The 55186-nt window shown below is 68.0% G+C and carries 57 protein-coding genes and 1 other RNA gene (1 of these 58 cut by a window edge); 23 read left to right on the top strand and 35 right to left on the bottom strand.

The window, feature by feature from the left end:
• The 12 genes from murG to rsmI all read right to left on the bottom strand — a co-directional run.
• Window positions 1-1058 carry the 5' portion of an undecaprenyldiphospho-muramoylpentapeptide beta-N-acetylglucosaminyltransferase gene (gene murG / locus HRUBRA_RS07210; RefSeq protein ID WP_035515896.1) on the bottom strand. The gene continues 28 nt to the left of window position 1, outside the view, so 1058 of the gene's 1086 nt are visible here — the first part of the coding sequence; the start codon lies at window positions 1056-1058; its stop codon lies beyond the left edge, outside the window.
• Window positions 1055-2188 carry a putative lipid II flippase FtsW gene (gene ftsW, locus HRUBRA_RS07205; RefSeq protein WP_035515895.1) on the bottom strand — a complete coding sequence of 378 codons (1134 nt, stop codon included), beginning with the start codon at window positions 2186-2188 and terminating at the stop codon, window positions 1055-1057. The genes murG and ftsW overlap by 4 nt, the downstream gene beginning before the upstream one ends.
• Window positions 2185-3585, bottom strand: a complete 1401-nt coding sequence (gene murD, locus HRUBRA_RS07200) for a UDP-N-acetylmuramoyl-L-alanine--D-glutamate ligase (protein WP_035515893.1) — start codon at window positions 3583-3585, stop codon at window positions 2185-2187. Before murD ends, ftsW begins: the two co-directional genes overlap by 4 nt.
• A gap of 10 nt (window positions 3586-3595) precedes the next feature.
• Window positions 3596-4678, bottom strand: coding sequence for a phospho-N-acetylmuramoyl-pentapeptide-transferase (mraY, locus tag HRUBRA_RS07195; RefSeq protein ID WP_035515892.1), 1083 nt, complete (start codon window positions 4676-4678; stop codon window positions 3596-3598).
• Window positions 4669-6045 carry a UDP-N-acetylmuramoyl-tripeptide--D-alanyl-D-alanine ligase gene (locus HRUBRA_RS07190; RefSeq protein ID WP_035515891.1) on the bottom strand — a complete coding sequence of 459 codons (1377 nt, stop codon included), beginning with the start codon at window positions 6043-6045 and terminating at the stop codon, window positions 4669-4671. The genes mraY and HRUBRA_RS07190 overlap by 10 nt, the downstream gene beginning before the upstream one ends.
• On the bottom strand, window positions 6042-7514 hold the full coding sequence (locus HRUBRA_RS07185; RefSeq protein ID WP_035515889.1) for a UDP-N-acetylmuramoyl-L-alanyl-D-glutamate--2,6-diaminopimelate ligase: 1473 nt from the start codon (window positions 7512-7514) through the stop codon (window positions 6042-6044). The genes HRUBRA_RS07190 and HRUBRA_RS07185 overlap by 4 nt, the downstream gene beginning before the upstream one ends.
• Window positions 7511-9235 (bottom strand): peptidoglycan D,D-transpeptidase FtsI family protein, encoded by a 1725-nt coding sequence (locus tag HRUBRA_RS07180; RefSeq protein ID WP_035515888.1) that lies wholly within the window; start codon window positions 9233-9235, stop codon window positions 7511-7513. Before HRUBRA_RS07180 ends, HRUBRA_RS07185 begins: the two co-directional genes overlap by 4 nt.
• The gene (ftsL, locus tag HRUBRA_RS07175) at window positions 9232-9552 is read right to left on the bottom strand and encodes a cell division protein FtsL (RefSeq protein ID WP_084592518.1); all 321 of its coding nucleotides are present in this window, start codon (window positions 9550-9552) and stop codon (window positions 9232-9234) included. The genes HRUBRA_RS07180 and ftsL overlap by 4 nt, the downstream gene beginning before the upstream one ends.
• The gene (gene rsmH / locus HRUBRA_RS07170; RefSeq protein ID WP_035515885.1) at window positions 9552-10469 is read right to left on the bottom strand and encodes a 16S rRNA (cytosine(1402)-N(4))-methyltransferase RsmH; all 918 of its coding nucleotides are present in this window, start codon (window positions 10467-10469) and stop codon (window positions 9552-9554) included. Before rsmH ends, ftsL begins: the two co-directional genes overlap by 1 nt.
• Before the next feature lie 29 nt (window positions 10470-10498).
• Complete coding sequence (mraZ, locus tag HRUBRA_RS07165) at window positions 10499-10954, bottom strand: division/cell wall cluster transcriptional repressor MraZ (RefSeq protein ID WP_035515883.1); 456 nt, start codon at window positions 10952-10954, stop codon at window positions 10499-10501.
• Between the two features lie 742 nt (window positions 10955-11696).
• Window positions 11697-12059, bottom strand: an RNA gene (gene rnpB / locus HRUBRA_RS14680) — RNase P RNA component class A.
• A 42-nt stretch (window positions 12060-12101) separates the two neighbouring features.
• Complete coding sequence (gene rsmI, locus HRUBRA_RS07160; RefSeq protein WP_035515881.1) at window positions 12102-12935, bottom strand: 16S rRNA (cytidine(1402)-2'-O)-methyltransferase; 834 nt, start codon at window positions 12933-12935, stop codon at window positions 12102-12104.
• Window positions 12936-13035: 100 nt separating this feature from the next.
• On the opposite strand from rsmI, the gene HRUBRA_RS14675 reads away from it, so the two are divergent.
• The 4 genes from HRUBRA_RS14675 to HRUBRA_RS07140 all read left to right on the top strand — a co-directional run bounded on the left by HRUBRA_RS14675 (window position 13036) and on the right by HRUBRA_RS07140 (window position 16354).
• Window positions 13036-14790: a penicillin-binding protein activator gene (locus tag HRUBRA_RS14675; RefSeq protein ID WP_052094492.1), complete on the top strand. Its 1755-nt coding sequence runs from the start codon at window positions 13036-13038 to the stop codon at window positions 14788-14790.
• Between the two features lie 35 nt (window positions 14791-14825).
• A complete protein-coding gene (locus HRUBRA_RS07150; protein WP_035515879.1) occupies window positions 14826-15176 on the top strand; it encodes a YraN family protein in 351 nt (116 codons plus the stop codon).
• Window positions 15177-15275: 99 nt separating this feature from the next.
• Window positions 15276-15761: a phosphoheptose isomerase family protein gene (locus HRUBRA_RS07145; RefSeq protein WP_035515878.1), complete on the top strand. Its 486-nt coding sequence runs from the start codon at window positions 15276-15278 to the stop codon at window positions 15759-15761.
• On the top strand, window positions 15758-16354 hold the full coding sequence (locus tag HRUBRA_RS07140) for a BON domain-containing protein (protein WP_236629809.1): 597 nt from the start codon (window positions 15758-15760) through the stop codon (window positions 16352-16354). Before HRUBRA_RS07145 ends, HRUBRA_RS07140 begins: the two co-directional genes overlap by 4 nt.
• 22 nt (window positions 16355-16376) lie before the next feature.
• Here HRUBRA_RS07140 and HRUBRA_RS07135 read toward each other — a convergent pair whose 3' ends face one another.
• The 7 genes from HRUBRA_RS07135 to zapE form a co-directional block, all read right to left on the bottom strand.
• Entirely contained in the window at window positions 16377-16784 is a 408-nt protein-coding gene (locus HRUBRA_RS07135; protein ID WP_035515873.1) for a ClpXP protease specificity-enhancing factor, read from the bottom strand.
• A gap of 17 nt (window positions 16785-16801) precedes the next feature.
• Window positions 16802-17434: a glutathione S-transferase N-terminal domain-containing protein gene (locus HRUBRA_RS07130; RefSeq protein ID WP_035515871.1), complete on the bottom strand. Its 633-nt coding sequence runs from the start codon at window positions 17432-17434 to the stop codon at window positions 16802-16804.
• Window positions 17435-17518: 84 nt separating this feature from the next.
• Complete coding sequence (locus HRUBRA_RS07125) at window positions 17519-19543, bottom strand: ubiquinol-cytochrome c reductase (RefSeq protein WP_035515870.1); 2025 nt, start codon at window positions 19541-19543, stop codon at window positions 17519-17521.
• Entirely contained in the window at window positions 19543-20136 is a 594-nt protein-coding gene (petA, locus tag HRUBRA_RS07120; RefSeq protein ID WP_035515866.1) for a ubiquinol-cytochrome c reductase iron-sulfur subunit, read from the bottom strand. Before petA ends, HRUBRA_RS07125 begins: the two co-directional genes overlap by 1 nt.
• A gap of 453 nt (window positions 20137-20589) precedes the next feature.
• Complete coding sequence (rpsI, locus tag HRUBRA_RS07115; protein WP_035515865.1) at window positions 20590-20982, bottom strand: 30S ribosomal protein S9; 393 nt, start codon at window positions 20980-20982, stop codon at window positions 20590-20592.
• 9 nt (window positions 20983-20991) lie between these two features.
• Window positions 20992-21420: a 50S ribosomal protein L13 gene (rplM, locus tag HRUBRA_RS07110; protein WP_035515863.1), complete on the bottom strand. Its 429-nt coding sequence runs from the start codon at window positions 21418-21420 to the stop codon at window positions 20992-20994.
• Window positions 21421-21787: 367 nt separating this feature from the next.
• On the bottom strand, window positions 21788-22885 hold the full coding sequence (zapE, locus tag HRUBRA_RS07105; protein WP_035515862.1) for a cell division protein ZapE: 1098 nt from the start codon (window positions 22883-22885) through the stop codon (window positions 21788-21790).
• 148 nt (window positions 22886-23033) lie between these two features.
• Here zapE and HRUBRA_RS07100 point away from each other — a divergent pair, with 148 nt between their 5' ends.
• Complete coding sequence (locus HRUBRA_RS07100) at window positions 23034-23597, top strand: Z-ring associated ZapG family protein (protein ID WP_035515861.1); 564 nt, start codon at window positions 23034-23036, stop codon at window positions 23595-23597.
• Window positions 23598-23660: 63 nt separating this feature from the next.
• On the opposite strand, the gene HRUBRA_RS07095 is transcribed toward HRUBRA_RS07100, so the two are convergent.
• Window positions 23661-24422 carry a Nif3-like dinuclear metal center hexameric protein gene (locus HRUBRA_RS07095; RefSeq protein ID WP_035515859.1) on the bottom strand — a complete coding sequence of 254 codons (762 nt, stop codon included), beginning with the start codon at window positions 24420-24422 and terminating at the stop codon, window positions 23661-23663.
• Between the two features lie 94 nt (window positions 24423-24516).
• On the opposite strand from HRUBRA_RS07095, the gene HRUBRA_RS07090 reads away from it, so the two are divergent.
• The gene (locus tag HRUBRA_RS07090) at window positions 24517-25638 is read left to right on the top strand and encodes a S1C family serine protease (RefSeq protein WP_035515857.1); all 1122 of its coding nucleotides are present in this window, start codon (window positions 24517-24519) and stop codon (window positions 25636-25638) included.
• Window positions 25639-25650: 12 nt separating this feature from the next.
• Here the strand turns inward: HRUBRA_RS07090 and hisD are convergent, their stop codons facing one another.
• The 4 genes from hisD to HRUBRA_RS07070 are packed head-to-tail and all read right to left on the bottom strand — an operon-like array spanning window position 25651 to window position 28556.
• The gene (hisD, locus tag HRUBRA_RS07085; protein ID WP_407681011.1) at window positions 25651-26958 is read right to left on the bottom strand and encodes a histidinol dehydrogenase; all 1308 of its coding nucleotides are present in this window, start codon (window positions 26956-26958) and stop codon (window positions 25651-25653) included.
• Entirely contained in the window at window positions 26955-27602 is a 648-nt protein-coding gene (gene hisG, locus HRUBRA_RS07080; RefSeq protein ID WP_035515855.1) for an ATP phosphoribosyltransferase, read from the bottom strand. The genes hisD and hisG overlap by 4 nt, the downstream gene beginning before the upstream one ends.
• Window positions 27603-27606: 4 nt before the next feature.
• Window positions 27607-27840 carry a BolA family protein gene (locus HRUBRA_RS07075; RefSeq protein WP_035515852.1) on the bottom strand — a complete coding sequence of 78 codons (234 nt, stop codon included), beginning with the start codon at window positions 27838-27840 and terminating at the stop codon, window positions 27607-27609.
• A gap of 47 nt (window positions 27841-27887) precedes the next feature.
• Complete coding sequence (locus tag HRUBRA_RS07070; protein WP_236629808.1) at window positions 27888-28556, bottom strand: MlaC/ttg2D family ABC transporter substrate-binding protein; 669 nt, start codon at window positions 28554-28556, stop codon at window positions 27888-27890.
• 248 nt (window positions 28557-28804) lie between these two features.
• Here HRUBRA_RS07070 and HRUBRA_RS07065 point away from each other — a divergent pair, with 248 nt between their 5' ends.
• The 12 genes from HRUBRA_RS07065 to yjgA all read left to right on the top strand — a co-directional run bounded on the left by HRUBRA_RS07065 (window position 28805) and on the right by yjgA (window position 38230).
• Window positions 28805-29779, top strand: coding sequence for a calcium/sodium antiporter (locus HRUBRA_RS07065; protein ID WP_035515846.1), 975 nt, complete (start codon window positions 28805-28807; stop codon window positions 29777-29779).
• Between the two features lie 15 nt (window positions 29780-29794).
• Window positions 29795-30772, top strand: a complete 978-nt coding sequence (locus tag HRUBRA_RS07060; RefSeq protein WP_035515845.1) for a KpsF/GutQ family sugar-phosphate isomerase — start codon at window positions 29795-29797, stop codon at window positions 30770-30772.
• Between the two features lie 11 nt (window positions 30773-30783).
• Window positions 30784-31299 carry a KdsC family phosphatase gene (locus tag HRUBRA_RS07055; RefSeq protein ID WP_035515914.1) on the top strand — a complete coding sequence of 172 codons (516 nt, stop codon included), beginning with the start codon at window positions 30784-30786 and terminating at the stop codon, window positions 31297-31299.
• Window positions 31296-31922, top strand: a complete 627-nt coding sequence (gene lptA, locus HRUBRA_RS07050; protein ID WP_052094491.1) for a lipopolysaccharide transport periplasmic protein LptA — start codon at window positions 31296-31298, stop codon at window positions 31920-31922. The genes HRUBRA_RS07055 and lptA overlap by 4 nt, the downstream gene beginning before the upstream one ends.
• Entirely contained in the window at window positions 31900-32625 is a 726-nt protein-coding gene (gene lptB, locus HRUBRA_RS07045; protein ID WP_035515842.1) for an LPS export ABC transporter ATP-binding protein, read from the top strand. The genes lptA and lptB overlap by 23 nt, the downstream gene beginning before the upstream one ends.
• Before the next feature lie 154 nt (window positions 32626-32779).
• Entirely contained in the window at window positions 32780-34282 is a 1503-nt protein-coding gene (locus HRUBRA_RS07040) for an RNA polymerase factor sigma-54 (protein WP_035515839.1), read from the top strand.
• 61 nt (window positions 34283-34343) lie between these two features.
• Window positions 34344-34631, top strand: coding sequence for a ribosome hibernation-promoting factor, HPF/YfiA family (gene hpf, locus HRUBRA_RS07035; protein WP_035515836.1), 288 nt, complete (start codon window positions 34344-34346; stop codon window positions 34629-34631).
• 1 nt (window position 34632) lies between these two features.
• Window positions 34633-35091 carry a PTS sugar transporter subunit IIA gene (locus HRUBRA_RS07030; protein WP_035515834.1) on the top strand — a complete coding sequence of 153 codons (459 nt, stop codon included), beginning with the start codon at window positions 34633-34635 and terminating at the stop codon, window positions 35089-35091.
• A 4-nt stretch (window positions 35092-35095) separates the two neighbouring features.
• Window positions 35096-35950 (top strand): RNase adapter RapZ, encoded by an 855-nt coding sequence (gene rapZ, locus HRUBRA_RS07025; RefSeq protein ID WP_035515832.1) that lies wholly within the window; start codon window positions 35096-35098, stop codon window positions 35948-35950.
• Entirely contained in the window at window positions 35951-36235 is a 285-nt protein-coding gene (locus tag HRUBRA_RS07020) for an HPr family phosphocarrier protein (protein WP_035515830.1), read from the top strand.
• 100 nt (window positions 36236-36335) lie between these two features.
• Window positions 36336-37688 carry a magnesium transporter gene (gene mgtE / locus HRUBRA_RS07015; RefSeq protein ID WP_035515827.1) on the top strand — a complete coding sequence of 451 codons (1353 nt, stop codon included), beginning with the start codon at window positions 36336-36338 and terminating at the stop codon, window positions 37686-37688.
• 5 nt (window positions 37689-37693) lie between these two features.
• Window positions 37694-38230, top strand: a complete 537-nt coding sequence (gene yjgA, locus HRUBRA_RS07010) for a ribosome biogenesis factor YjgA (protein WP_236629807.1) — start codon at window positions 37694-37696, stop codon at window positions 38228-38230.
• On the opposite strand, the gene HRUBRA_RS07005 is transcribed toward yjgA, so the two are convergent.
• From HRUBRA_RS07005 to HRUBRA_RS06980, 6 genes are read right to left on the bottom strand one after another with little or no spacing between them, the layout of a single operon-like run.
• Window positions 38216-41899: a YhdP family phospholipid transporter gene (locus HRUBRA_RS07005; RefSeq protein WP_035515825.1), complete on the bottom strand. Its 3684-nt coding sequence runs from the start codon at window positions 41897-41899 to the stop codon at window positions 38216-38218. The genes yjgA and HRUBRA_RS07005 overlap by 15 nt on opposite strands.
• A gap of 6 nt (window positions 41900-41905) precedes the next feature.
• A complete protein-coding gene (gene rng / locus HRUBRA_RS07000; protein ID WP_035515824.1) occupies window positions 41906-43360 on the bottom strand; it encodes a ribonuclease G in 1455 nt (484 codons plus the stop codon).
• Window positions 43357-43941 (bottom strand): Maf family protein, encoded by a 585-nt coding sequence (locus HRUBRA_RS06995; protein WP_035515822.1) that lies wholly within the window; start codon window positions 43939-43941, stop codon window positions 43357-43359. Before HRUBRA_RS06995 ends, rng begins: the two co-directional genes overlap by 4 nt.
• The gene (mreD, locus tag HRUBRA_RS06990) at window positions 43931-44422 is read right to left on the bottom strand and encodes a rod shape-determining protein MreD (protein WP_035515819.1); all 492 of its coding nucleotides are present in this window, start codon (window positions 44420-44422) and stop codon (window positions 43931-43933) included. The genes HRUBRA_RS06995 and mreD overlap by 11 nt, the downstream gene beginning before the upstream one ends.
• Complete coding sequence (mreC, locus tag HRUBRA_RS06985) at window positions 44422-45261, bottom strand: rod shape-determining protein MreC (protein WP_084592515.1); 840 nt, start codon at window positions 45259-45261, stop codon at window positions 44422-44424. The genes mreD and mreC overlap by 1 nt, the downstream gene beginning before the upstream one ends.
• Window positions 45262-45302: 41 nt before the next feature.
• Complete coding sequence (locus HRUBRA_RS06980; RefSeq protein ID WP_035515815.1) at window positions 45303-46340, bottom strand: rod shape-determining protein; 1038 nt, start codon at window positions 46338-46340, stop codon at window positions 45303-45305.
• Window positions 46341-46595: 255 nt separating this feature from the next.
• Here HRUBRA_RS06980 and gatC point away from each other — a divergent pair, with 255 nt between their 5' ends.
• From gatC to HRUBRA_RS06960, 4 genes are read left to right on the top strand one after another with little or no spacing between them, the layout of a single operon-like run.
• Entirely contained in the window at window positions 46596-46883 is a 288-nt protein-coding gene (gene gatC / locus HRUBRA_RS06975) for an Asp-tRNA(Asn)/Glu-tRNA(Gln) amidotransferase subunit GatC (protein WP_035515813.1), read from the top strand.
• Between the two features lie 21 nt (window positions 46884-46904).
• A complete protein-coding gene (gene gatA, locus HRUBRA_RS06970) occupies window positions 46905-48359 on the top strand; it encodes an Asp-tRNA(Asn)/Glu-tRNA(Gln) amidotransferase subunit GatA (protein WP_035515908.1) in 1455 nt (484 codons plus the stop codon).
• Window positions 48356-49801 (top strand): Asp-tRNA(Asn)/Glu-tRNA(Gln) amidotransferase subunit GatB, encoded by a 1446-nt coding sequence (gene gatB, locus HRUBRA_RS06965; RefSeq protein WP_035515812.1) that lies wholly within the window; start codon window positions 48356-48358, stop codon window positions 49799-49801. The genes gatA and gatB overlap by 4 nt, the downstream gene beginning before the upstream one ends.
• Before the next feature lie 7 nt (window positions 49802-49808).
• Window positions 49809-50120, top strand: coding sequence for a PA4642 family protein (locus HRUBRA_RS06960; protein ID WP_035515808.1), 312 nt, complete (start codon window positions 49809-49811; stop codon window positions 50118-50120).
• 4 nt (window positions 50121-50124) lie between these two features.
• Here HRUBRA_RS06960 and smrA read toward each other — a convergent pair whose 3' ends face one another.
• Window positions 50125-50721, bottom strand: a complete 597-nt coding sequence (gene smrA, locus HRUBRA_RS06955; RefSeq protein WP_035515806.1) for a DNA endonuclease SmrA — start codon at window positions 50719-50721, stop codon at window positions 50125-50127.
• Between the two features lie 123 nt (window positions 50722-50844).
• Between smrA and cysZ the strand changes: the two genes are divergently transcribed.
• Window positions 50845-51600 (top strand): sulfate transporter CysZ, encoded by a 756-nt coding sequence (cysZ, locus tag HRUBRA_RS06950; protein WP_035515805.1) that lies wholly within the window; start codon window positions 50845-50847, stop codon window positions 51598-51600.
• On the opposite strand, the gene rhlB is transcribed toward cysZ, so the two are convergent.
• The 4 genes from rhlB to HRUBRA_RS06930 all read right to left on the bottom strand — a co-directional run.
• Window positions 51597-52847: an ATP-dependent RNA helicase RhlB gene (gene rhlB, locus HRUBRA_RS06945; protein WP_035515803.1), complete on the bottom strand. Its 1251-nt coding sequence runs from the start codon at window positions 52845-52847 to the stop codon at window positions 51597-51599. The genes cysZ and rhlB overlap by 4 nt on opposite strands.
• Before the next feature lie 42 nt (window positions 52848-52889).
• The gene (locus tag HRUBRA_RS06940; protein ID WP_052094490.1) at window positions 52890-53516 is read right to left on the bottom strand and encodes an HvfX family Cu-binding RiPP maturation protein; all 627 of its coding nucleotides are present in this window, start codon (window positions 53514-53516) and stop codon (window positions 52890-52892) included.
• Between the two features lie 461 nt (window positions 53517-53977).
• Complete coding sequence (locus tag HRUBRA_RS06935; RefSeq protein WP_236629806.1) at window positions 53978-54739, bottom strand: HesA/MoeB/ThiF family protein; 762 nt, start codon at window positions 54737-54739, stop codon at window positions 53978-53980.
• On the bottom strand, window positions 54714-55186 hold a 473-nt coding region (locus tag HRUBRA_RS06930), incomplete at its 5' end, for a peptide chain release factor N(5)-glutamine methyltransferase (RefSeq protein ID WP_035515801.1). The genes HRUBRA_RS06935 and HRUBRA_RS06930, both read right to left, overlap by 26 nt.

Raw genomic sequence — 55186 nt, 5'->3', positions numbered from 1 at the left:
ACGGCGGCGGCCGCCTCCGGACGACCACAGCCGCGGGCGGCGGCCGCCATGGCCGCGAGGCGCGCCGGGTCGCCGGCCAGTTCGCCGATAGCGGCGGCAACGCTCTCGGGGCTCAGGGTGTCCTGGGGACAGAGACGCGCCGCGCCCTGCTCCGCGAGGAAACGCGCATTGTGGTACTGGTGGTTGTCGATGGCGCCGGGAAGCGGCACCAGGAGCGCCGGGCGCCCGGTCACCGCAAGCTCGGCCACCGTCAGCGCGCCGGCGCGGCAGAGCACCAGGTCGGCCCAGCCGTAGGCGCCGGCCATGTCCTCGATATAGGGCGCGCAGCGCGGTGCCGCCGCGCCAAGGGCCGCATAGCGGTCCGCCATGACCTGCTCGTGGGCCGGACCGCACTGGTGCCAGAGCTCTACGGCCACACCGGCTGCGGCAAGGTGCTCGAGCGTTGCCGGGAACAGCCCGTTCAGGGCCCTGGCGCCGAGGCTGCCGCCGAGCACCAGCAGACGCAGGGGCCGGTCGCCCCGGTAGTCCCAGGGCGCCCTCGCCGCCCGGGCCACGAGCTCCGCCCGCACCGGGTTACCGGTCACGGCGCAGTCGCCACGGTTCACAAAGGCCCCGGGGAAACCACAGACCCGCACCTTTGCCAGCGGCGCCAGCAGCCGGTTCGTGGTGCCGGCCACGGCATTCTGTTCGTGCAGCACCAGGGGGCGGCGCAGCAGCCAGCCAACCACCGCGGCGGGCCCGGAGGCATAGCCACCCATGCCCACGAGGCAGCGTGGCCAGCGGCGCAGCAGCAGCAGCAGGGCCTGCACGCAGGCGACGGCGAGGGCGAGCACGCCGCGCACAGTATCGATGGGGCTCTTGCCGCGCAGGCCGCGCACCGCCAGGCAGTGCAGTACGATGCCTGCCGCCGGCACCACCCGCGCCTCGAGGCCGCGGCGCGTACCGATCCACTCCACCCGGTAGCCGCGCTCGCGCAGCTCCTCGGCCACCGCGAGAGCCGGGTAAACGTGGCCGCCGGTGCCACCGGCAAGCATCATCACCAGCGGGGCGGCGCTCATCGGTTGCCTCCGGCGTTCGCGCGCAGGTCATGCTCAATGCGCAGCACGATGGCGAGCAGACAGCAGCTGGTAACCAGCGCCGTGCCGCCATAGCTTATGAAGGGCAGGGTCAGGCCCTTGGTGGGCAGAAGCCCGGAACTCGCCCCCATGTTGATAAAAGCCTGACCGGAGAAGATCAGCGCGACACCGAAGCAGACATAGGCGGCGAAGTCCTCGCCGGCCCGCGCCGCGGCCCGGCCCACGGCGCCGATGCGCAGGATCAGCGCCAGCACCAGGCCAATAAGCAGCGCGGCGCCGACAAAGCCTGTCTCTTCGGCCCAGATGGAGAAGACGAAATCCGTATGCGCCTCCGGCAGGTAGAACAGCTTCTGCACGCTGTTGCCGAGGCCCACGCCAAGCCACTCGCCGCGACCAAAGGCAATCAGCGACTGGATAAGCTGGAAGCCCGTGTCGTAGGGATCCGCCCAGGGGTCCGTGTAGGCGGTCAGCCGCTGCAGTCGATAGGGCGCCGAGAAGATCAGCGCGGCGAGGCCGAGGAGCGACAGGCCGATGACGATGAAAAAGTGCAGCAGCTTCATGCCGGCGAGGAACAGCATGCCGAAGGCTGTGCCCATGACAATCACCGTGGCGCCGAAGTCCGGCTCGAAGAGCAGCAGCAGCGCGATGACCCCGAGCACAAGCATGGGCCGCAAAAAGCCCTGCCAGGTGCTGCGCACGGCGGCCTGCTGGCGCACCAGGTAGCCGGCCAGGAACAGCACGCTCGCCCCCTTGACCAGCTCCGAGGGCTGCAGCGTCAGCGGGCCCAGGGGCAGCCAGCGCTGGCTGCCGTTGACGGATCTGCCAATGCCGGGCACCAGCACCAGGGCCAGCAGCGCCAGGCAGAGCAGCAACCAGAGCCAGGCACTGTCGTACCAGAAACCCGTGGGCACCGCGTACACGACCAGCGCGAGGGCCAGGGCGGCGACGATGTAGCTGCCGTGGCGCTCGGCGTGGTGCCACGGGTTGTTGAATTGCGCCTCGGCATAGCCGATGGAGGCCGAGGTGATGGCAACCAGACCGATCAGCACAAGGGCCAGGCCCAGGCCGGCGAGCACGGGGTCCGCGCGGAGGTAGAGGTCGGCGCGGTTCAAGGCGCACCTCCGGCTTCAATACCGGCAAGGCCCCGAGCGAGCGCCGCAAAGGCATCGCCCCGGGCCTCATAGTTCGGAAACTGGTCAAAGCTGGCGCAGGCCGGAGACAGCAGCACCGTATCGCCGGGCTCTGCCTCGTCCGCCGCGGCGCTGACGGCGGCGGCGAGGTCGTCGCAGCGGGTCACCGGCGTGCTGTCCGCCAGCGCTGCGGCCAGCGCATCGCGGGTCTCGCCGATGGCAAACACGGCCCGGCAGTGTGCCGCCACCGGCCGCTGCAGGCCGCGGAAGTCATCGCCCTTGCCGCGTCCGCCGGCGATAAGCAGCAGCCGCCCGCCGCGGCCCTCTGCGCCGTCCGCGTCGCCGCCCCCAAGGCCCTTCAGGGCTGCGGCGGTGGCCGATACGTTGGTAGCCTTGGAGTCGTTGATCCAGCGCACGCCGTTCCCCTCGGCCACCACTTCGCAGCGGTGCCGCAGGCCGCGGAACGCCATGAGGGCTTCGACCATCGCCTCCCGGGGCAGCCCGGCGGCGTGGCCAAGGGCCAGAGCCGCGAGCGCGTTGGCAGCGTTGTGGCGCCCGGGTATGGGCAGAGCCGCCAGGGGCAGCAGGTTGTCGAAGCCGTGGGCCAGAAATTCCTCGCGGCCCTCCCGGCGGAGGCCGAAGCCATGCAGCTCCGGCTCGCGCAGGCGCCAGCTGGTGAGGGCGAGATCCGAGCGCAACGGCGGGATCGTCAGCGGGTCGTCGCCATGGATCACCGCGTGCCGGCAGCCGTGGAAGATCCGGTGCTTGGCCTGGTGGTAGCGCGGCATGCTGCCGTGGCGGTCCAGGTGGTCCGGGGTGAGGTTGAGCACCGTGGCCACGGCCAGGTCGAGGGAATGGCTGCGCTCCAGCTGGAAGCTGGAGAGCTCGAGGACATAGAGCTCCGTGTCGTCGTCCAGGAGATCCAGCGCCGGGGTGCCGAGGTTGCCACCGACGCCCACGCGGCGCCCGGCGGCCCGGGCCATGGCACCGACCAGCGCCGTCACCGTCGACTTGGCGTTGGTGCCCGTGATGCCGACCACGGGGGCCGACGCTGCCTTCACAAAGAGATCGATGTCGCCGCAGAGCGGTACGCCGCTGGCGACGGCCTGCGCCAGGGGCTCAAGGTCAGGGGCAAGGCCGGGGCTCACCACGAGCTCACTGGCGCCGTCGAGCACGCCCTGGGGCAGCTCGCCGGTAAAAAGGCTGACCTCAGGCATCTCGGCCCGCAGTGTCGCCAGCCCCGGCGGCTCCGGTCGCGTGTCGAGGACGACAAAGGGCTCACCGCGACGATGGAGATAACGCGCCACGGACAGGCCACTGGCGCCGAGGCCTACCACGGCGCGGTAGCGGTTGCTGCTGGCTATGAGATCGCTGGTCATGCCCTCCCCCTCAGCGCAGCTTCAAGGTGGCGAGGCCGAAGAGCACCAGCATCACCGTGATGATCCAGAAGCGGACGATCACCCGTGGCTCCGGCCAGCCCTTCAGCTCGTAGTGATGGTGAATCGGTGCCATGCGGAACAGGCGCTTGCCGGTGAGCTTGTAGGAGGCCACCTGCAGAATCACCGACACGGTCTCCAGCACGAAGATGCCCCCCATGATGAAAAACACGATCTCGTGGCGGGTGACCACCGCCACCACACCGAGGGCCGCGCCGAGGGCCAGGGCGCCCACATCGCCCATAAACACCTGCGCCGGATAGGTGTTGAACCACAGGAAGCCGAGCCCGGAGCCGGCGATGGCGCCGCAGAACACCGCCAGCTCGCCGCTGCCGGCGACATAGGGAATGTGCAGGTATTCGGCAAAGTCCACGTGCCCGGTGAGGTAGGCGATGAGCCCGAGGGCCGTGCCCACGAGCACCGTCGGCAGGATCGCCAGACCGTCGAGGCCATCGGTCAGGTTCACAGCGTTGGAGGCGCCGACGATCACGAAGTAGGTCAGTACCAGGAAAAACGGCCCGAGCTGCAGCACCACATCCTTGAGGAAGGGCACATAGAGCTGCGTCGTCACCGGCGTGTCAAAGGCCGTGTACAGGTAGATGGCGGCGGCGAGGCCGGCGACAGACTGCCAGAGGTACTTCCAGCGCGCCGGCAGGCCGCGGGAGTCGCGCTCCACCACCTTGCGGTAATCGTCTACCCAGCCCACGGTGCCGAAGGCCGCAGTGACCAGCAGGGCGACCCAGACGTAGGCGTTGCCGAGGTCCGCCCAGAGCAGCGTGCTGATGGCAATGGCGACCAGGATCAGGGCGCCGCCCATGGTTGGCGTGCCCGACTTCCCAAGGTGAGTCTCGGGCCCGTCGCTGCGCACTGCCTGGCCGATCTGGTACTGGTTCAGGCGCCGGATCATCGTCGGCCCGACCAGCAGGGAAATCGCCAGCGCCGTACCGGCGGCGAGGATGCCGCGCAGCGTCAGGTACTGGAACACCGTGAAAAAGGCCTCGAAGCGGCTCAGGTAGTCGGTGAGGATCAGGAGCATGCGGCCTCCGAGGTTTCCGGCAGGAGGGCCTGCAGCACCAGTTCCATCCCGGCGCTCCGGGAACCCTTGACCAGCACCGTCGCCGCGGTGCCGGCCCAGTCGTCGGCGGCCGCTGCCGCCTGCTCCCGGGTCGCGTACCAGTGGCCGCCGGGGCCGAAGGCCTCCAGGGCCGGCCGCACGGCGTCACCCACACCGACAAACACGTCGATGCCGCGCTCCCGGGCGCGCCGCCCCATTTCGGCGTGGTAACCGTCGGAGGCCTCGCCCAGCTCGAGCATGGCGCCGAGGGCGAGCACCGTGGGCCCGGCGCAGCTGGCGAGCAGATCAATGGCGGCCCGGACGGAACCGGGGCTGGCGTTGTAGCAGTCGTCGATCACCGTGACCCCGCCGCGACCGCTATGGCGCACGAGGCGCCCGTCCACGGCGCCGGCCAGGGAAAGTCCTGTCGAGATCGCCGCCGGCGCGAGGCCGCAGGCGTGGGCCACCGCTGCCGCCGCGAGGGCGTTGGCAACGTTGTGACCGCCGGGCACGGCCAACTCCACGGCGGCCTCCCCGGCGGGTGTGTGCAGGGTGAAGGCGCTGCCGGCGTCGCCGCGCAGGGCAACAGCGCTGGCGCGGCAGTCGGCATCGTCCACCAGGCCGAAGGTCAGCACCGTGGCGCCGGTTCGCGCAGCCCGCGCGGTCCACTCACCCCGGTAGGACTGATCGGCGTTGACGACCGCGAAGCCATCGGCTGGCAGGCCATCGAAGATCTCGCCCTTGCCCCTCGCCACGCCGTCGACGCTGCCGAAGAACTCGAGGTGCGCCTCCATGGCGTTCAGGAGCACGCTCACCGTCGGCCGCGCCAGCTCACAGAGGTAGGCGATATGGCCGATGCCGCGGGCGCCCAGCTCGATCACCGCAAAGGCGTGCTCCGGCGCCAGGCGCAGCAGCGACAGCGGCACGCCGAGCTCGTTGTTGAGGTTGCCTTCCGTGGCGAGGGTCGGGCCGTGCCCGCCGAGTACCGCTGCGAGCATGCCCTTGACCGTGGTCTTGCCGCAGCTGCCGGTAATGCCCACCAGGGGCGCCGTATACAGCTCCCGGTTGGCGCGGGCGAACTGCCCCAGGGCCCGGGGCACGTCGTCCACCAGCAGCTGCGGCAGCGGGTCATCCACCGGGCCGCTGACGAGGGCGGCGGCGGCACCGGCCTCCCGGGCCCTGGCAAGAAAAGCGTGGCCGTCAACGCGGCTCCCCGCCAGCGCGGCGAAGAGATCGCCGGGGACGACCGCGCGGCTGTCGATGGCGGCGCCGGTAACCGTTGCATCGGTGCCGCAAAGGCGGCCGCCGGTCAACGCAGCGAGCTCAGCGAGGGTGAACGGGCGCATCATGGCATCACCCCCAGGGCCTGGCGGGCGCAGGCAACATCAGAGAACGGCAGCCGCTCACCGCCGATGACCTGGTAGTCCTCGTGGCCCTTGCCGGCGATCAGCACACAGTCGCCGGCGCGGGCGGCCGCAACGGCTGCAGTGATCGCCGCGGCCCGGTCGACCTCGAGGTGGAAGGTACCGCTGCAGCTGGCCGCGATGTCGTCGAGGATGGCCTGCGGCGCCTCGCTGCGCGGGTTGTCGCTGGTGACGAAGACCTCGTCGGCAAAGGCGCAGGCAACGGCGCCCATGGGCGCGCGCTTGCCCGGGTCGCGGTCGCCGCCGCAGCCGAAGACCAGCAGCAGGCGCCCATCGGTCTGCTCCCGCAGCGTCATCAGCACCTTCTCGAGGGCATCGGGCGTGTGGGCATAGTCCACCACCACCTGCAGGCCGCGATCGTTGGGCACTGCCTCGAGGCGACCGGGCGCAGGCCGAAGCCGGCCCAGGGCCTCGAGGACCGGCTCCAGCGCGACGCCGAGGCTGAGTGCCGCGGCCGCCGCCGCGACGACATTGGCCAGGTTGTAGTCACCGACGAGCGGCGCGCGGAAAGGACCGCTGCCCCAGGGCGTGACCAGCGTGCCGCCGACGCCCGCCTGATCCCGCTGCGGAGCGGCAACGGTCACCGCCGCGCCGCGACCGGGCCGCGTGCTCACCGTAAGAGCCGCGCAGTGGGCGGCCAGCGCGCCGCGCACCCGGGCACCAAAGGGGTCATCGAGGTTGATAACCGCATGACGCAGACCCGGATGCCGGAACAGCCGGAGCTTGGCCTCGCCGTAGGCGCGCATGCTGCCGTGGTAGTCCAGGTGGTCCCGGGACAGGTTGGTAAAAATCGCTGTGGTCACCGTGAGACCGTTCACCCGCCCCTGATCAAGGGCGTGGGAGGAGACCTCCAGGGCCGCATGGCCTACGCCCTGATCCCGCCAGGCCGCCAGCTGTGCCTGCAGCGTGACCGCATCGGGCGTGGTAAGGCTTGCAGGGCCGGGGGCGTCGCCCAGGGATGCGCCGAGGGTACCGATAACGCCGCAGGGACGATCGAGGGCGCGCAGCAGCTGGCCGACCAGCTGACTCACGGTGGTCTTGCCATTGGTGCCGGTAACGCCAACCACCGCAAGCTCGCTGCTCGGGTCGTCGAAGAAACGGCTGGCGATGCCGCCGAGCGCCGCGGCGAGATCGTCCACTTCCAGCAGCGGCACTGCGGCCGGGCGATGCGCCGCGGCAACGCCCGCATCGGCCACCACCGCGGCGGCGCCGGCGCGCACTGCCGCCGGGATAAAGGTGCGCCCATCATGTTCACGCCCGCGGCAGGCCAGGAACAGGTCGCCAGGGCGTACCGTCCGGCTGTCGCAGCTGACCCCGGTGACCGTAACCGGCGGTGCGTCCGGCCAGGGCAGCAGTTCGGCGAGGGTCTTTGCGCGCTGCAGTGCGGCGGTCATTCGCCACCCCCGGCCATTGCCAGGGCCTCTTCGGGAGCCAGCACGCTCCCCGGCGGCACGTTCAGCAGCCGCAGGGCACCGCGGGCCACCCGGGCGAAGACCGGCGCCGCCGCGGCGCCACCGCCGTAGCGGTCACCCTGCGGCCGGTCGAGAATGACGACGGTGACAAAGCGCGGGTCTTCCACTGGCGCCAGGCCGGCGAAGAGGGCCACATACTGGCTATCGAGATAGCCGCTGGCGCCGACCTTGTGCACCGTGCCGGTCTTGCCACCGACGGCGTAACCGTCGACGCGGGCGAGGTGCCCGGTGCCATCCTTCCCGGTAACGCCGTGCAGCACCTCCCGGACCTCCAGGGCAATGCCTGGCTCGAGCACCCGTTCGCCGACGAGCTCACCGGGATCCCGGCGCAGCAGCGAGAGCTGCGGCAGGATGCCGCCGCTCGCAAAAACGCTGTAGGCCCGGGCGAGCTGCAGCGGCGACGCGGTGAGGCCGTAACCGAAGGCCAGGGTCACTTCCTCGATCTGCCGCCAGCGCGGCCGGTTCGGCAGCAGGCCCGCACTTTCCCCGGGGAAACCCGTTCCCGGCGGCTGGCCCAGACCGAAGCGCTGGAACACGTCCCAGATCGGCTCCCGGCCCAGTTCCAGGGCGAGCTTGGTGATGCCGACCTGGCTCGATTTGGCGATGACCCGCGCCAGGGTCAGCTCGCCGTAGTTGCGCGGATCCGGGAACACCTTGCGGCCCACGCGGATGCGGCCGGGGGAGGTATCGATGATCGAATCGACCGCGTAGCGGCCGCTCTCGAGGGCCGCCACAAGGGTCAGCGGCTTCATGGTGGAGCCGGGCTCGAAGACATCGGTCATGGCGCGGTTGCGGGTGCCGCCGGGCACCAGCTCTTCGCGATTGTTCGGGTTGTAGATCGGGTGATTGACCATGGCCAGCACCTCCCCCGAATGGGCGTCGAGGGTGACGATGGAGCCGGCCCGGGCACCGGTGAGGGCAATGGCGCGCTGCAGCTCGGCGTGCTGCAGGTACTGCAGGCGCAGGTCGATGGACAGCTGCAGGCTGCGTCCGGGCCGCGCCTCCTCGATGACGCCGATGTCGCGGATCGCCTCACCCTTCATGTCCTTGATGTACTGCTTCTTGCCAGGGGCGCCGCGCAGCCAGTCGTCGTAGGCCATCTCGAGGCCGGCGATGCCTTTGCCGTCGGTGTTGGTAAAGCCCACCAGCTGGCCGGCGACTTCCCCGGCCGGGTAGAAGCGCCGGTACTCCCGCGCGCCGCGCACCCCCGGAAAACGCAGGGCCAGGATGCGTCGCGCCTCCGCGGGCACTTCCTGCCGGCGCAGGTACATGAAGCCCTTGCCGGCGTAACGTTCGAGGCGATCCTCGAGCTCTTGCTGCGGCATATCCAGCGCCGCGGCGAGGGGACCAAGGTCCTCGACGGTGGCCAGTATCTTCGGGTTGGCATAGAGGGAGATAACCGGTGTACTCACTGCCAGCGGCTCGCCGCGGCGGTCGGTGATCAGGCCGCGGTAGGCCGGTATCTCCGCCGTGCGCACGGCGCGCGCGGCGCCCTGGCTCTGCAGGAAGGCGCGACCGCCGTCAACTTCGAGCACCTGCAGGTAGATGACCCGGCCCAGGAGCGCGGCGAACATCGCCAGCAGTACGCCGAAGAGAAGATACAGGCGCCAGGGGGTGACGGCGGAAGCGGGCACGCGGCTCATCGTTTCAGCACCCGCAGCTGTTCGAGGGTGGGCGGCGCCATGGCCATGTCGCGCTCGGCGACCTGTTCGACCCGGTGCGGCGAGGCCCAGGTGCTCTGCTCGAGCAGCAGACGGCTGTACTCCTCATCCAGATACCAGCGCGTGGCCTCAAGGTCCTGCAGCCGGGCATAGAGCTGGCGGCACTCGTGGGTGGCATACACCACGCTGAAGCTGCTGCCCAGAGCAAGGACCAGCAGCGCAAGCGCAAGGCGCCAGCCACGGGGGGGCGCAGCCTTAGCGGACGCTGGCAGGCTGGCCTGTCGACGCGTTGCGGCCATCAGGCGAGGCGCTCCGCAGTCCGCATGATGGCGCTGCGCGCCCGGGGGTTGTCGGCAACCTCCGCCTCGCTCGCCCGCAATGCCTTGCCGACGATGTGCAGCGGGCGCGGCTGCTCGCTGTCGCGAATCGGCACGCCCCGGGGCAGCGTTTCGCCGCGGGCGAGGTCGCGCATGAAGCGCTTGACCATGCGGTCTTCGAGGGAGTGGAAGCTGATGATCACCAGCCGCCCGCCCACCCGGAGCAGGCCGAGGGCACTGTCGAGGAGGACGCGCAGGTCCTCGAGCTCGCCGTTGATCCAGATACGGATGGCCTGGAAGGAGCGCGTGGCCGGATGCTTGTGCTTTTCCCAGCGCGGGTTGGCGTCGCTGACGATCTGCGCCAGGCGGCCGGTGGTTTCGATCGGCGCCTCGCTGCGGGCGCGGACGATGGCCCCGGCAATACGGCGGGCGAAGCGTTCCTCGCCCAGCTCTTTTAAGACCCGGGCGATCTCGGCCTCCGCTGCGTCAGCGAGCCACTCGGCGGCAGTGGCGCCGCGGGTCGTGTCCATGCGCATGTCCAGGGGGCCGTCTTCGCGGAAGCTGAAGCCACGGCCGGGCTCGTCGAGCTGCGGGCTCGACACGCCGAGGTCCAGGAGGATGCCATCAACGCCCTCGGCGCCGCGGGTGGAGAGGACCCCCGGCAGCGCTGCGAAGGAGCCCTGAAAAAAACTGAAGCGGCGGTCAACCGCTGCGAGGTCGGCGGCCGCGGCCGCGGCAGCCGGGTCTTTGTCTACCGCAAGCAGCTGGCCTTCCGGACCGAGGTGCTCAAGGATCGCCCGGCTGTGTCCGCCGCGACCGAAAGTGCCGTCCACGTAGACGCCGTCGTGCGCGGTCACCAATGCCTCCACCGCTTCCCGCAACAGGACTGTTTCGTGCATTGCCGCTCCCCTCTGTGCAGGATGGCCCACTAGAGCGTCAGGGACATGAGTTCTTCCGGCAGCTCGCCGTCAGCGCCGGATTCCAGCAGTGCCTTGTCGCGCTCTGCCAGCCACAGGTCTTCGGCCCAGAGTTCGAGCTTGTTGCCCTGGCCGACGACGACCAGCTTTTTGTCCATCTGCGCGTACTCGCGCAGGGACTGGGGCAGCAGCATGCGGCCGTTGGCATCGAGCTCGAGATCACTGGCGTAGCCAAGGGTGAGGCGCTGGAAGCGGCGAATGGCGGGTTTCATGGCCGGCAGGGCCTGTACTTCACGCTCGAAGCGCTCCCACTCGGGTAGCGGATAGATGACAAGGCATGTGGCCTGGGTATCGATGGTGACAACGACACGGCCTTCGCAGCTGTCGTGCAGCGACTCGCGCTGGCGCGCAGGGACGGCGAGCCGCCCCTTCGCGTCCATGCTGATGTGCTGCACCCCTCGAAACACTGCAATCTCCCACCACGCCGGCGTTTTTCCCACAAAACACCAACATTACCCACTTATCACCACTTCTCGACACTATAGGTGTCGCCAAATCGCCCTGTCAAGGCACATGCGCTCTGAAAACTGCTTGAATTTCAGTAAATTAGCGGCGACACCGGCGGTGGAGGGTGGCTTTTCCCGGGTGGTGAGATAGAGAAATAAAACGTAAAAACAGTCCGCTAACTGACGTTCCTGAGTATCTACTTTAACTTTGAGGCGGTTTTCGCTTAACTGCGGGGTTTGTTAGCGCAACAAAGTCTATGTGGCCGCAGGTTACGATGCTGGCTGCTAGTCATGGGCCGCGGCGGCCCGGTTTGTCGCGGATTTCCGGGCCGGCGGCGGGAGAGTGCCCCCAGTCGCTCCCCGATACACGCTTTGTGGGGGCACTCTCCCACCGCCGGCCCTACCGCACAGCCCGAAGCCCCACCGCACCGCCACACCGCCACACCGCCACACCGCCACACCGTGGGGCAGAATTACGCCTGCAACGAGCGCATCAAGAAGCAAAGAGGTACGCCGGCGGCAGATGCACACGACACGCAAGGGGCGAGGGCGGGAGTCTTCTTTCACAAAGCGTGTAACGGGGAGCGACTGAAAGAAGACTGCCGCCCTCGCCCCGTCACTACGCGAGTACCTTCACGCAGGCACCTTCACGCCAGTACCTTCGGCCAGGGTAAGGAGAAAGCGGGAAAGCGGGAAAGCGGGAAAAAAGAGTCGGTCTGTAAGCCGGGTTCTGTCGAGGACGATCATTCATCTATGACAGGCGTCGCCGCCTGTCTTTAGCGACCTACCCGAATCCACTGCGGGCCGCAGCGTGCGGATTCCTATTTGGTCTTGCTCCAGGTGGGGTTTACCATCGCCGCGCCTGTTGCCAGCCGCGCGGTGCGCTCTTACCGCACCTTTTCACCCTTACCGCGTACACGAAGTGCGCGGCGGTATCCTTTCTGTTGCACTTTCCGTAGGCTCGCGCCCCCCAGGCGTTACCTGGCACCCTGCCCTGTGGAGCCCGGACTTTCCTCTCCCCGGTTGCCATCACTGGCATCCGGGCAGCGATCGCCCGACCGACTCGGCGGCAAGCCTACGCCTCGCCCCCGGGCCGCGCAAGCACTGATCAGTCCTCCTGCGCCAAAAGCCAACTGTAAAGACGATTCTTGCGCACACCGCTATAGGCCGACAACAGCTGCGCCACCCGCTTCGCCGGCAGCTCGCGGGCGAGTTCGCGGGCGAGCTCGCCGAGGGCCGTGTCGATCTCGGCCTCAACCTCGGCACAGCCGGCGACCAGGAGCACAATCTCGCCCCGGCGCTGATCCGCATCACCGGCGACGAAATCCCGGAGTGTCCCGAGCGGTGCCCGGCGGACAGTCTCGAAGGCCTTGCTGAGCTCCCGGGCAAGCACCGCCTCGCGCTCGGCGCCGAAAGCCTCAAGGAGCGCCTCCAGCGTCGCGAGCACCCGGTGCGGCGCCTCGTAGAAAACCAGCGTCGCCGTCTCCGACTCCAGCGCAGCGAGCCGTGCTGCCCGGGGCCCGGCCTTCGCCGGCAGGAAGCCCTCAAAGCGGAAACGATCGCTCGGCAGGCCCGCGGCACTGAGGGCGGTGATCGCGGCGCAGGGACCGGGGACCGGCACCACCGGCAGGCCGCGATCCTGGGCCAGGCGCACCAGGCGATAGCCCGGATCGGACACCAGAGGCGTCCCCGCATCAGAAACGAGGGCCACCGCCTCGCCCGCGGCAATGCGGTCGCAGAGGCGGTCTGCAGCCGCGGCGTCACTGTGTTCGTGATAGGCCGTGAGGCGGCTGTCGATGCCGTGGTGCGTGAACAGGCGGCGGGTGTGGCGGGTATCTTCGGCCGCGACCAGATCGGCGCCGTCGAGGACCGCAAGGGCCCGGGGGCTGAGGTCACCGAGGTTGCCGATGGGGGTGGCGACGATGTAGAGGCCCGATTCCATGTGCCGCTTTGTCCCTTATAATGACGGGTTTACGCGGGGTCCCGCGGCGCCGGCGCGCGCGGCGCCGGGCCCGGCCACCGCCGGCGGAGCGAAGCATAGCATGACGGCCGACATACGCCCTGCAGCCCGATGGCTGGCCCTTGCCACCTGCCTGGCCCTTGCTGCCTGCGGCACCCAGCCCACCTCACGCACCCCGCAGCCGGCGCCGACCCCGGAGTCCGGCGCGGATCGCGGCCTCACCCCGCTGCCCGGCAGCGATAAAAGCCCCCTGGCGGACCTGTTTGCACCGGCCATGGCGGCCCTCGACCGGGGCGACTGGCTGAGCGCGCAGCTCGCCCTGCCGAAGGCTGCGGACGGGGCCCCGCCGGATGCGGAATTCGAGGCCTGGACGGCCCTGATCGCCGCCCGCACGGCGTACCTGCGGGGTGATCTTGAGGGCCTGGAGGAGGCCCTCGGCGCCGCGGCCTGGCCAACGGCTTCGCGGGACCTGCGCCGGCAGCGCCTTGCCCTGGAGCGGCGCCAGGCGCTGCTCAATCGCGATCACCTGGCGAGCGCGCGGCTGGCCGACCGCGCCCTCACCCTGTACCCGACTGAGGATCCGGCCCACAGCGCGCTCGCCCGCGCGCTCTGGCGGGACCTTCACTTCCTCGATGATGAGGCCCTGGCCGCCGCCGCCCGAAACGCCTCGCCTTCCTTCCGCGGCTGGCTGGCGCGCCTGGAGGTCACCCGCGGCGAACGCGCGGAGGCAGACTGGCAGCGTCGGTACCCCGATCACCCGGCGGCGGCCATACCCCTGCCGGCAGCCACTGCCGCGCCCCCGCGTCATATTGCCCTGCTCCTGCCCCTGAGCGGACGCCTGGCGGCCGCCGCTTCGGCGGTACGTAACGGCTTTCTGGCGGCCCATTTTGCCGAAGGCAGTGAACGCCCGGCGCTGTCGATCATCGATACGACACGCTTCCCCGGCGCAGCGGCCGCCTACGAGGCTGCCGTGGCCGAGGGCGCGGAGCTGGTGGTCGGCCCCCTGACCAAAACCGCCGTCGCTGAGGTACTCGCGCAGCCACAGCTGCCCGTGCCGGTGCTCGCCCTGAACCACGGCAGCGAGCTCACCTCTGAAGCGGGACTGCAGTTTGCTCTCGCCCCCGAGGACGAGGCCCGGGAAATCGCCCGCCGCGCCCTTGGCGCCGGCCACCGCCGGGCCCTGCTCCTGCGCCCGGCGGGCCAGTGGGGCGACAAAGTCGCAGCGGCTCTCGGCGAGGCCTTCACCGCCGGCGGCGGCACCATCGCCGCAAGCGCCTCCTTCGCCAGCCGCGAAAGCCATTCGGACGCCATCGAGCGCGCGCTGCAGCTGGATCAGAGCGCCGCCCGGGGGGCTGCGGTGCGCCGGCTCCTCGATCGCGCTACGGTGCTTGCGGGACGGCGCCGGCAGGACCTGGACGTGGTGTTCATGCTCGCTCCGGCAACGGAGACCGCGAAGTCACTGAAGCCGCTGATCGCTTACCACTACGCCGGCGACCTGCCCGCCTATGCGACCTCCGCCGCAAACAGTGCAGAGGTCACCAGCGGTGACCGGGATCTCAGCGGCCTGCAGCTGGTGGAGCTGCCCTGGTTTCTCGGCGAACGGGCTGACCTGCGCGCGGCCATTGCCGACGCCGGGCTCCGCGGCGCGGGTCTCAGCCGGCTGCAGGCCCTCGGAGCCGACGCGCAGCAGCTGGCCCTGCGCTACGGCGAGCTCGCCCCCGGCGGCCCCCTGGTCCTCCACGGGGCTACCGGCAAGCTCACCGTCAACAGCCGCGGCGAGATCGAGCGCGGTCTCCCCCTGGCCACCTTTGGCCGCGGCGGCCTGCGCTCGGACTAGCTAGAATCGGCGGGTGTGCCCCCGGAGCCCAGCCCATGCCTAACGGTGATGACTATGAGGCCGCGACCGCACGCTGGCTGGCGGCCCGCGGCAGCCGCATTCTGACGCGCAACTACCGCTGCCGGGCCGGCGAGCTCGACATCGTCGCCCTCGCCGGCGGCCAGCTGCGCTTCGTGGAGGTTCGCGCCCGCAGCAACCCGCGCTTTGCCAGCGCTGCCGCGAGCGTTGACGCCCGCAAGCAGGACAGGCTGCGCCGCACGGCCGCGCACTTTCTCGCCTGCCGCTGGCGCGGCGCCATGCCGCCCTGCCGCTTCGACGTGGTAGTCTGGGAACCGGACGCGCAGTCCGGTAAGCTTCGCCCCCGTTTGATCGAAAACGCTTTCTGAGGACCGGCCAGCCCGGCCACGTGCGGAGACAGCACCCTGGACCAGTACCCGGAGATCGCCAGCCACTTCCAGGCCCTGCTGGAGACCACCAGCCTGTCGGTGGATGTCATCGCCGGGCCTCTTGAAGCGGCCGCCGCCGCGGCGACCGGCTGTCTTCTGGAAGGGGGTACGGTGCTCTGCGCGGGCACCGGGCCGGACCGCGCCCTCGCCCGCTATGCGGCAGACCGCCTTATGCTCGGGGCCGTAGCGGAGCGACCCGCACTGCCTGCGGTGGCCGTGACGGACCCCGCCGACTCTGCCGGACCCTGGCGGGAAGTGCGCGCCCTGGCCCGTCCCGGGGACCTGGTCCTCGCCCTGGACAGCGGTGACGGCAGTGCCCTTACCGGTGCTCTCGGCGCAACAGCTGCGGGGAACCCGGCCCTTGTGCTCCTGTCTTACGAAGGCTGCCCGGGGCTTGCGGGGGCAGGCGACGACAGCATCGTCATCGCCCTCCCCGCCGCGCCCCGGGACCAGCTCCTGACCCTGGAGGCCATGGCCCTCGGCTGCCTCTGCCACCTGATTGAAAGCAACCTCTTCGGCTCATGATGACATCCCAGACCCGCCATACCCTGCTCGCCCTGCTCCTGCCCCTGTTGTTTGCCTTCGGCGGCGCGGCGGGCTGCACGCAGATCCTGGTCGCCTCGGAGGCGAACACCATTGAAGAGAAGCCCGGGGAGCGCACCTTCGCCCGGCGCATCGCCGACGAGAGCATCGAAATCAAGGCGGTGGTAAACATGCACGCGGCCGACGAGGGCTTCGACAGCGCCCACCTGGTGGTGGTGAGCTACAACGGTTATGTGCTCGTAGCCGGCCAGGTCGCGAGCGAAGAACTGAAGGGCAAGGCGACGCAGGTGGTGCGCGAGCTGCGGGAGGTGCGACGGATCTACAACGAACTCGAGGTGGCAGCACCCAGCTCGGCCATGACACGGGCCTCCGACACCTGGATCACCACCAAGGTGAAGACCTGGCTGGTCGGCAAACCGTCTACGCCGGGGCTGCGCACCAAGGTCGTGACGGAGAACGGCGTGGTCTACCTCATGGGTATGGTGACCGCCGAGGAAGCCGACCGCATCGCCACGATGGCGGCAGAAATCTCCGGCGTGCAGCGGGTCGTGCGGCTCTTCGAGCTGATTGAATGACCGCGGCGGCAGCCGCCGCAGGCTACTTCACCACCGTCAGCGAGGGGCGCCGGGCCGCAGGGCGGTCGTCACTCCCCGGACCGTCGGCCGGAGACGGACCGCCTTCCGGCGGTTCCGGCGGCTCATCGGGCTCGAAGACCATCCCCTGCCCGTTTTCCCGCGCGTAGATGCCGAGCACCGCTGTCACCGGAAAGGCCACATCCGTGGGCCGACCGCCGAAGCGCCCATTGAAGGTAACCCGGTGATTCGACAGATGCAGATCGATAACCGCCGTCGGCGATACGTTGAGAACAATCTGGCCGTCCTTCACATACTCCGACGGGACCTCGACCCCCGGCTGCGTCGCGTCCACCAGGATGTGGGGCGTGCAGTCGTTGTCGACGATCCAGTCGTAGAGGGCGCGAAGAATGTAGGGCCGGCTTGAAGTCACGGAGTGCGCGCCCGCGCTCAGAGGCGCAGCTCCCGCTCCTGCTCCGAGAGGCTCTGCTGGAAGGACTCCCGATTGAACAGGGCATCCATATAGGCCAGCAGGGGCTTGGACTGCTTGCTCGGACGGATATCCACGCCCAGGGAGGGCAGACGCCAGAGTATCGGCGCAATGCAACAGTCAACGAGGGTGAACTCGTCATTCATGAAGAAAGGCTTCTCGGCGAAAATCGGCGCAATCGCCAGAATGCTCTCCCGCAGTTCCTTGGTCGCCTTCTTGACCACGTTGTCGCTGCGGGAATTCTGAATCGACTCGATCAGGGTGCACCAGTCTTTCTCGATGCGCCACATAAACAGGCGGCTCTCCGCCCGCGCCACCGGGTAGACCGGCAGCAGCGGCGGGTGCGGGAAGCGCTCATCGAGGTACTCCATCATCACGTGGCTCTCATAGAGCACCAGGTCACGATCCACCAGGGTGGGCATGGAGTTGTAGGGGTTCAGATCCCCGAGCTCCGCCGGCGGATGCGCCGTGTCGCCCTCGACGAGATCCACCGTGACGCCCTTTTCTGCGAGCACAATGCGGACCCGATGGCTGTAATGGTCTGTTGGATCGGAGAAAAAAACCATTGAAGACCGTTTGGTTACTACGCCCATGTCACTTTCCCTAGTGAAGCCACTGTACCCCGGGCGCCGGCCGATGTCATGGACACCGGCGAGAGACCTGCGACGAAACCGCCGTCAGTGGACGTCCTTCCAGTACTCCCGGTTGAGTAACCAGGCGAAAACAAAGAATACCGCAATGAAGAGCAGTGTGTAGACCCCGATCCGCTTGCGATCTGCCTGCATCGGCTCGGCGGTGTAGGAGAGGAAATTGGTAAGATCGTACATGGCGGTGTCGAACTCTTCCTCGCTCATGGTCCCGGGGGCTGTTACCTCCAGCGAGCCGCAGGGGTCCGAGTGCGTGGCCTCACCGGAGAGCGGGTCCACCTCTTCGCCTTTACCGCTGGAAGCACACTCCTGCATGCCCTGCAGGTCGAGGAGCACGTGCGGCATGCCGACGTTGGCAAACACCAGGTTGTTGACGCCGTAGGGGCGGGTGTCGTCCTTATAGAAGCTGCGCAGATACGTATAGAGCCAGTCCGGCTGCCGGGCGCGGGAGACAAGCGTCAGGTCCGGCGGCGCCGCACCGAACCACGTTTTTGCGCGATCCTTGTCCATGGCATTGGCCATAAGGGAGCCGGACTTCACCTCCGGGTCGAAGATGAGCTTTTCGACCAGCAGATCTTCAGGAATGCCCAGATCTTCCCCCAGGCGGTTGTAGCGCTGGTATTGCAGCGAGTGACAGCCCATGCAGTAGTTCATGTACATCTTTGCGCCGTTCTGCAAGGAGGCCTTGTCACTCATATCGGCCTTGAAGTCGTCGCAGGGAATTGCGCCGCAGTCGTAGGCGCTTTCGGCGCCTACCACCTTGAGCGGCACCACCGTGAGCACAGCGATCAGCGCTGCGGCCCCGAGAACGCCGAGCTTGTTCATGCCACCATCCATGGTGACCCGCTCCGGTACCGGCTTGGTCTTGTCCATGCTGGACCAGACCGGCATGAGCAGGAAGAAGGCGAAGTAAAGCACCGTGCAGATCTGCGTCAGGATAGTCCGCGACTCCGAAGGCGCCTTGACGCCGAGCACGCCGAGGATCAGGAAGGAAGCCACGAACACCACGAGGGCCACCTTGTTGATCGGGCCGCGGTAGCGCCAGCTCTTCACGGGGCTGCGGTCCAGCCACGGCAGCAGGAACGGGATTGCCACAGAGATGGCAAAGGCCACGAAGCCCCAGAACTTGTCGGGAATGGCACGCAGCACCGAGTAGAAGGGCGTGAAGTACCAGACCGGCGCGATGTGCTCGGGAGTCTTCAGCGGGTCCGCCTGCTCGAAGTTGGCATATTCAAGGAAGAAGCCACCCATCTCCGGCATGAAAAACATCACAGCACAGAAAATGAACAGGAACACACCGATGGCCGGGATGTCGTGCACTGTGTAGTACGGGTGGAAGGGGATGCCGTCGAGGGGGACGCCATCCGGGCCCTTGTTCTTCTTGATCTCCACCCCATCCGGGTTGTTGGAGCCCACTTCGTGCAGCGCGAGCAGGTGCAGGACCACAAGAGCGAGCAGGACGATGGGGAGCGCCACCACGTGCAGGGCGAAGAAGCGGTTCAGGGTAATGCCGGAGATAAGGTAGTCACCGCGAATCCAGGTCACCAGATCCTCGCCGACCACGGGGATTGCCCCGAAGAGCGAGATGATCACCTGCGCGCCCCAGTAGGACATCTGGCCCCAGGGCAGCACATAACCGACAAAGGCCTCGGCCATGAGCACGATGAAGATCAACATGCCGAAGATCCAGATGAGTTCCCGGGGCTTTTTGTACGAGCCGTAAATCAGCGCCCGGAACATGTGCAGGTAGACCACGACAAAGAAGGCAGAAGCGCCGGTGGAGTGCATGTAGCGCAGAATCCAGCCGTAGTCGACGTCGCGCATGATGTACTCGACAGAGGAGAAGGCCTCCTCGGCGCTGGGCGTGTAATTCATGGTCAGCCAGATGCCGGTAAGCAGCTGGTTGACGAGCACTACCAGGGACAGGACGCCGAAGTAGTACCAGACGTTGAAGTTCTTCGGTGCGTAGTACTGGCCCATATGGGTGTTCCACGCCCGCACGATCGGCAGGCGGTCATCTACCCAGTCACGCAGTCCCATGAGCATGTTGACCATCAGGCAGCCTCCGCATCAACGCCGATTTCAAGGATATTGCCCGCAAAGTTGTGCGGCGGGATAACAAGGTTGGTCGACGCCGGTACCCCGCTGTAGACGCGGCCGGCGAGATCGAACTTGGAGCCGTGGCAGGGGCAGAAGAAACCGCCGGCCCACTTGTCGCCGCCAAGATCTGCAGCGCCCACTTCCGGGCGGTACTTCGGCGCACAGCCGAGGTGGGTGCAGAGCCCTTCGATCACGAGATAATCGGGGCGGATAGCGCGCTCCTTGCCGGCCACGTAGGGCGGCTGGATGGCATTCTCGGACTCCGGATCCTTCAGGTAAGGGTCCATGGTAGGCAGCAGTTCAAGCATCTCCGGCGTGCGGTGAACCACGTAGACCGGCTTTCCGCGCCACTCGATAACAATCATCGCGCCCGGCTCGAGCTTGGTCAGGTCCGCCTTCACCGGCGCCCCTGCCGCCTCGGCCTTCGCCGAAGGGTTCCAGGAGCCGACGAAAGGCACCGCGATACCGACAACACCGGCCGCACCGACGGCACTGGTGGCTGCCGTCAGGAAGCGACGCCGGCTGTTGTTCACGTCTTCAGTGGTCATTGCTTGTCTCCTGAATTACTCCCCTGGGGACGCACAGCTATCGCCTGCGCGGGTCGGGGATTCAAAAAGCCGCTAAATGGTAATGACTTTACTACCGCCATACAAGGAAGAGGCCTGTATACACAGGGTTAAACACGTCCCGCTGTCCAGCTATCAGCCAGGAAACGCTGCTCGTTCGATTCCGGGCTGGGCGCGGGATGCTTCTCTCAGTCGCCCCCGATACAAGCTTTGTGAGAGAAGCATCCCGCACCCAGCCCTCACCCCGCCGCGTACTGCCAGCTCTGTCGAGTAGCACCCCGGGTAGGGGCGGGCGCTGGAGGGGGCACCCTCCAGTGCCCGCACCGGGACGCCTCTACAGGCGACAACGCCCGCGAGCATGCCAAAAAAAACGCCCGCCTGGAGGCCAGTGCGGGCGTTCCCTGAAACAGTGCCTGCGTGCGTCCCGCGGGACAATCAGCGCTTGGAGAACTGCGGACGCTTCCGCGCCTTGCGCAGGCCGACCTTCTTGCGCTCCACCGCCCGGGCGTCACGGGTGACGTAGCCGGCGCCGCGCAGCGTGCCGCGCAGGGACTCGTCGTAATCCATGAGGGCGCGAGTAATACCGTGACGGATGGCGCCGGCCTGGCCGAAGCTGCCACCGCCCTCGACGGTCACATTGATATCGAACTTCTCGACCAGGTCCACAAGCTCGAGGGGCTGACGCACGATCATGCGAGCCACTTCCCGGCCGAAATACTGATCCAGCGGGCGCTTGTTGACAGTGATGCCGCCAGCGCCGCTCTGCAGGAACACGCGAGCCGTGGAGGTCTTGCGGCGGCCGGTGCCGTAATATTGGGTTGCTGCCATGGTAGACCTTTAGATGTTGAGGGGTTGCGGCTGCTGCGCGGCGTGCGGATGCTCATTGCCGGCATAGACCTTCAGTTTGCTGAACATGGCGCGGCCCAGGGGGTTGCGCGGCAGCATGCCCTTGACGGCGCGCCGCAGCACCCGGTCGGGCGCTTTGTCGATAAGCTTCTCAAAGGACGCGGAACGGATACCGCCCGGGTACCCCGTGTGGTGGTAGTACATCTTGTCGGTGGCCTTGTTGCCGGTCACGCGGACTTTCTCGCAGTTGACCACAACAATGTAGTCCCCGGTATCGACATGGGGCGTGTACTCGGCCTTGTGCTTGCCGCGCAGACGATGGGCAATCTCGGCAGCCAGCCGGCCCAGGGTCTTGTCCGTGGCGTCCACGACGTACCAGTCGTGGTGCACGTCCGCGGCTTTCGCGCTGTAAGTTTTCATGAATTCTGTCTCGCCTTTTGGGGCAGAAATAAAAGAGCGCGAATACTACTTGAACGGCTGGGACGCCGCAAGCCCCGTAAGCGCCTTCCCGGGCGTCCGTTTTTTGGCTCTTCGCGGATTTCCGGGGTGTCGGCCGGAGGGCGCCCCCAGTCGCTCCCCGATACACGCTTGGTGGGGGCGCCCTCCGGCCGCCACCCCTACCGCCTTGGGTCAACCCCCGCCGCCCTCGAAGTACGCACTGCGGCAGGGGCGAGTGCGGGATACTGCTCTCACAAAGCGTGTATCGGGGAGCGACTGAGAGCAGTATCCCGCGCTCGCCCCGGACTTGTGGCAGGAACCGAAACCGCGCTCCGCAAGCCGCTTGGGCTCAGGGACGGTGCTCCCGGGCCAGGTAGTCGTGGGACTGCATCTCCTGCAGCCGCGAGAATGTGCGCTCGAATTCGAAGCTGAGCCCCCCACCATCATAGAGGGCGAGCAGCGGACAGTCGGCGGCAATCACCAGCTTTACGTTGCGGTCGTAGAACTCGTCGACGAGATTGATGAAGCGGCGCGCGCTGTCGTCCGTGGCCCGCCCCATGGGCCGCACCCCGGAGAGCAGCACAGCGTGGAACACCCGGGCGAGTTCGATGTAGTCGTTCTGGGAGCGGGGGCCGCCGCAGAGCTCGTCGAACTCGAACCAGGCCACATCGTCGGCCAGGCAGCGCGCGGTCAGGTAACGTCCGTTGACCTCCAGCCGCTGCCAGGGCTGCCCGGCTTCCGGGGCCAGCCGGGTGAAGAAATCCTCCAGCGCCGCCGTGGCGTCGTCGCCCAGCGGGTGATGATAAAGCGGCGCCCGCTCGAGGGTCCGCAGCCGGTAGTCGATGCCGCCATCCACGTTCATGACCCGGGTGTGAGCCTCGATAAGAGCGATGGCGGGCAGGAAGCGCTGCCGCTGCAGGCCGTTCTCGTAGAGGCGCTGCGGGGGGATATTCGACGTGGCCACCAGGGTAATGCCGCGGGCGAAGAGAGCCTCCATGAGCTTGCCGAGGATCATCGCATCGGCGATGTCGCTGACGAAGAACTCGTCGAAGCAGAGAACTTCGGTTTCCCCGGCCAGGTGATCCGCCACCCGCTCCAGAGGATTTTTCTCTCCGGCGAGGGCTTTCAGTTCCCGGTGTACGCGCTGCATGAACCGGTGGAAGTGCACCCGCTGGCGCCCCTCGGCGGGCAGGCAGTCATAAAAGGTGTCCATGAGCCAGGTCTTGCCGCGCCCCACACCGCCCCAGAGGTAAAGCCCGGTCTCGGGCTCCTGGCGCCGCCGACGCAGCCGCGCCAGCGCCCCGCCGAGGCCTCGGCCGCGGGCCCGGCGCACAGCAAGGCGCCGGAACAGATCGTCGAGCGCCGCCACAGCCTCAGCCTGGGCTCCATCGCGGGCGAATCCGTGCTCTGAAATGTCCTGCTCGTAGCGCGCTAGCGGCGTGGCCAAGCCCGTCCCTCCCGGGGCCGATGGGCGCGCTACTCTAGCCCCGGCGTGCATAGTTGGCAATCAAAGCTCACCGGTAGCGAGAGCGGCGCGCTATACTACTCTTGTCTCCCGAATACCCTGCAAAGCCTCAATTTACGGAGTGATTCTCATGTACAGCATCGATATTCTGATCGCCAGCGGACTCTGCGCTCTTGTCGTCGGGGGCGTGCTCGGCATGGTCTTCGGCCGCAAATCCACCGCCGGCAGCCAGCAGGCCCGGGAGCTTGAGAAACGCATCGACCAGCTCTCGCGCGACAAGCAGGCCTACGAGAACCGCGTCACTGAGCACTTCACGGAAACCGCCGACCGGCTGAACGCCCTGACCGAGATGTACCGCGGCATCCACGAACACCTGGCCGAGGGCGCCAGCACCCTCTGCGTGGGCAAGAACGACGTCACCGTGACGCGCCTCGGCGGCACCAGGGACGACAGCGAGGTGCCCCAGGAAGCCCTGAGCATCGAGCAGCCGCGTGACTACGCGCCGAAGACCGAGGGTGAAACGGGGATGCTGAACGAGAGCTTCGGCATTGAGCGCGAGCCGGTCCCGGGGACCCAGGGGCTGGCGGACACGGAGACCGAGGAAACCGAGGACGTGGCCGAGGGCACCACGGCACAGGCGGACGAGGCCGAAGGCGAGACCAGGGCCGACACCGAGCGCAAAGAAAACGCCTGAAGACTGCTGCCCGCCGGGCCGCCACGGCCCGGCACGGCCATCCCTGCGCCCCGCCCCGGTCCCTCACACCGGGTTGTCGCAGTCCAGAAACGTGAGCTCGAGGCCAAAACGCCCGGCCATCACCTCCCCCAGGGCCTGCACCCCATAGCGCTCCGTGGCGTGATGCCCGGCCGCGAAAAACTGGATCCCCTGCTCCCGGGCACTGTGCACCGTGGGCTCCGACACCTCACCGGTAATATAAGCATCCGCTCCTGCAGCCACCGCCGCATCGATATAGCCCTGTGCCGCCCCGGTACACCAGGCCACACGCCGCAGCAGCGCAGCACCGTCACCGATGTGCAGCGGCTCCCGGCCGGTCAGCGCCGTCAGGCGTTCGGCCAGCGACGCTGCCGTCAGGGGCTCCGGCAGGTTGCCGATCGCGCCCACTCCGTCGGCCGGGTCGCGATGCAGCGGCTCGACGTCGACCATGGCCAGCCGGCGCCCGAGCTCGGCGTTGTTGCCCACCGCAGGGTGCGCGTCGAGGGGCAGGTGGTAGGCGATGAGGGAAAGCCCGCTGCCGAGGAGCGTTGCGAGACGGCGCTGCTTCATGCCGACGACCCGGGGATCTTCCCCGCGCCAGAAGTAGCCGTGGTGTACCAGCAGCGCATCCGCCCCCCAGGCCAGGGCATCATCGAGTACCGACTGGTTGGCGGTGACGGCACAGGCCAGCCGCGCCACCGTCGCCCGCCCGCCGACCTGAAGCCCGTTCGGGCAGTAGTCGCGGAAGCGCCCGGGTTCGAGCAGTTCATCCATGGCGGCAACAAGGTCGACGAGGGCAACGGGCATGACAATCCTCTCGGGAGCAAAAGGGGCGGAACCGGCCCGCCATCATATAGAATGGGATTTTGACCTGGCTAGAAGAATCACTGGGGGAGAGGACATGCAAAGCTGGCTACGCGTCACGGCCTGGCCCGTGGTCGCCGGCATCCTCGCGGCGCTGCTCGTGCTGGAGCACTGGGTGCTGCCGGCCGGCCCCGAGGAGAGCACCCCCCGGGATCCGCAGAGCTTCGCCGCGGCGGTGCAGTCAGCCACCCCGGCCGTGGTCAACATCTATACCAGCAAGGTCGTGCCCACGCGGGCCGGACGGCTCCTCAAGGACCCCTTCTGGGGGCAGTTCGTGCCCCGCAACCAGCCGCGCCAGCGCCTCGAGCAGAGCCTCGGTTCCGGGGTGATCTTCTCGGCCGACGGCCATGTCGTCACCAACAACCACGTCATCGACGGCGCCGACGAGATCCAGGTGCTGCTCAGCGACGGCCGCAACGCCGCCGCGCGCATTATCGGCACGGACCGGCCCACGGACCTCGCGCTGCTCAAGATCGACCTGCCCGACCTCACCCCCATTCCTCTCGGCACTTCGGCCGATGCCCGCGTGGGCGACGTGGTACTGGCCATCGGCAACCCGCTGGGTTTCGGCCAGTCGGTGACCCAGGGGATCATCTCCGGCCTGGAGCGCTACGGTCTGCAGCCGGGACTCTACGAGAGCTACATCCAGACCGACGCGATCATCCATCAGGGCAATTCCGGCGGCGCACTGGTAGACACGGAGGGGCGCCTCGTGGGCATCAATACGCTTATCTACACCTCTGAACAGCAGACCAGCGGCAGCGCCGTGGGCATCGGCATCGGCCTCGCTATCCCGGTGGACCTGACCCGCTTTGTGGTCAGCGACCTGATCGAGTACGGGCAGGTCATCCGCGGCTGGCTCGGCGTACAGGTGGAGCCGCGGCTGGCCCGGGGCGGAGACGGCCCCACGGGGCAGGCCCTCGTCGTCACCGCGGTGGCGGAGGGTGGCCCGGCGCAGAAGGCCGGGCTGCAGCCCGGCGACGTGATCACCCATTTCAACGGCGAGGCGGTAGAGGACGTGCGCCGGAGCATGTACGACATTGCCCTGCTCCGTCCCGGCGAAAGCCTGCGTATCACCGCCATCCGGGGTCGCCAGACCGTGGATCTGCGCGCCGTGGTCGGCGCCCAGACCCAGTCTCCGGACCGCCAGGGGTCCTGAGCTCAAGTGCGCTCAGTGCTCCGGCGCAGCGTCCCGGCGGTACTCCGCGCTGCGCGCATGGGCGGTGAGGGATTCACCGCGGGCGAGGGTCGAGGCGACGTCGCCAAGCACCCGCGCGCCGGCACGGCTCACGTTGATGATCGAACTGCGCTTCTGGAAGTCATAAACGCCGAGCGGTGAGAAGAAGCGCGCGCTACCCGCGGTAGGCAGCACGTGGTTCGGGCCGGCGCAGTAATCGCCGAGGGCCTCGGCGCTGTAACGGCCCATGAAGATGGCACCGGCGGCGCTAATGGACGGCAGCAGCGCCTCCGGGTCCGCTACGGACAGCTCGAGGTGTTCCGGCGCGATGCGGTTGGAGAGGCGCACAGCGTCATCGAGGTCCGCCGTCAGCACCAGTGCGCCGCGCCGCGCCAGAGAGGCGGCGATGATCTCCCGGCGTTCCTGCTGCGGCAGCAGCTCCTCGATCGCCGCAGCAACGGCGTCGAGGAAGGCGGCATCGGGAGACAGCAGCAGAGCCTGGGCGTTCTCGTCGTGCTCGGCCTGGGAGAAGAGATCCATGGCGATCCACGCCGGATCCGTGCCCCCGTCGCAGATGATAAGAATCTCCGACGGCCCGGCCACCATGTCGATGCCGACCCGCCCGAAGACCTGGCGCTTGGCCTCGGCCACGTAGGCATTTCCCGGACCAACAATCTTGTCCACGGCGGCCACGGTCTCTGTGCCATAGGCAAGGGCAGCAACGGCCTGCGCGCCGCCGATGGTGTATACACGCGACACGCCGGCGAGGCCTGCTGCGGCCAGCACCAGCTCGCTGAGCTCGCCACCGGGCGCCGGCACCACCATGGTGATGTCCTCGACGCCGGCCACATGGGCGGGCAGCGCATTCATAAGCACTGAGGAGGGGTAGCTGGCCTTGCCGCCGGGCACATAGACGCCGACACGGCCTAGGGACGTGACCTGCTGGCCGAGTACGTTGCCGAGTTCGTCTGTGTACTGCCAGCTCTCGCCAAGCTGGCGTTCGTGGTAGTCGCGGATCCGCGCTGCAGCCACCGCAAGAGCATCGCGCTGCGCCGCCGGCAGGCCCTCGAGGGCCACCTGCAGCCGCTCGGCCGGTACCTCGAGCGCCGCCATGCTGTCGACCGCCAGATCGTCAAAGCGCGCCGTGTATTCGAGCACCGCCGCGTCGCCGCGGGCCTCGACAGCGGCGAGGATCTCGCCAACCCGGGCCTGTACCGCCGGGCCGTCGGCTTCGCCGGCCGGCGCCAGGGCAGCGAGGCGCGCGGTGAAGTCCGCAGCGCGGCTGTCCAGGCGGGCGATCACGCGGCCAGCCCGTCAGCGGGCAGCGCGGCCTCAAGGGCCCCCAGCAGCTCCGTAATAGGCTCGTGAGCCGCGCGCAGGGAGGCCTTGTTGACCACCAGCCGGGAACTCACCGTAGCGATCTCCTCCAGCGGCTCAAGACCATTGGCACGCAGCGTGTTGCCGCTATCGACGATGTCGACAATGAGATCCGCAAGGCCCATGGTCGGCGCCAGCTCCATAGCGCCGTAGAGCTTGATGATATCCGCCTGCATCCCGCGGGCCGCAAAGTGCCGCCGGGCGACGTTGACGAACTTGGTCGCCACACGCACGCGCGACCCCGTGGGCCGCCAGCCCGCGGGGGCGGCGGTCATGAGCCGGCAGCGGGCGATGCCGAGATCCAGCGGTTCGTAGAGACCTTCGGCGCCCTGCTCCAGGAGCATATCCTTGCCCACGACCCCGAGGTCGGCAGCGCCGTGACGCACGTAGGTGGGCACGTCCGTACCGCGCAGTACCAGCAGGCGCAATCCGGGGCGGTTGCTGGGGAACACGAGCTTGCGGCTGCTGGCGATATCTTCCGCCGGCTCGATGCCGGCCCGGGCCAGCAGGGGCAGGGTCTCGGCGAGGATCCGGCCCTTGGTCAGGGCCAGCGTGAGCGTGCCTGCCACGGCCCTAGCCCTGCCACTCGTCCGGTGTGAAGGTGCGGATGTTCACCGCGTGAATGGCACCGGCAGCGATGCTCTCGCGCAGCGCCCCGTACACCAGCTGCTGCTTCTTCACCGGCCGCAGGCCGGCGAACAGTTCGCCGATCACCGTGATGTCGTAATTGCTGCCGGCGCCGTCAACCTGCACCTCGCATCCTTCGAGTTCCTGCTCCACGAGCCCCTTGACCGTCGCCGCGTCCACCCTTGCCTCCGTCGTTTCCTGCCTGTCGTCGTGCTTTGGCCGCAGCGTCAGCTGTCCAGGCCCTCGACGTTCCAGTTGCTGATGACCTTGTCGAGGTCACCGTCGTAGTTACGCGCCGAGGACTCGAACTGGCTGCGGTAGATCTTGCCGAGGTTCACATCCTCGACGATCAGATTGCGAATCAACCAGCGTCCGTCCTGCCCCCGGGCCATGGTGTAGGTCACCACGTAGGGCTCCGCCTCGTCGCTGTAAATGAACTGGCGCAGCGTCGCCCGGCCGCCCTCCTCTCTGCTGCCGTCCTCGTCGAGGTCGACGCGGGAGCCATTGAAGGCGAGGAGGCCCTTGCTATAGGTGCGCACCAGGCCCTTGCGCATGGTTTCCGTAAAGCGCTCGAGCTGGTCGCGTAGCTGCTCCCGCCCTGCCGGGTCGAGGGAGCGATAGCGGTCGCTGGTAGCGTAATCACCCATGACACCCCGGGCAAAACCGCGAAAGTCCACCACCGGGTCGAGCACCTCGTGTACCGCCCGGTAGTAACGCTGCGGGTCCTCGTCAACGTAGCCCTCGGCGCTGTCGATCACCGCAAGGACAGCCTCTGTGGTCTCCCGCAGCGTTTCTGCCGCGCCGCGGTTGTCGTCATCGGCCGCCTGAGCGGCGCCGGTCAGCAGCAGGCAAAGGGCGAGCAGCCAGCGCAGTGCGCCGCCGCTCGGGCCTGCCATCCAATCCGCTTTTACTTTCATGGTCGCCCCGTTTTGTCCAATTTGCTGCGGCGGTACCGGCTAGCAGGTAGAATCGCCGGCATGCCTGTCGCTACCTTTGCTACCTTTGCTGCCTTCGCCACCTTTCCCGCCGACGCCTCCACGAGGTCGCAAGTGTACTACGTTTCAACCCGGATTCCGTATGACCACGGATGCAGCAACGGGTTTCCAGGGGCCGGCAGCGGTGCTGCCGGGGTGTCCGCCGCAGCATGATTCTCGCCGCCGCCGCGGTCATCATCGGCCTTGTGCTCCTGGTCTGGAGCGCAGATCTGTTCGTCGCCGGTGCCGCCTCCATTGCCGAAAATCTCGGCCTGTCGCCGGTCATCATCGGCCTGACCATCGTCTCCCTGGGCACCTCCGCGCCGGAGATTCTTGTCTCTATCACCGCGGCCCTTGCCGGTGCCGGGGAGCTCGCCGTCGGCAACGCCCTCGGCTCCAATATCGCGAACATCGGCATGGTGCTCGGCATCACCGTGCTGGTGGTCCCCATGCTGATCCGCCAGGGCTGCATCCGCGTCGAGCTGCCGACGTTGCTCCTGGTGACCCTGGGCACCTGGGCGCTGCTCCTCGACGGGCTGCTGTCGCGCTTCGACGGGCTGCTCATGCTTGGCGGTCTCGCCCTCATCCTCGTGCAGCTGGTGCGCGCCCAGGCGGGCAACGCCATCGTCCGCGAGGAGAGCGAGGACGAGGAACTGCCACACCTTGAGCCCCCGCGGGCCTGGCTTGCCTTCCTGGCCGGGCTTGCCATCCTCGTCGCCAGCTCCCGCCTGCTGGTCTGGGGGGCCACAAGCATCGCCATCCAGCTCGGCGTCTCCGAGCTGGTCATCGGCCTCACCATCATTGCCGTCGGCACCAGCCTGCCGGAACTCGCCGCCACCCTCGCCAGTGCGCTCAAAGGGCATACGGAAATCGCCATCGGTAATATCATCGGCTCGAACCTGTTCAACCTCCTCGCAGTGATGTCCATGTCAGGCGTGATCGAGCCGCTGACACTTTCAGGGGAAGTACTCGGCCGGGACTACCCGGCCATGGCGGCGGGCACTTTCCTGCTCGCCATCGCCATCTACACCGGGCACCGGCACCGGCGCGCCGAGGGCGGCTACAGCTACCTCGGACGCACCGTGGGGCTGTTGTTGACGTCCTTCTACGCGCTGTACTATTACGCGCTTTCCCTGAGCCTTTAGGGGCCGAGACGCTTCATGACCCACGCCGCCCCGCCCAGCTACGTCGACTCCGCCCGCCGCACGGTGCGCATGGAAGCGGCAGCGGTAGCCGCTCTCGAGGAGCGTATCGGCCGCGAGTTCGCGCACGCCTGCGAGCTGCTGCTCGCCACCCGCGGCCGCGTCGTAGTCACCGGCATGGGCAAGTCCGGGCACATCGGCACCAAAATCGCGGCCACCCTCGCCAGCACCGGTACACCGGCTTTTTTCGTCCACCCGGGGGAGGCGAGCCACGGCGACATGGGCATGATCACCGGTGACGACTGCGTACTCGCCCTGTCGAACAGCGGCAGCACCAAAGAGGTGGTCATGCTGCTGCCTTTGCTCAAGCGCCTCGGTACGCCCCTGGTCAGCATGACCGGGAACCCCGCCTCGACGCTGGCCCAGGCGGCCGATGCGCACCTCGACAGCGGCGTGGCCACGGAGGCCTGCCCGCTGGACCTGGCACCCACCTCGAGCACGACCACGGCGCTGGTCATGGGCGACGCCCTGGCCATTGCACTCCTTGAGGCCCGGGGCTTCACCGCTGAAGACTTCGCTTTCTCGCACCCCGGCGGCGCGCTGGGGCGCAAGCTGCTGCTCATGGTAGAGGACGTCATGCGCAGCGGTCCCGAGCTCCCCCGCGTCGCCCCGGAAACGCCCCTCGGCGAAGCGCTGCTCGAGATCTCCGCTAAGGGCCTGGGCATGACTACCGTGGTCGACGGTGATCGCCTCGAAGGTGTCTTTACCGACGGCGACCTGCGCCGCGCCATCGATGCCCGCATCGACATCAACGAGACACGCATCGGCGACCTCATGACGCGCCAGGGGCGCACCATCACCGAAGGCATGCTCGCGGCCGAGGCCCTGCGCATCATGGAAGAAAACCGCATCAGCGCGCTGGTGGTAGTCGGCGACGGCGGCGAGCCGGTAGGCGTGGTCACCCTCCTCGGCCTCCTCCAGGCCGGCATTGCCTGAGGCCGCCGGTGATCAATCGCGCCAGCGCCAGCGCCCTGCGCCTCCTTGCCCTCGATGTCGACGGCGTCCTCACGGATGGTCGCCTCTACTACGGCAATAACGGCGAGGAACTGAAGGCCTTCAACATCAAGGATGGCCTGGGCCTCAAGCTCCTGCAGCGGGCCGGCATCAGCGTCGCGATCATCACCGGCCGCCGCTCGCAGATCGTTGAGCGTCGCGCCGCCGAGCTTGGCATAGCCCACGTGATCCAGGGCCGGGAAGACAAGCGCATCGCTCTTGAGGAACTCTGCGCAGGCCTGGGCCTCAGCCTCGCACAGTGCGCCTACATGGGCGACGACCTGCCGGATCTGGGCGCCCTGCGCGCCGCCGCCATCGGTCTCGCGCCCGCCGACGCGGTGGAGGCCGTGGCCGCCGCCGCCGACTGGCAGAGCCGCTACCCGGGCGGCGAGGGCTGTGTCCGCGAGGCCTGCGAACAGCTTCTCCATGCCATGGACCGACGCCGGGCCGTTGAGGCGGACTACCAGTGAGGCGCGCTGCAGGCCCGCTGCTGGCCATGACCCTGCTGCTTGCCCCGCCGGTACAGGCGCTGCCGGAGGACCGGGAGCAGTCTATTGCCGTCGAGGCCGACCGCGCGGTGCGCGACGAAAAGGCCGGGCAGACCGTTTATAGCGGCGCTGTGCGCCTGGTCCAGGGCAGCCTCATCATCGAAGCCGATAAGCTCACCATCTTTCACAGCCGCGACCTGGCCGAGCGCGTGGTCGCCATCGGCGCACCGGCGCGCATGCAGCAGCAGCCCGCCCTGGACGAGGCGGTGATCCACGCAAACGCCCGGCGTATCACCTACTTCACCGCCGAGGAGCGCGTGCTCCTCGAAGAGAGTGCCGAAGTGGAGCAGGACGGCGCCACGGTCAGCGGCGACCGCATCGATTATCTCATCCGTGAGCAGCTGGTGCGCGCCGATGCCGCCGAAAGCGGTGGCGATCGGGTGCAGGTGGTGATCCCGCCGCGGCTCGCCGAAGATGCCGAGGCCCCGGCGACCGATAACGCCGGCGCCGCAGGTGGACCGGCAGCCGACGCACAGGACAGCGCAGTCACGACTGACGCCGATGATGCAGGAGAGCCAGCCGATGGCCCAGCTGAAGGCGAATAAGCTGGCCAAGGCCTACGGCGGACGCCCGGTGGTCCGGGATGTGTCCCTCGCGGTGGAAAGTGCCCAGGTCGTGGGCCTCCTGGGGCCCAACGGTGCCGGCAAGACCACCTGTTTCTACATGATTGTCGGCATCGTGCGGGCCGACGCCGGGCAGATCACCATCGACGGCGAGGACATCATCGGACTGCCCATGCACGAGCGGGCGCGCCGCGGCATCGGCTACCTGCCCCAGGAGGCTTCGGTGTTTCGCAAGCTGTCCGTAGGCGACAACCTCATGGCCATCCTGGAGACGCGCCGCGACCTCACCCGCGCCCAGCGGCGCGAGCGCCGGGATGAGCTCCTGGAGGAATTCCATGTCGCCCACCTGCGCGACAGCCTTGGCCAGGCCCTGTCCGGCGGTGAGCGGCGCCGCGTAGAAATCGCCCGGGCCCTGGCGACGGAGCCGGCGTTCATTCTCCTCGATGAGCCCTTCGCCGGTGTCGACCCGATTTCCGTGTCGGACATCAAAGAGATCATCCGCCACCTGCAGCACCGGGGCATCGGCGTGCTGATCACCGACCACAATGTCCGCGAGACCCTCGACATCTGCGAGACGGCCTACATCGTCGGCGAGGGCCGGATCATCGCCGCGGGCTCTCCCCAGGACGTGCTCGACAGTCCGGAAGTACGCAAAGTCTATCTCGGCGACACCTTCCGCCTTTAACCGGAACAGCCCAAGCCCGCCATCCGCCCCGGCAATTTACGATGAACAAATAAAACAGCTGCTGCAATTTCCGCGCCAGTGCGTTGCCAGCGCCAGCGGGCCGGCGCTACACTGCACCGGCATTGGGCAAAGGAATCGCCTCCCCGCCGTCACCATGAAACAAGCACTGCAACTCAAGCTGGGCCAGCAGCTGACGATGACGCCGCAGCTCCAGCAGGCGATCAAGCTGCTGCAGCTGTCGACGCTGGATCTGCAGCTGGAAATCCAGCACGTGCTGCAGAGCAACCCCATGCTTGAGCTCGACGAGGGTGACGACGAGGCGGCCGGCGACGCCACGGACCCGCGCGAGCCGCGCACGACCGGCAGCACCGGTGAGGGGCCCCTCGAGAGCCTCGAGCGCACCGCCGCCGGGGACGGCGCCAGCGACGCCTACGAGCCCTCCATGCCCGAAGACCTCCCGGTAGATACCCAGTGGGAAGACCTGGTGCCCTCCTCCGCCCCGGCGCCGCCCGGGCCCGCCGGCGAGGGTGCCGATTACGATATCGACAGTCGCAACGCCGGCGTGCAGAGCCTCCACGACCATCTCCTCTGGCAGCTGAACCTCACCCGCTTGTCGGATATCGACCGCGCCATCGCCCTCACCATCATCGACGCCACTGACGGGACCGGCCGGCTCACGGCCACCGTTGACGAGCTGCACACGCTCTGCGCAGCGGACTTCGAGGTCGAGATCGAACGCGACGAGGTCCTCGCGGTGCTCCATGCACTGCAGCAGTTCGAGCCCACCGGGGTCTTTGCCGCTGACCTCCAGGAATGCCTGCTGCTTCAGTTGAAGCAGCTGCGCGCGGACACACCCGGCCTTGAGCAGGCGCGAACGCTGGTGAGCCGCCACCTGACACAGCTCGCCAACGGCGACTTCGCCCAGATCCTGCGTCGCATGCGCCTCGACGAGGCAGCGCTGCGCAGCATCCTGCAACTGCTGCAGACCCTGGACCCCTTCCCCGGCCAGCGCATGGGCGCCGACGACACCGAGTACGTCGTCCCGGACGTGTTCGTGCGCAAACGCGAGGGCCGCTGGGTTGTCGAGCTGAATCCGGATATCGCTCCCCGGCTGCGCATCAACGACAGCTACGCGGGGCTCATTCGTCGCGCCGACAACAGCGCCGAGAACACCTACCTGCGCGACAATCTGCAGGAGGCGCGCTGGTTCCTTAAAAGTCTGCAAAGCCGCAACGAGACCCTGCTCAAGGTCGCCTCGGAGATCGTCGCCCATCAGCGCAACTTCCTCGAGTACGGGGAGGAGGCCATGAAGCCGCTGGTGCTGCACGACATCGCGGAGGCGGTGTCCATGCATGAATCGACCATTTCCCGGGTCACCACGCGCAAATACATGCATACGCCCCGGGGCATTTTCGAGCTGAAGTACTTTTTCTCAAGCCACGTCGCCACCACCACCGGCGGCGCCTGCTCCTCCACGGCCATCCGCGCGCTGATCCGCAAGCTCATCGCCGCGGAGAATCCGCGCAAGCCGCTGAGCGACAGCCGCCTCGCGCAGCTGCTGGAGGAGCAGGGTATCAAGGTCGCCAGGCGCACCATCGCGAAATACCGGGACAGCCTGTTCATCCCGCCCTCGAGCGAGCGCAAGCGCCTGGTCTGAGACATAAACGCCCGGTGCACAACCCGGGCATCACCGCGTTGCAACGCACAAGGAGTCCAGTATGCAACTCAATATCAGCGGCCATCATGTCGACGTTACCGACCCGCTCCGCGAGTACGTGGAGAGCAAATTCGAGCGGCTCCAGCGCCACCACAGCCACATCACCAACATGGAGGTCACCCTCATCGTCGAGAAGCAGATACAAAAGGCTGAGGGCAACGTGCACATTTCCGGTGCGGACCTCTTCGCCGCGGCAGAAGCCGACGACATGTATGCGGCCATCGACGCGCTGACCGACAAGCTCGACCGGCAGCTGATCAAGCACAAGGAAAAGGCACGGCCGCACTGACATGGAAACACTGAAGGAACTGCTGTCGCCCGCGCGCACCCAGCGGGGCGTAAAGGGCACGAGCAAGAAAGCAATCTTCGAGGAGGTCGCCGCGCTGGTCGCGGCGGACCACCCGGAGCTCGATGTCGGCGACCTGATCGGCAAGCTGCTCGCCCGGGAGAAACTCGGTAGCACCGGTCTCGGCGGCGGCGTCGCCATTCCCCACTGCCGCCTGGCAAACTGTGCCGAGCCCCTGGGCGCTCTGGTCACCCTCGGGGAACCCGCAGACTTCGACGCCCCGGACGATACCCCGGTCGATCTCCTCGTCGTGCTTGTGGTCCCCGAGGAAGCTCACCAGGACCATCTCGACATTCTTGCCAGCATCGCGCGGCTGTTCAGCCAGGCGCCGCTACGCGCGGCCCTGCGTGCCTGCGAGAGCAACCGCGCGCTCTACGACACCGTGGTTGGCTGGGACGGCTGACCTTATGGACCTCGTCATCATCAGCGGCCGATCGGGCTCCGGCAAGAGCACCGCCCTGCACCAGCTTGAGGACGAGGGCTACTACGCCATCGATAACCTGCCGGCCTCGCTGCTGCCGGCTCTGGTCAGCCACGCCCCGGCCCTTGCCCGCGGCGAGGCAACGGGAGTCGCCGTATGCATAGACGCGCGCAACGCGGCCGCCGACCTGTCGCGGATCGGCGACATCCTCGCCGAGTTGCCGACGACGGTACGCCTGCGCACGCTCTATCTCGACGCCGACGAGGCAACGCTTCTCAAGCGCTTCAGCGAAACCCGCCGCCGGCACCCGCTGGCGAGCCGCGAGCTGCCGCTGGCGGAGGCGATCCGCCGGGAGCAGGCCCTGCTGGAGCCCCTGGCGTCCGAGGCCGGGCTGACCCTGGACACAAGCGAGATGACGATCCACGAGCTGCGTGACGCGGTGCGCCAGCGCCTGGTGGGCACGGGCGCGGGGGTGCTGTCGCTGCTGGTGCAGTCCTTCGGCTTCAAGCGCGGTGTCCCCGCGGACGCCGACCTCGTGTTCGATGTGCGCATGCTGCCGAACCCGCACTGGAGCAAGGAACTGCGGCTCCTCACCGGGCGCGAGGCGCCGGTGCAGGCCTTCCTCGAGGCGCAGCCGTTGACCGGTGAACTGTTCCTGGAGCTCTCGGGCTTCCTCGACCGCTGGCTGCCCCACTACGCCAGTGGCGCACGCAGCTACCTGACCATCGCCATCGGCTGTACCGGCGGCCAGCATCGCTCCGTGTACATGGCCGAACGGCTCTTTGGGCACCTGGCGGCGCACCACGGCCCCGTGCACCTCCGTCATCGGGAGCTTCTGTAGATGGCGCTGGCGCGGTGCGAGATCACCATCATCAACAAGCTCGGGCTCCATGCCCGGGCCGCGTCGAAGTTCGTCAGCTGCGCCGCAGCCTACTCCGCCCGGGTCCGCACCGGCCGCGTCGGTGACAGCGCCGAGCTGGTCGATGGCAAGAGCATCATGGCCGTCATGATGCTGGCCGCCGGCAAGGGCACGGCCCTGGTGCTCGAGGCCGAGGGCGACGACGCCGAAGCGGCCCTGGGCGCGCTCTGCGCACTGATCGAGAGCCGTTTCGAGGAAGAGGAATAGCGCCGGCGGCCCCCGGCGACGGGGGGCTCTGTTGTTGTCGTCCGGTGTTTACCGGATAATTTCCGCGTTCCCGCCCATTCACCCCGAACCGAGCGACGCGATGACCAGCGCCGACCCACACAGCCACAAGCCCCTCGACCGGGTCGCGCGGGCGCTCGAGCAGGGGACTCTGGGCGACGTGAGCCGCATGCTCCGCAAGATGGAGCCGGCCGACGCGGCGCACCTCCTCGAGTCATCCCCGCCGCGGTCGCGGCAGGTACTCTGGCAGCTCATCGACGACGACCTTCAGGGCGAGGTCCTCAACGAGCTCGGTGACGAACTCCAGCTCGAATTCCTGAGCGCCCTCGAGCCCGCCCAGGTGGCACAACTCACCGAGGGGCTGGACGACGACGACGTCGCTGATATCCTTCAGCAGCTGCCGGACGAGGTCACCTTCGAAGTCCTCGAGGCCATGGATCACCAGGACCGCGCCCGGCTGGAGCAGGTGATCTTCTACGCCGACGACACGGCCGGCGGCCTCATGAACACCGACGCCATCACGATCCGGGCCGACCTGACCCTGGACGTGGTGCTGCGCTACCTGCGTCGCCACGAGAGCATTCCCGAGGCAACGGACAACCTGATCGTCGTCACCCGCAAGGACCGCTACATCGGCCTCCTGCCGCTGCGCACCCTGCTCGTCTCCGACCCCTCACACTCCGTGCGTGAACTCATGCTCACCAGCCAGCAGGCGCTCCCGGTGGACATGCCCGACGACGAAGTGGCGCGACTTTTCGAGCGCAACGACTGGGTCAGCGCCCCGGTAGTGGACGAGGACGGTCGGCTCCTCGGGCGCATCACCATCGACGACGTGGTGGACGTGATCCGCGAAGACGCCGACCACTCTCTCATGGCCCTCGCCGGCCTCGACGAAGACGAGGACACCTTCGCTCCGGTGCTGCGCACCGCGCGGCGGCGCACCGTGTGGCTCGGCGTCAACCTGGTGACCGCCTTCCTGGCCGCCGCCGTGATCAGCCAGTTTCAGGACACGATAGAACGGGTCGTTGCGCTCGCCGTGCTCATGCCCATCGTCGCCTCCATGGGCGGTATTGCGGGGACCCAGAGCGTGACGGTCCTGGTCCGGGCCATGGCCCTGGGACAGATCAACAGTGGCAACCGCTCCTGGCTGATCCTGCGCGAGGCCTATGTCGGCATCATCAACGGCCTGCTCTGGGCCGTCGTGGTCGCCACGGCGGCGGCGCTCTGGTTCGACAGCCCGGCCATCGGCGCCATCATCGCAGCGGCCATGGTGATCAACCTGATTACCGCGGGCCTCTCCGGCGCGGTGCTGCCGCTGCTGCTGCAGCGCCTCAGGATCGACCCGGCTCTCGCCGGCGGCGTGGTGCTCACCACGGTGACCGATGTGGTCGGCTTTGTGGCTTTCCTCGGGCTCGCAGCCGCTTTCTATGGTTGACAACGATGGTTAACGACGATCGCAACAGCATGGACGACGCTCCGGACGACGCCGATGAGGCGCCCAGCAAGAGTGCCCTCAAGCGCGAGATGACCGCGCGGCAGAACCTCGGCGAGGCGCTCTGCGCGCTGAGCCCGCGGGAGCTGGCGGCGATCCCCATCGAGGACCCTGCTCTTGCGCAGGCCATCGCAGAGTCGCGCAACATCACCAGCCGCAGCGCCCGACGCCGGCATCTGCAGTTCATCGGCAAACTCATGCGCACCGTGGACCCGGCGCCGCTGCAGGCGGGGCTGGACGGGCTGTACCGGCAACGCGCCGAAAACGCCGCGCAGCATCACGAGCTGGAGGCGCTCCGGGACACGCTGATCGACCGCGGTGACGCCGGGCTGCCGGCAGTGCTTGAGCGCTTCCCGGAAGCAGACCGGCAGCACCTGCGGCAGCTCCTGCGCCAGGCGCGCCGGGAGCAGGAAGCCCAGCGCCCCCCGGCCGCCGCCCGCAAGCTGTTCCGCTATCTGCGCGAACTCCAGTCAGCGCCCGGCTGAAGCGCCATCCTCCGCCGGCGCGCTAGCGTCCGCCGGCGCCGCGGCGTCCTCTGCCTCTCCGCTCCCGGCCGACGACGGTGCCTTCGGGTCGACTACCCGCTCACCGTTCGGGTCTACGGGGATACTGGCGTTGTCGTCGAAGATCCGCCGCAGGCGCACCGAGGGACTGCCGAGGGGCCCGGCCACTTCGTAAACGCCGCTGGACATGCGCTTGACCTGTTTCTCGAAGACTTTGCTCACCACGTAAACGCCGGCCGCCACGGGCAGCCCGCCGGCCAGCGCCGCGACCCAGGGCAGATTGTTCGCTACCGGCAGCGTTACCACGAGTTCGCCCTCAATCGTCGAAAGATCGGTGACCCCGCTGAATTCGAAGGCGCTCGCCGAGCCGCGGAGTGTAAGTGCCGGCAGCTCCACCTTCCCGCCGCGAAACAGGAACTCGCTGCGGGCACGATCGAAGGGGATACCGGATTCGAACATATGCGCCAGGCTGAGGCCCCGGAGTATCTCGGCGAGATTCAGGAGGGAGAGTACCTTCAGGGCCCCGGCGGAACCCTTTGCATCGAGAAGCCGGCCGTCCCGGGCCTCCACGACAACGCTGCCCTCGAGATCCGCCAGGGCGAGCGCTGCCGGCGCGCCGGGCCAGCGCAGGTCCGCGCTGGCGCTGCCGCCCTCGGTCACCAGTGTCGGCGCATAGCCGAGTCCGACAAGAACCTGCCCGAGGTCGTCAAAACCGAGGTCAATGGCAAACTGTGATTCCCCTGCGGCGCCTTCTCCCCCGGCCCAGCGCAGTACACCGCCCTCCTCGCTCAGGCTACGGACGCCCAGGAGTTCGCCACGGACCCCGCGGGCGATCAGAGCCCCGGCGTCCCGGTCCAGTTCAAAGGCCAGGTGCCCGAGGCGCTCTCCGTCGCGGCGCAGCTCGAGAATATCGATACTCACGGGACGCAGCGCGCGATAGACGGCGTCGAAGTCCACGTCGAGGCCCTCCTCGCCCTCCGGCTCGGGCAGACCCTCAAGATCAAGGTAGTCCAGCAGCAGCAGCGGCACCGGGCCGCCGAGGTCCAGGGAGCCCTGCAGCCAATCGGCCTCCAGACGCAGGTTGCCATCCACCAGGGTGCCGTCGGCGAGGGCAAGGCGCCCGGCGAGGCGCTCGCCAAGGGCCAGCTCGATCGCCACGCGATCGCGGGCCAGGGTCAGGTCCAGGGCGAGGGAGCGCGGCGCATCCGCTGCCTTGCCCCAGGGTGCCGGCAGGGCCAGGGCCACGCCGTTAAGATCGCTGGCCAGGGTCAGCCGGGCAGGCTCGCCGCGGCGCAGGAAGAGCTCACCGAACGCGTCGGCGCTGCCGGTGGCCAGCGTCGGGGCGGGCAGCTGAAGCCAGTCGAAGAGCGACGTTGTGGGCAGGCCCTTGCCGGCGAAACGCAGAACCAGGGGTGCTTGCGCGCTGTCCTGGGAGAGGCCCGCGCTGACCGGGCTGCCCCACAGCGTACCGGCAAGATCGTCACTGGCAAAACCGCTGCCGCTCGCGTAGCGCACCCGGCCGGCGATGTCCTCAAAGACCAGCCCTCCCGGTTGAACCTGCAACAGAGCGTCCGCTGCGCTCACGTCGACGGCGATCACGGGTTCGCTGCGCCCGTCCAGCGGCAGCCGGAGCGCAAGCTCTGTCCGCACCGGGCCCTGTGCGGACCAGCGCTCGATCACGTCACCGCTGAGCGCGGCGAGGGGCGAGGCTTTCAGCACTGCCAGGCCGTCTCCCGCGTCGCCGGCGACCGTTGCGGCCACGGCGAGGACGCGCTCGCCTTTCCCTCCGCGCCAGGTTTCCGCCGAGAGCCGCTCGACCCGGTTGCCGCCGACCTCGCCGCGCTCGCTCCAGACACTCACCCGCCTGTCGTCGATGAGCAGTCGCCCGGTAAGGTTCTCAAGCGGCGGCCAGGCCGGGTCGAAAGCCACGGTGGCGTCCTCGACATCGAGGTGGAGCTGCACCGTGAGGTGATCAAAGTTGCGCCGGCGCAGGCTGCCCCGCCAGGCAAAGCCCCCGCTGGCGATACGCCCGGGACCGATCGCATCGGCCAGCCAGCGCCGGAGATTCTCCGGCAGTCGATAGGGCAGGTACTTGTCGCGATAGCGGGCGCGGCTCTCATCGAGACCGACCAGCAGCGCCATGGCCGGTCCAACGGTAGTCCGCGTAAAGGGGATGTGCAGCCCGAGCAGCGCCCGCGCCCTGCCCTCCTCGCCCCGGGCCTCTAGCAGATCCGAGCGGATCCAAAGCTGTTCCGTATCCCAGTTTAACGTCAGATCACCGTGAACTGTTTCGTAGGCCAGGGGCTCGCGGTAGACCTTGGGGAAGGTCAGCACGAGGCCTTCGCTGTCGATGCGCACGCTGCCGCCCCCGGGGTGAAGCTTCACAAAGGCATCGGCGCCGGCGGTACCCGGTGCTCCCCGCCAGGACTCGACCGCGAGATCATCCACACGGGCGATCAGCGCCCAGGCTCGACCGGGAGCGCGCAGGTCATCGAGGCTCAGCTCCAGGGCACGCACATCGCCGCGGGGGGCAAGGACCGTCAGCGCATCGGCGAGCCGCGGCGGCATGCTCGGCAGGCTGGCCAGAAAGCTGTCGATACCGTCGAGGCGAAACTTCCCGCTGCGCACACGCAGCGAATCGCCACGGAGGTCAAACTGGGCCCGGGGCAGAAGCCAGCGGCGCCCGCCCTGGGCCAGGGAGAGGTCTGAAGCGTGCAGCGACCAGCCGTCCTGGCCCTCCACCAGGGCCGCGTCCATGGCCATGGACGCCAGGGGGACGCGCCAGCCGCGGTCGCTGCCCTCCAGGAGCAGGTTGCTTCCAGCCAGGGACAGCCTGAGGTCTGAACGACCCCCGGCGCGCTGCAGCCAGAGCTGCACGCCGGCACGACCTGCTGCCCGCACCGGCACGGCAACCGGCAGCCAATCGAAGAGGCGCTCGAGGCGCTCGGCCTCCACCGCAAGGTACACATCGCCGCGCCAGCTCGCCGGCAGCAGGGGATTGCCGATGCCGTCGGCATGCAGCGTAGCCTCATTACCCGACGCCGTCGCGATGCGCGCATCGAGGGTGCGGGCGCTGCCGCTGCGCTTGAGGGTGAGATCGAGCTGCGCGCGACGGGGAGGCGTATCCTGCCGGTGCAGGAAAACCGCGTTATCCTCCAGCGTGAGGGCCCGGATCCGGGGCAGAAAGGCTGCCAGCCAGTCGCGCAGGCCGCCATCGTCACCAGGTACGCCGAAGCCACGCAGCCGCAGGCGCCCCGCTTCGTCCTGATCCAGCGCCACGGAGAGGCCGCTCAGGGTCACAAAGCTCGCCTGGGGGCTCTGCGTCAGCAGGCTGCGCAGCGGTGCCAGGCGCAGGCTGCCGCGGGCCAGCTGCACCGGCTCGATGGCCTCGCCGGGAAAGGCCAGGCGCAGATCCGTAAAGACCAGCTCCGGAGAAAAGGCCTCCATACGCCCGCTCACGGAAGACGCGCTCAGGGTAAAAGGCAGGCGCTCGTTGAGGGCCGACAGCAGCTGAGGCTGCAGCGCCGTCACGTTGCTCATGAGCACGCGCCCCGAGGCGACATAGACGGCGAGGAGCACCACGCCGGCCACAAGCAGGCGCCAGAGCGTGCCGGCAAGAAAATGGAAGGGCGAGTAGGCGTCTGCTTTCACGAAGGGTTAGAGCAGCACGATATCGAACTGTTCCTGACTGTACTCCGGTTCTACCCGGAAACTGATGGTCTTGCCGATGAAAGCCTCGAGGTCAGCGACGTTCGCCGACTCCTCGTCGACGAGCCGGTCGACCACGCCCTGCCCGGCGAGCACCAGGAGATTGTCATTCTCATAGGCGCGGGCATCGCGCATGATTTCCCGAAATATCTCGTAACAGACCGTCTCCGCGGTCTTCAGCACGCCGCGGCCGTCGCAGACCGGGCAGGTCCCGCAGAGAAGCTGCTCGAGGGACTCCCGCGTGCGCTTGCGGGTCATTTCTACCAGGCCGAGCTCGGACACACCGGTAATCTTGTTGCGGGCCGGGTCCCGCGCCATGGCTTTTTCCAGGGTTCGGTGTACCTGACGCCGGTGCTCCGGATCCCGCATGTCGATAAAGTCGACGATGATGATGCCGCCGAGGTTGCGCAGTCGCAGCTGCCGGGCCAGGGTCGTCGCCGCCTCGAGGTTGGTCTTGAACACCGTTTCCTCGTGGTTGCGCCGGCCGACGAAGGAGCCCGTGTTCACGTCGATGGTGGTCATGGCCTCGGTCTGGTCGATGACCAGGTAGCCCCCGGACTTGAGAGCGACGCTGCGGCTCAGAGACCGCTGGATGTCCTCCTCGATGCCATGGATGTCAAAGAGGGGCCGCTCGCCGCTGTAGCACTCGAGGAGATCGGCGACCTCGGGCATGTATTCGCCGCAGAAGCCCTTGAGCGCCTCATAGTTCTCGCGGCTGTCGATACGGATGCGTTCAACCCCCGGCCGGGCGAGGTCGCGGACAGTGCGCAGATGCAGCGGCAGGTCCTCGTAGAGCAGCTGCGGCTCGCGGGCCGCGGCCGCGCGCCGGGAGACGGCGGCCCAGAGCCGCTTCAGGAAGCGCAGGTCCTGGGCGATCTCCGCCGGGCCCGCGCCCTCGGCGGCTGTGCGCAGGATAAAGCCCCCGGCCTCATCCATTTCCTCCGCCTCCAGCGCATTGGCAAGCACTTCCTGCAGCCGGGAACGCTCTTCGTCATCGTCGATGCGCTGCGATACGCCCACATGCTGGGTCTGCGGCATGTAGACAAGGTAGCGGGAGGCGATCGAGAGCTGCGAGGTCACCCGCGCACCCTTGCTGCCGAGAGGATCCTTGGTGACCTGGACGGTGACGGCCTGGCCCTCGCGCAGATGGTCGGCAATGCGCTCACTGGCATCGACGCTGCCGATGATATCGGAGACGTGAAGGAAGGCGTTGCGGGCCTGGCCGATATCCACGAAGGCCGCCTGCATGCCCGGGAGCACCCGGCTGATACGACCGGCGTAGATGTTACTGACGGTGCCACGGCTCGCGCTGCGCTCGATGTGGATGTCCTGGGTGGCACCGTTCTCTACCACCGCGACCCGCGTCTCCATGGGCGTGACATTGACCAGGATCTCCTCGCTCATGAGGCCGTACCTGCGTCGGGGCCGGCGAGGAGACCGGCGGTCAGCAGCAGCTCCCGGGTCTCCACCAGCGGCAGGCCGACCACGTTGCTGTAGCTGCCGGTCAGGCTGCGCACGAAAGCCCCGGCCCGGCCCTGGATGCCATAGCCGCCGGCCTTGTCCCAGGGCTCCTCCGTGGCGAGGTAGGCGTGGATGCGGGCATCGTCCAGGCGGTCGAAGGTGACCGCGGTGCGCACCGTCACCGCCCAGGTCTGCCCGCCACGGCAGAGCACAACGGCCGTGAGCACACTGTGCTCGCGGCCGGACAGGCGTCGGAGCATGGCCTGGCCGTCGTCCCGGTCCCGGGGCTTGCCGAGGATGGTGTCCTCGAGGACTACCGCCGTGTCCGCCGCCAGCACCGCCGGACCGTCAATGGCCCGGGCCTTGGCCGCCGCAGTGCGCGCCACGTAGGCCGCCGGCGCCTCGCCGGGCAGGGGCGTCTCGTCCACCGCTGCCGGCTGCACGCGAAAGGGCAGCCCGAGCAGCGCCAGCAGCTCCCGCCGCCGGGGGCTTTGGGAGGCCAGCACCAAAGGTTCAATGGACATAGTAGTAACGCCTCGCAGCGCGCAGCACCAGCCGCACCACTGGCCAGAGCAGAGCGCTGGTTACCGCCGGGAGCAGGAACAGGAAAGAGCGCGCACCGGCGCCCTCGAGGTTCTGGATCCACTGGCATACGAGCTGATGCAGCCCGACGATGAGGAAGACGGTGAGCGCCTGCTGCGCCAGGGAGAACACGCGCATGCGCTGGTAAAGAAGCCGCGCCAGCAGCGCTGCAAGCGAAAGAGCGAGCACATTCTGACCAAGCACGGCGCCCTCGAGCACGTCCATGAGCAGGCCGGCGAGCGCTGCGGTCACCAGACCGACCCGGTGCGGCAGGGCGATAACCCAGTAGGTGAGCACCAGCAGCAGCCACTCGGGGCGCAGCCAGGCAAGCCAGGGCCCCAGGGGAAGCACGGCGAGCACACAGGCAACAAAAAAACTGGCCAGAATGACCCAGTACCCCGAAGCCCCCTCCCCCGGCACCATCAGCCGCCCGCCTCCTGCTCGTTCCGGGCGAACACCAGCAGAACATGGCGCGCCCGGTCGAGGGCCGCCGTCGGCCGCGCGGTAATGCGGGCGAAAGCCTGGCCCGGGTCGCGCTCGATGGCGGTGACCGTGGCCACCGGGTAACCGATGGGGAAGCGCTGGCCAAGGCCCGACGTCACCAGCAGGTCGCCCTCCTCAATGTCGGTGGTGGCCGCCACGTGGTGAATCTCCAGCCGGTCCAGAGAGCCCGTGCCCTCCGCCACGGCGCGCACCCCATTGCGGTTCACCTGCACGGGCACCGAGTGGGTGGCATCGGTGATCAGCAGTACCCGGGCATGGAAACGGCTCACCTCCAGGACCTGCCCCATGAGCCCACCCGCATCGATAAGCGGCTGTCCCGGGTAAACGCTGGCATCGTCGCCCTTGTCGAGGATGAGCTGGTGCCGCACCGGGTCCGGAGCGACGCCGACCACCTCCGCCACCAGCACATCGTCGCGCAGCAGCGCCGTGGAGTTGAGCAGCGAACGCAGTCGGGCATTGTCTGCCTGCAGGGAGGCCAGCTGCTGCTGCCGGCCCTTGAGCACAAGGTTTTCCCGCCGCAGGTGCGCGTTGTCCTCAAGGAGCGTCTGACGGGAACGGAGGTGCGTGTCCTGCCAGGCACCGATGGCACCGGGAATGCCGGCCACCCAGAACACCGGGGCGAGGAGCGTGTCGAGTACGGCACGGCTGCCATCGAGGCGGTTGTAGCGGAGATCGGCCACCAGCAATGCAGCCACGGCAAGAGCGACCAGCGTCACCTTCAACCCGAGGTGCGATTCTTTGACGAATAGCGGCCTGATGTCAGTTCCCGGTGGCCGGCGGCCAACGGGGCACCGGCGTCTTACTCAGTGGACAGCAAGTCTATCGTATGCCGATCCATGCGTTCCATAGCCATACCGCCGCCGCGGGCGACGCAGGTCAGTGGATCCTCGGCAACCACCACCGGCAGCCCGGTCTCCTCGGCGATGAGCCGGTCGAGATCGCGCAGCAGGGCGCCGCCGCCGGTGAGCACGATACCGCTTTCGGCAATGTCGGCGGCCAGCTCCGGCGGCGACTGCTCGAGAGCCGACTTGACAGACTGGACGATGGAGGCCAGCGGATCCTGCAGTGCCTCGAGAATCTCGTCGCTGTTCAGCGTGAAGCTCCGCGGCACGCCCTCGGCGAGGTTGCGACCGCGCACGTCGATCTCGCGGATCTCACTTCCCTTGTAGGCGCAGCCGATCTCTTCCTTGATCCGCTCTGCCGTGGCGTCGCCGATAAGCGTGCCGTAGCGACGGCGCACGTAGGCGACAATGGACTCGTCAAAGCGATCGCCGCCCACGCGCACCGCATCCCGGTAGACCACACCGTTCAGGGAGATGATGGCAATCTCTGTGGTTCCGCCGCCGATGTCTACGACCATGCAACCACTGGCTTCATCGACATCGAGGCCGGCGCCGATAGCGGCCGCCATGGGCTCCTCGATAAGACGGACTTCCCGGGCGCCGGCGCTGAGGGCGGACTCACGGATCGCCCGACGCTCCACCTGCGTCGACATGCAGGGCACACAGATCAGCACCCGCGGGCTCGGGCGGATGTAGCGGGTTTCGTGCACCTTGGCGATGAAGTGCTGGAGCATCTTCTCGGTGACCTGGAAATCGGCGATGACGCCATCCTTCAGCGGCCGGATGGCAGTAATGTTGCCCGGCGTGCGGCCCAGCATGCGCTTGGCCTCTCTACCGACTGCCTCGATGGTCTTCTGCCCGTTGTGCATACGGATCGCAACCACGGAGGGCTCATCGAGGATGATCCCCTGATCGCGAACGTAAATCAGTGTGTTGGCGGTCCCCAGGTCGATCGACAGATCATTGGAGAACATTCCGCGAAGCTTCTTGAGCATGCAATCGGTACCTTGAGGGGCCCTGACCACCACGAACGCAAAGGACGCTTTCGCGGGCAATGCAATCATGGACGACGCGGTCACGGACGGAAGAAACCGAACGGAACAAAGCCGCGTTTTCCTGTGGTATCCGGGGCGCCAGACTGCGAGCAACTCTACCAATGGCAGGGATGTTGGGCAAGGCGCATCTATGATAGATTTGCGCCCTCGCGGCCCCGGCCGCGGCCCCCAGAAGCAACGCGGAATCCCCTGCCCATGAGCTTAGGCGCCGAGCAACTCGAGCGGCTGGCCGCCCTGGCCCGCCTGCGCATCGACCCCGGAGAGGCACCGGCACTCAAGGACGCACTCGAACGCATCCTCGGGCTGGCCGAAGAACTGGCCGCCGCGGACACCACCGGTATCGACCCCCTCGCCAACCCTCTCGACGCCGTGCAGCCGCTGCGCGCCGACACGGTCACCGAGAGCAACCGCCGGGACGCCTTTCAGGCTATCGCCCCCGCCGTAGAGGATGGGCTCTATCTTGTACCCCGGGTCGTGGAGTAAGCCGTGGCCAGCGAAACGCCAGTGACCGCCAGCAGCCTGCTCGAAGCCCTGGATCAGGGGCGCTGCTCCGCCGAGGAGCTCATCCGCGACTGCCTCGACCGGATCGGCGCCGTCGACGGCGCGCTCAACAGCTTTATTACCGTAGACGCAGAGGGCGCCCTCGCTGCGGCCCGCGCCGCCGACGCCGATCGCGCCGCAGGCCGCGCCGGCCCCCTGGCGGGGCTGCCCCTCGCCCACAAGGATATCTTCTGCACTGAGGGCCTGCGGACCAGCTGCGCCTCACGCATGCTCGACACCTTTGTGCCGCCCTACAGCGCCACCGCGGTGCAGCGCCTCGCCACCGCCGGCGCCGTGACCGTCGGCAAGACCAACATGGATGAGTTCGCCATGGGCTCATCCAACGAGACCAGCTACTACGGCCCCTGCCGCAATCCCTGGGACGGCGACCGGGTGCCGGGGGGCTCCTCCGGCGGTTCCGCGGCGGCTGTCGCCGCGGGCCTGGTCCCGGCGGCCACGGGCACAGACACCGGCGGCTCCATCCGCCAGCCCGCGGCCCTCTGCGGGATCACCGGCATCAAACCGACCTACGGCCGCGTATCGCGCCTGGGCATGATCGCCTTTGCTTCCAGCCTCGATCAGGGCGGTGTGATGGCCCGCAGCGCTGAGGACTGCGCCCTGCTCCTCGGCACCATGGCCGGTCACGACCCGGCCGACTCCACCTCCGCCCGGGAGCCGGTGCCCGACTACCGGAGCGGGCTGACCATGGCACTCGACGGCCTGCGCATCGGCCTGCCCCGGCGCTGGTTCGACGCCTCCCTCGACAGTGCCGTCGGCGACCGGTTGCGCGCGGCGCTCGGCGAACTGGAAGCACGCGGCGCGCGGCTGGTGGACATCGACCTGCCGCACAACCACCTGAGCATCCCGGCCTACTACCTTATCGCCCCGGCGGAAGCGTCCACGAACCTCGCCCGCTACGACGGCGTGCGCTACGGGCACCGCTGCAAGGCCCCCCTGGACCTCGAGGACCTGTACACCCGCAGCCGCGAGGAGGGCTTCGGTGCCGAAGTACAGCGCCGCATCCTCATCGGCACCTATGCCCTCTCGGCGGGCTACTACGACGCCTATTACAAGAAAGCGCAGCAGACCCGGCGCCTGATCCGGCAGGACTACCTCGACGCCTTCACCGGCGTCGATGTGATCGCCGGCCCGACGGCGCCGGGGACCGCTTTCCGCCTCGGGGAGAAAATCGACGATCCGGTGACCATGTATCAGGAAGACAGCTACACGCTGGGAGTGAACCTCGCCGGCCTGCCGGCGCTGAGCCTGCCCGTGGAGCCCCTCGGCGGGCTGCCGGTGGGCCTGCAGCTCATCGGACAGCACTTCGACGAGGCACGCCTGCTCGCCCTGGCGCACCGCTATCAGCAGGACACCGACTGGCACCTGCAGGCGCCGCCGCCCCCGGGAGGTGCCGCATGAACTGGGAACCGGTCATCGGCCTGGAGGTCCACCTGCAGCTGGCCACCCGCTCGAAGATCTTCTCCGGCAGCGCCACGACCTTCGGCGCCGCGCCGAACACCCAGGCCAGCGCCGTGGACCTGGCCATGCCCGGCATGCTGCCGGTGCTCAATGAGCAGGCCGTGCGCTACGCCGTGCTCTTCGGCCTCGGCATCGACGCCGAGATCGGCCGCCGCTCGGTCTTTGACCGCAAGAACTACTTCTACCCGGACCTGCCCAAGGGCTATCAGATCAGCCAGTTCGCCGAGCCCATCGTCGGCCGCGGCCAGTTCGAAATCGTCCTCGGCGACGGCACCAGCAAAACTGTCGGCATTACCCGGGCGCACCTCGAAGAGGACGCCGGCAAGTCCCTGCACGAGGACTATCACGGCCAGACCGGCATCGACCTGAACCGCGCCGGGACGCCGCTGCTGGAGATTGTCACCGAGCCCGAGCTCGCCAGCGCCGAGGAGGCCGTGGCCTACCTGAAGGCCCTGCACAGCCTGGTGCTGTACCTCGGCATCTCCGACGGCAATATGGCCGAGGGTTCCATGCGCTGCGATATCAACATCTCCCTGCGGCCGGCCGGCAGCGACACCCTCGGCACCCGCGCAGAGATCAAGAACGTCAACTCCTTCCGCTTCGTCGAGAAAGCCATCGCGCACGAGATCGAACGCCAGGCGGAGCTCCTCGACAGCGGTGGCAGCGTAGTGCAGGAAACCCGCCTCTACGACGCCGAGCGCGACGAGACGCGCCCCATGCGCAGCAAGGAAGTGGCGACCGACTACCGCTATTTCCCCGAGCCGGACCTGCTGCCCGTGGTGCTCGAGGAATCCCTCATCGAGGAGCTGCGCGCCACCCTGCCGGAGCTGCCGACGGCCAAGCGGCAGCGCTTCCAGGACCAGTACGGTCTCTCCGCCTACGACGCCGGCGTGCTGGCCGACAGCCGCGCCCTGGCCGACTACTTCGAGGCTGTGGCCGGCACCTGCAGTGATGCCAAACTGGCCGCGAACTGGGTACAGGTAGAGCTGCTTGGCCAACTCAACCGCGAGGGGCTCACCATCGGCGACTGCCCCCTGGCGCCGGACGCCCTTGGCGGCCTGCTGGCGCGGATTCTGGACGAGACCATCTCGGGCAAGATCGCCAAGCAGATCTTCGAGGCCATGTGGCAGGGCGAGGGCGATGCCGATAGCATCATCGAAGCCCGGGGCCTCAGACAGGTCTCTGACAGCGGCGCCATTGCCGCCATGGTCGATGCAGCCCTTGCCGGCAATCCGGAGCAGGTAGCGCAGTACGCCGCGGCGGACGACCAGAAACGCAAGAAACTCATCGGCTACTTCGTCGGCCAGGTGATGAAGACCTCGAAGGGCCAGGCCAACCCGGCGCTGGTCAATCAGCTGCTGGCGGAAAAACTGCCGGACTGAGGACAGCATGCGCAAGGACAAGAGCAAGGTCATCGACGAGCAGTGGGACGATGCGCGGGTAAAAAGCTTCCTCGCCTACCGCGCCCACGACGGCACTCCGGACGACTTCCATATACTGCTGCGCGCCTACCAGGGCATGCGTGCCGAGGATTTCTCCCGCTTCCTGGTGTTCTTCGCGGCGGAGGGCCGGGACATGGACGCCCGCAATGGCGCTGGCGAGACAGTGCTGGACATCGTCGCGGGCCACCGTCTCGGCGGCCCCTATGCCGAGGCCCTGCGCGCTGCCGGCGCCGGCAGCGGGCGTACGGCTACAGCATGAAGGCTCACTCCACCGGAACCCGCCCGCGGAGGAAACGCTCTCTGTTCTCCTGCTTCTTCGCCTCGCTCTTACGCAGCAGCACGTAGACCGCACCGGTGCCGCCGTGCTGCGGCTGAGCGCTGTGGAAAGCCTGCACCGCCTCGAGCTCCCGGAGCCACTGGTCGACAGCGCCCTTGAGCACTGACAGACGCTCGTCCTTCGGCTTGCGCTCGCCCTTGCCATGCACCAGAAGGACACTGCGCAGGCCCAGTTCCAGGCAATCCTCCACAAAAGCGAAAAGCTCGCCTCGGGCTTCGCGCACGGTCATGCGGTGCAGGTCGAGGCGCGCATCCGCGGGGTAGCGGCCCTGCTTGAGCTTGCGATAGACGCCGTTCTGGATACCCGGCCGCTTGAAGGCAAGCACATACCAGGGATCTTTGGCCTCGATGCCGTCCTCGCGCAGAGGATTCCGGTCCCGGCCCGGGGCCGTCACCGCCGCGCTGCGCCGTGCCGCCAGCGTTGCGGCGTCGGCCCCGCCATCGCCCCGCCGCACGCGCCGCTCGCGGCGCAGCGGCGCCACGTCTGCCATTTCCTGCCAGAACAGCTCGTCATCGTCGTGCATAGCGGCCCCCGCTGGCGTGTGAAATGAGCCGGCCATTATAACCGCGAGAGCACGTCCCCCAAGGTGACCGGCGACGCGCAGCCTCTGCTACCATCGGTATCCCCCGCTGATGGTGTCCCGTGCATGCGTGGTAACGCCCTGAAAGGCGCCGGCTACCTGGTACGCGGTGCCAGCCTGCTGACCCGGCCCACCCTGCGATTGTTTGTGGTCGTGCCACTGACCGTGAACATCGTGATCTTCTCAGCGGTGATCTGGTGGGGCGTTAGCTGGCTGTCGGGCTGGCTGGACGCCATCATGGCCGGAGTCCCGGCCTGGCTCGGCTTCCTTGAGTGGCTGCTCTGGCCCCTGGTCGGGCTGCTGGTAACGCTCACCACCGGCTACCTGTTCACCGCGGTGGCCATCGTCATCGCCTCACCGTTCAACAACCTGCTTGCCGAAAAGGTCGAAGAAATGCTCACGGGGCGTGAGGTTGCCGGCCTCGAGGGGCTGGGGGCGGCTTTTGCCGGCGTGCCCCGGGGGATCATCCGCGAGCTGGCCAAGCTGCTCTATTTCGTCCCCATGGCGCTGCTCGTGCTGCTGCTCACCGTCATCCCCGGCCTCAACGCACTGTCACCAGTGCTCTGGTTCGCCTTCGGCGCCTGGATGTTCAGCTTGGAATTCCTCGACTATCCCATGGACAACCACAAGCTCTCTTTCGCCGCTGTGCGCAAGGCCTGCGCAGAACGACGACTATCGAGCCTCGGCTTCGGCGGGCTCGTGGCCCTGGGTACGGGAATACCCCTGGTGAACTTCGTGGTCATGCCGGCGGCGGTCGCCGGCGCTACGCTGTTCTGGGTGGAGGAGGCGGCGGGGACCCACGCCGCCGCAGAAGGGGGCTAGGCCAGTAATTCCTGCGGGGGGTGCGTGCACGACAGGGGCTCGCCGAGGAGCGCCTCAAGATCCGGCAGCAGGAAGGCGTCGTCCTCGCTGGCAAAGCTGATAGACACGCCGGTAGCGCCGGCGCGCCCGGTGCGGCCGATGCGGTGCACGTAATCTTCCGGATCCTCCGGGAGGTTGTAATTCACCACGTGGCTCACGCCCTCGACATGAATCCCGCGCCCGGCGACATCCGTTGCCACGAGCACTGTCAGGTCGCCGCTCTTGAAGCGCTCGAGGGTCTTGGTGCGCTTGTCCTGGGAGATCTCCCCGGACAGGATGCCGGCGCGCACGCCGGCCTTGCGCAAACGCTCGTGCAGGCGCCGGACTTGGTCGCGGCGGTTGGCAAAGACAATGACGCTGTCTGCGTCCGGACCGCGGAGCAGGTTGAGGAGAATGCGGAAGCGCTCTTCGCTGCTGGCCAGGTAAATCTTCTGGTCGACGCTGTCGGTGGCTACGCTCTCGGGCTCGATCTCAACCTTGACCGGGTCTCTCGTCCACTGCGCTGCCAGGTTGATAATGTCCGGCGTGAAGGTGGCGGAAAACAGCAGCGTCTGCCGGTATTCCTTCTGCGGCGTGGCGCGCACGATGCGCTTTACCTGGGGAATGAACCCCATGTCGAGCATCCGGTCTGCTTCGTCCAGCACCAGCACTTCGACGTGATCCAGGAACAGGTCGCGGCGGGTCATGAAGTCGATCAGGCGTCCGGGGGTCGCAACGACGAGATCGACGATGCGCCGGTTCACCTGGTTCAGCTGCTTCTGGTAGTCCATACCGCCGATGAGCGTCACGGTGTTGAGCCCCGTATGGCGGCCCAGCTCCTCGGCATCGGCAGCGATCTGCATGACCAGCTCCCGGGTCGGCGCGATGACCACGGCCCGCGGCTCACCGAGGAAGCGTTCGTTGTCTACCGGGTTGTTGAGCAGGTCGTTGAAAATAGTGATAAGAAAGGCCGCGGTTTTGCCGGTACCGGTCTGCGCCTTGCCGATAGCGTCGTGGCCGCGCAGCGTAAAGGGCAGCACCTGACCCTGGATCGGCGAGCAGTAGCGGAAGCCGAGGTCCGCGATGCCGTGCATCAGCTCGTCGCGCAGGCCGAGGTCATGGAAGCGGGTTTTACCCTCTTCAGGCGGTACCGGAAAATCATCAATGGACCACTCGTGGGTGGCCGGCGCCGTGTTGCTCTCGCGCCGGCCGGCGGAATGCTTGCTCAAGGTACACCTGCATTACTGAAAAATCGGAGCGAAGTTTAGCACTTAGTCGCCCGGGCTGCGCCACCCGCGCGCGGCGGCCCGGCGGCCTCGGGGATAGAGGCGGGCGAGGGTATCGTCGATGCTGGTGAAGCGGCCGCCGCCGGTGACCAGGAGCGCGAGCAGCATTAGCGCGTAGGTGACAGCGAACTCGATACCGTTGTTGAGGATCACCAGCGGACCGTGCTCCGTCAACCAGGGGTAGTTGCCGTGCTCGACGAGCAGCTCCCGGGCGACACCGAGGCGCTGGGCGATGGCCGGATCGCCGCTGTCGGCGACGGCCGCCCAGCCGTTATCCCAGTGCACGGTCAGAGCGGCGCAGATCATGATGAAGCACAGCGGCAGCGCGATCCAGCGGGTGGCCAGACCCAGCAGCAGAAGCAGTGCGCCGATGGCTTCGGTCCAGGCCGCAAGCGGCGCCAGCAGCGCCGGCCAGGGCAGGCCCAGGCCCCAGTCGCCGTTGCCGAACCATTCGATGGTGCTGTCCATGGCCGCGAGCTTCTGCGTGCCGGCCATCCAGAGAATCGGCGCCAGGTACAGGCGCAGAGCCAGGGGCGGCAGCCCGTCGAGCAGGCGCAGGGGGCCGGCGATCGTGTCCCGGAACCGGTAGTAGCGGTTGGCGAGGCGCTGCATGGCGAGTCGTTCGTCCCTGGCGTTGCCAGCTATGACCGTCCCCGGGCTGAAAAGTTTGGTTCATCGCGGATTTCCCGGGGTGGATGGCGGGGGTATGCCCCCAGTCGCTCCACGATATTCGCTTGGTGGGGGCATACCCCCGCCATCCACCCCTACCGTGCCAGGTCCCTGCCGAGTCTGAAGTACGCGGAGGAGCAGGGGTGAGCGCGGGACACTTCTCTCACCAAGCGAATATCGTGGAGCGACTGAGAGAAGTGTCCCGCGCTCACCCCGGAACAGGGCGACTACCGTGCCCGCCCCGGGAAATTCGCAATGAACCAAAAGTTTTAAATCGTCGAACGGCCACGGGGTGAGGGCGGGAGTCTCTTCTCACGGAGCGTGTAGCGAGAAGCGTCTCGACAGGGCAAGGCTGAAGACATCCTCCAGACGCCGCCCCGGAGCACTGTGACAAACCCCGGGTTCTAGCGACCGCAGTCCGGACAATCAGGCCGCGGGGCCAGATCAAGGCGTCGGATCTGGTAGTTGAAGAGGTCGAGGGTCAGCACGGCGCCGCGCAGGTCGCCGCCGTAGCCAGCGAGCACCTTGAGGGCTTCGAGGGCGGCGAGGCTGCCGAGCGTGCCGACCACCGGTCCGAGCACGCCGCTCTCGCTGCAGGACAGGGCGCTCGTGGCGCCCTCTTCCGGAACCAGGCAGCGATAGCAGGGGCCGCCGGCGGCGGGGTGAAAGGTCGCCAGCTGCCCCTCGGTGCGCACCGCCGCCGCCGCGACCAGGGGGATGCCGGCGGCGAGGCAGGCCCGATTGAGGGCAAAGCGGGCCGGATAGTTGTCGCTGCCATCGAGGGCCAGGTCCACCCGGCCCGCGAGCTGCTGCAGGCGCGCCTCATCGGCGCGTTCAGCCACCACCTCCACCCGGGCCGCCGCATTGAGCGCGGCCACCGCGTCCGCTGCCGAGCGCGCCTTATTGCGGCCTAGGTCCGCCTCGCCATGGGCGAGCTGCCGCTGCAGGTTGCTCGGCTCCACCGCATCACCATCGACCAGTACGAGGCTGCCCACACCCGCCGCCGCGAGGTAAAGCGCCGCCGGAGAGCCGAGGCCGCCGAGCCCCAGGATCAGAACCCGGGCCCGCCCCAGCGCCTCCTGCCCGGCAAGATCAAAGGCGGGCAGCAACAGCTGCCGGCTGTAGCGCTCGAGGTCGTCGTCACTGAGCATGACAGAGGCCACCACTGACGCGCTCCAGGCCGGCGAGATCCCGGTGTGTGGCCACGGCGCCGAAGCCCGCGGCAGCGAGCAGCCCGCGCACTGCCTCGCCCTGCTCAGCGCCGTGCTCGAGGAGCAGCCAGCCCCCCGGCGCCAGCTGCACCGGGGCCGCTGCGGCCAGCCGGGAAAGATCCTCGAGGCCCGTGGGGCCGGCTACGAGCGCTCGCCGCGGTTCGTGCGCGAGCTCCGGGCCTGCCAGGTGCGGGTCGTCGCTGGCCAGGTACGGGGGGTTGGAAACGACGAGGTCGAAGGTCTCGCCCGCGAGACCGGCGAACCAGTCCGACGCGAGAAAACGGATGCCGCCGAAGCCGAGGCGGCGGGCATTGTCGCCGGCGACAGCGAGGGCCGCCGGGTCGCGGTCCACCGCGGTGACCTGCCAGCCCGGCCGTTCCGTGGCCAGCGCCAGGGCAATGG

This window comes from Pseudohaliea rubra DSM 19751, assembly GCF_000764025.1.
Classification (GTDB): Bacteria; Pseudomonadota; Gammaproteobacteria; order Pseudomonadales; family Halieaceae; genus Pseudohaliea; species Pseudohaliea rubra.
This window is presented reverse-complemented; position numbering and strand designations above follow the sequence as displayed.

What these genes read in the sequence shown, in the direction of transcription:
- murD (WP_035515893.1), bottom strand. Translation starts at nt 3,585, where the DNA reads ATGACCAGCGATCTCATAGCCAGCAGCAACCGCTACCGCGCCGTGGTA.
- mraY (WP_035515892.1), bottom strand. Translation starts at nt 4,678, where the DNA reads ATGCTCCTGATCCTCACCGACTACCTGAGCCGCTTCGAGGCCTTTTTC.
- HRUBRA_RS07190 (WP_035515891.1), bottom strand. Translation starts at nt 6,045, where the DNA reads ATGATGCGCCCGTTCACCCTCGCTGAGCTCGCTGCGTTGACCGGCGGC.
- HRUBRA_RS07185 (WP_035515889.1), bottom strand. Translation starts at nt 7,514, where the DNA reads ATGACCGCCGCACTGCAGCGCGCAAAGACCCTCGCCGAACTGCTGCCC.
- HRUBRA_RS07180 (WP_035515888.1), bottom strand. Translation starts at nt 9,235, where the DNA reads ATGAGCCGCGTGCCCGCTTCCGCCGTCACCCCCTGGCGCCTGTATCTT.
- ftsL (WP_084592518.1), bottom strand. Translation starts at nt 9,552, where the DNA reads ATGGCCGCAACGCGTCGACAGGCCAGCCTGCCAGCGTCCGCTAAGGCT.
- rsmH (WP_035515885.1), bottom strand. Translation starts at nt 10,469, where the DNA reads ATGCACGAAACAGTCCTGTTGCGGGAAGCGGTGGAGGCATTGGTGACC.
- rsmI (WP_035515881.1), bottom strand. Translation starts at nt 12,935, where the DNA reads ATGGAATCGGGCCTCTACATCGTCGCCACCCCCATCGGCAACCTCGGT.
- HRUBRA_RS14675 (WP_052094492.1), top strand. Translation starts at nt 13,036, where the DNA reads ATGACGGCCGACATACGCCCTGCAGCCCGATGGCTGGCCCTTGCCACC.
- HRUBRA_RS07150 (WP_035515879.1), top strand. Translation starts at nt 14,826, where the DNA reads ATGCCTAACGGTGATGACTATGAGGCCGCGACCGCACGCTGGCTGGCG.
- HRUBRA_RS07140 (WP_236629809.1), top strand. Translation starts at nt 15,758, where the DNA reads ATGATGACATCCCAGACCCGCCATACCCTGCTCGCCCTGCTCCTGCCC.
- HRUBRA_RS07130 (WP_035515871.1), bottom strand. Translation starts at nt 17,434, where the DNA reads ATGGGCGTAGTAACCAAACGGTCTTCAATGGTTTTTTTCTCCGATCCA.
- HRUBRA_RS07125 (WP_035515870.1), bottom strand. Translation starts at nt 19,543, where the DNA reads ATGGTCAACATGCTCATGGGACTGCGTGACTGGGTAGATGACCGCCTG.
- petA (WP_035515866.1), bottom strand. Translation starts at nt 20,136, where the DNA reads ATGACCACTGAAGACGTGAACAACAGCCGGCGTCGCTTCCTGACGGCA.
- rpsI (WP_035515865.1), bottom strand. Translation starts at nt 20,982, where the DNA reads ATGGCAGCAACCCAATATTACGGCACCGGCCGCCGCAAGACCTCCACG.
- rplM (WP_035515863.1), bottom strand. Translation starts at nt 21,420, where the DNA reads ATGAAAACTTACAGCGCGAAAGCCGCGGACGTGCACCACGACTGGTAC.
- HRUBRA_RS07100 (WP_035515861.1), top strand. Translation starts at nt 23,034, where the DNA reads ATGTACAGCATCGATATTCTGATCGCCAGCGGACTCTGCGCTCTTGTC.
- HRUBRA_RS07095 (WP_035515859.1), bottom strand. Translation starts at nt 24,422, where the DNA reads ATGCCCGTTGCCCTCGTCGACCTTGTTGCCGCCATGGATGAACTGCTC.
- HRUBRA_RS07090 (WP_035515857.1), top strand. Translation starts at nt 24,517, where the DNA reads ATGCAAAGCTGGCTACGCGTCACGGCCTGGCCCGTGGTCGCCGGCATC.
- HRUBRA_RS07070 (WP_236629808.1), bottom strand. Translation starts at nt 28,556, where the DNA reads ATGGCAGGCCCGAGCGGCGGCGCACTGCGCTGGCTGCTCGCCCTTTGC.
- HRUBRA_RS07065 (WP_035515846.1), top strand. Translation starts at nt 28,805, where the DNA reads ATGATTCTCGCCGCCGCCGCGGTCATCATCGGCCTTGTGCTCCTGGTC.
- HRUBRA_RS07060 (WP_035515845.1), top strand. Translation starts at nt 29,795, where the DNA reads ATGACCCACGCCGCCCCGCCCAGCTACGTCGACTCCGCCCGCCGCACG.
- lptB (WP_035515842.1), top strand. Translation starts at nt 31,900, where the DNA reads ATGGCCCAGCTGAAGGCGAATAAGCTGGCCAAGGCCTACGGCGGACGC.
- HRUBRA_RS07040 (WP_035515839.1), top strand. Translation starts at nt 32,780, where the DNA reads ATGAAACAAGCACTGCAACTCAAGCTGGGCCAGCAGCTGACGATGACG.
- hpf (WP_035515836.1), top strand. Translation starts at nt 34,344, where the DNA reads ATGCAACTCAATATCAGCGGCCATCATGTCGACGTTACCGACCCGCTC.
- HRUBRA_RS07030 (WP_035515834.1), top strand. Translation starts at nt 34,633, where the DNA reads ATGGAAACACTGAAGGAACTGCTGTCGCCCGCGCGCACCCAGCGGGGC.
- rapZ (WP_035515832.1), top strand. Translation starts at nt 35,096, where the DNA reads ATGGACCTCGTCATCATCAGCGGCCGATCGGGCTCCGGCAAGAGCACC.
- HRUBRA_RS07020 (WP_035515830.1), top strand. Translation starts at nt 35,951, where the DNA reads ATGGCGCTGGCGCGGTGCGAGATCACCATCATCAACAAGCTCGGGCTC.
- mgtE (WP_035515827.1), top strand. Translation starts at nt 36,336, where the DNA reads ATGACCAGCGCCGACCCACACAGCCACAAGCCCCTCGACCGGGTCGCG.
- yjgA (WP_236629807.1), top strand. Translation starts at nt 37,694, where the DNA reads ATGGTTAACGACGATCGCAACAGCATGGACGACGCTCCGGACGACGCC.
- rng (WP_035515824.1), bottom strand. Translation starts at nt 43,360, where the DNA reads ATGAGCGAGGAGATCCTGGTCAATGTCACGCCCATGGAGACGCGGGTC.
- HRUBRA_RS06995 (WP_035515822.1), bottom strand. Translation starts at nt 43,941, where the DNA reads ATGTCCATTGAACCTTTGGTGCTGGCCTCCCAAAGCCCCCGGCGGCGG.
- mreD (WP_035515819.1), bottom strand. Translation starts at nt 44,422, where the DNA reads ATGGTGCCGGGGGAGGGGGCTTCGGGGTACTGGGTCATTCTGGCCAGT.
- HRUBRA_RS06980 (WP_035515815.1), bottom strand. Translation starts at nt 46,340, where the DNA reads ATGCTCAAGAAGCTTCGCGGAATGTTCTCCAATGATCTGTCGATCGAC.
- gatC (WP_035515813.1), top strand. Translation starts at nt 46,596, where the DNA reads ATGAGCTTAGGCGCCGAGCAACTCGAGCGGCTGGCCGCCCTGGCCCGC.
- gatB (WP_035515812.1), top strand. Translation starts at nt 48,356, where the DNA reads ATGAACTGGGAACCGGTCATCGGCCTGGAGGTCCACCTGCAGCTGGCC.
- HRUBRA_RS06960 (WP_035515808.1), top strand. Translation starts at nt 49,809, where the DNA reads ATGCGCAAGGACAAGAGCAAGGTCATCGACGAGCAGTGGGACGATGCG.
- smrA (WP_035515806.1), bottom strand. Translation starts at nt 50,721, where the DNA reads ATGCACGACGATGACGAGCTGTTCTGGCAGGAAATGGCAGACGTGGCG.
- cysZ (WP_035515805.1), top strand. Translation starts at nt 50,845, where the DNA reads ATGCGTGGTAACGCCCTGAAAGGCGCCGGCTACCTGGTACGCGGTGCC.
- HRUBRA_RS06940 (WP_052094490.1), bottom strand. Translation starts at nt 53,516, where the DNA reads ATGCAGCGCCTCGCCAACCGCTACTACCGGTTCCGGGACACGATCGCC.